The 56405-nt window shown below is 68.1% G+C and carries 52 protein-coding genes, 1 tRNA gene, 1 pseudogene and 4 riboswitches (1 of these 58 only partly in view); of the genes and pseudogenes, 35 read left to right on the plus strand and 19 right to left on the minus strand.

The annotated features are described in order from the left end of the window. Nucleotides 1-122 precede the first annotated feature (122 nt). The gene (locus AC06G6_RS03420) at nt 123-1733 is read right to left on the minus strand and encodes an MFS transporter (RefSeq protein WP_479826365.1); all 1611 of its coding nucleotides are present in this window, start codon (nt 1731-1733) and stop codon (nt 123-125) included. Nucleotides 1734-1815: 82 nt separating this feature from the next. Between AC06G6_RS03420 and AC06G6_RS03425 the strand changes: the two genes are divergently transcribed. The 6 genes from AC06G6_RS03425 to AC06G6_RS03450 all read left to right on the plus strand — a co-directional run bounded on the left by AC06G6_RS03425 (nt 1816) and on the right by AC06G6_RS03450 (nt 10158). Further along, on the plus strand, nt 1816-2355 hold the full coding sequence (locus tag AC06G6_RS03425; RefSeq protein ID WP_479826367.1) for a TetR/AcrR family transcriptional regulator: 540 nt from the start codon (nt 1816-1818) through the stop codon (nt 2353-2355). Nucleotides 2356-2473: 118 nt separating this feature from the next. Continuing rightward, a riboswitch (glycine riboswitch) is annotated at nt 2474-2572 on the plus strand. A 1-nt stretch (nt 2573) separates the two neighbouring features. Then, nucleotides 2574-2690: riboswitch (glycine riboswitch) on the plus strand. A 39-nt stretch (nt 2691-2729) separates the two neighbouring features. After that, on the plus strand, nt 2730-5639 hold the full coding sequence (gene gcvP, locus AC06G6_RS03430) for an aminomethyl-transferring glycine dehydrogenase (protein WP_479826369.1): 2910 nt from the start codon (nt 2730-2732) through the stop codon (nt 5637-5639). Between the two features lie 12 nt (nt 5640-5651). Further along, on the plus strand, nt 5652-6800 hold the full coding sequence (gcvT, locus tag AC06G6_RS03435; protein ID WP_479826371.1) for a glycine cleavage system aminomethyltransferase GcvT: 1149 nt from the start codon (nt 5652-5654) through the stop codon (nt 6798-6800). Between the two features lie 47 nt (nt 6801-6847). Next, a complete protein-coding gene (gene gcvH, locus AC06G6_RS03440) occupies nt 6848-7243 on the plus strand; it encodes a glycine cleavage system protein GcvH (protein WP_282382059.1) in 396 nt (131 codons plus the stop codon). Between the two features lie 38 nt (nt 7244-7281). Then, a complete protein-coding gene (gene glyA / locus AC06G6_RS03445) occupies nt 7282-8580 on the plus strand; it encodes a serine hydroxymethyltransferase (RefSeq protein WP_479826375.1) in 1299 nt (432 codons plus the stop codon). Between the two features lie 165 nt (nt 8581-8745). Next, entirely contained in the window at nt 8746-10158 is a 1413-nt protein-coding gene (locus AC06G6_RS03450) for an L-serine ammonia-lyase (protein ID WP_479826377.1), read from the plus strand. 1 nt (nt 10159) lies between these two features. On the opposite strand, the gene AC06G6_RS03455 is transcribed toward AC06G6_RS03450, so the two are convergent. Continuing rightward, nucleotides 10160-10714 (minus strand): TspO/MBR family protein, encoded by a 555-nt coding sequence (locus AC06G6_RS03455; RefSeq protein ID WP_479826379.1) that lies wholly within the window; start codon nt 10712-10714, stop codon nt 10160-10162. Between the two features lie 115 nt (nt 10715-10829). On the opposite strand from AC06G6_RS03455, the gene AC06G6_RS03460 reads away from it, so the two are divergent. After that, nucleotides 10830-11903, plus strand: coding sequence for a lipid II:glycine glycyltransferase FemX (locus tag AC06G6_RS03460; protein ID WP_479826383.1), 1074 nt, complete (start codon nt 10830-10832; stop codon nt 11901-11903). A gap of 31 nt (nt 11904-11934) precedes the next feature. Then, a complete protein-coding gene (locus tag AC06G6_RS03465) occupies nt 11935-13431 on the plus strand; it encodes a threonine/serine exporter family protein (protein WP_479826385.1) in 1497 nt (498 codons plus the stop codon). A gap of 139 nt (nt 13432-13570) precedes the next feature. On the opposite strand, the gene AC06G6_RS03470 is transcribed toward AC06G6_RS03465, so the two are convergent. Together AC06G6_RS03470 and AC06G6_RS03475 are read right to left on the minus strand one after the other, a co-directional pair. Next, nucleotides 13571-14410: a siderophore-interacting protein gene (locus AC06G6_RS03470; protein ID WP_479826387.1), complete on the minus strand. Its 840-nt coding sequence runs from the start codon at nt 14408-14410 to the stop codon at nt 13571-13573. An 87-nt stretch (nt 14411-14497) separates the two neighbouring features. Further along, a complete protein-coding gene (locus AC06G6_RS03475) occupies nt 14498-15283 on the minus strand; it encodes a uracil-DNA glycosylase (RefSeq protein ID WP_479826389.1) in 786 nt (261 codons plus the stop codon). A gap of 107 nt (nt 15284-15390) precedes the next feature. Between AC06G6_RS03475 and AC06G6_RS03480 the strand changes: the two genes are divergently transcribed. The 6 genes from AC06G6_RS03480 to AC06G6_RS03505 all read left to right on the plus strand — a co-directional run bounded on the left by AC06G6_RS03480 (nt 15391) and on the right by AC06G6_RS03505 (nt 21258). Beyond that, nucleotides 15391-15708, plus strand: coding sequence for a DUF3263 domain-containing protein (locus tag AC06G6_RS03480; protein ID WP_479826391.1), 318 nt, complete (start codon nt 15391-15393; stop codon nt 15706-15708). Between the two features lie 81 nt (nt 15709-15789). Further along, nucleotides 15790-16440, plus strand: a complete 651-nt coding sequence (locus AC06G6_RS03485) for a LytR C-terminal domain-containing protein (RefSeq protein ID WP_479826393.1) — start codon at nt 15790-15792, stop codon at nt 16438-16440. 185 nt (nt 16441-16625) lie between these two features. Beyond that, on the plus strand, nt 16626-16832 hold the full coding sequence (locus AC06G6_RS03490) for a cold-shock protein (protein WP_282382031.1): 207 nt from the start codon (nt 16626-16628) through the stop codon (nt 16830-16832). After that, nucleotides 16829-18190: an ABC transporter substrate-binding protein gene (locus AC06G6_RS03495; protein ID WP_479826395.1), complete on the plus strand. Its 1362-nt coding sequence runs from the start codon at nt 16829-16831 to the stop codon at nt 18188-18190. Before AC06G6_RS03490 ends, AC06G6_RS03495 begins: the two co-directional genes overlap by 4 nt. A 319-nt stretch (nt 18191-18509) precedes the next feature. Continuing rightward, a complete protein-coding gene (gene groL, locus AC06G6_RS03500) occupies nt 18510-20147 on the plus strand; it encodes a chaperonin GroEL (protein ID WP_160667642.1) in 1638 nt (545 codons plus the stop codon). 121 nt (nt 20148-20268) lie between these two features. After that, on the plus strand, nt 20269-21258 hold the full coding sequence (locus AC06G6_RS03505; protein WP_479826397.1) for an RNase H family protein: 990 nt from the start codon (nt 20269-20271) through the stop codon (nt 21256-21258). Between the two features lie 27 nt (nt 21259-21285). Here AC06G6_RS03505 and AC06G6_RS03510 read toward each other — a convergent pair whose 3' ends face one another. The 3 genes from AC06G6_RS03510 to AC06G6_RS03520 all read right to left on the minus strand — a co-directional run bounded on the left by AC06G6_RS03510 (nt 21286) and on the right by AC06G6_RS03520 (nt 23898). Next, a complete protein-coding gene (locus AC06G6_RS03510) occupies nt 21286-21573 on the minus strand; it encodes a WXG100 family type VII secretion target (protein WP_479826399.1) in 288 nt (95 codons plus the stop codon). A gap of 124 nt (nt 21574-21697) precedes the next feature. Continuing rightward, complete coding sequence (locus tag AC06G6_RS03515) at nt 21698-23182, minus strand: sensor histidine kinase (protein WP_479828522.1); 1485 nt, start codon at nt 23180-23182, stop codon at nt 21698-21700. Nucleotides 23183-23187: 5 nt separating this feature from the next. Next, a complete protein-coding gene (locus AC06G6_RS03520; protein WP_307463506.1) occupies nt 23188-23898 on the minus strand; it encodes a response regulator transcription factor in 711 nt (236 codons plus the stop codon). 219 nt (nt 23899-24117) lie between these two features. Here AC06G6_RS03520 and AC06G6_RS03525 point away from each other — a divergent pair, with 219 nt between their 5' ends. Together AC06G6_RS03525 and AC06G6_RS03530 are read left to right on the plus strand one after the other, a co-directional pair. Further along, entirely contained in the window at nt 24118-24378 is a 261-nt protein-coding gene (locus AC06G6_RS03525; RefSeq protein WP_479826401.1) for a hypothetical protein, read from the plus strand. Nucleotides 24379-24380: 2 nt separating this feature from the next. Beyond that, nucleotides 24381-25256 carry an FHA domain-containing protein gene (locus tag AC06G6_RS03530; RefSeq protein ID WP_479826403.1) on the plus strand — a complete coding sequence of 292 codons (876 nt, stop codon included), beginning with the start codon at nt 24381-24383 and terminating at the stop codon, nt 25254-25256. Nucleotides 25257-25346: 90 nt separating this feature from the next. Here AC06G6_RS03530 and AC06G6_RS03535 read toward each other — a convergent pair whose 3' ends face one another. From AC06G6_RS03535 to AC06G6_RS03545, 3 genes are read right to left on the minus strand one after another with little or no spacing between them, the layout of a single operon-like run. Further along, the gene (locus AC06G6_RS03535; protein ID WP_479826405.1) at nt 25347-27002 is read right to left on the minus strand and encodes a DNA repair helicase XPB; all 1656 of its coding nucleotides are present in this window, start codon (nt 27000-27002) and stop codon (nt 25347-25349) included. Continuing rightward, a complete protein-coding gene (locus tag AC06G6_RS03540; RefSeq protein WP_479826407.1) occupies nt 26999-29491 on the minus strand; it encodes a helicase-associated domain-containing protein in 2493 nt (830 codons plus the stop codon). Before AC06G6_RS03540 ends, AC06G6_RS03535 begins: the two co-directional genes overlap by 4 nt. A 10-nt stretch (nt 29492-29501) precedes the next feature. Beyond that, nucleotides 29502-29735, minus strand: coding sequence for a hypothetical protein (locus AC06G6_RS03545; protein WP_479826409.1), 234 nt, complete (start codon nt 29733-29735; stop codon nt 29502-29504). Nucleotides 29736-29913: 178 nt separating this feature from the next. Here AC06G6_RS03545 and AC06G6_RS03550 point away from each other — a divergent pair, with 178 nt between their 5' ends. From AC06G6_RS03550 to AC06G6_RS03560, 3 genes and pseudogenes are all read left to right on the plus strand, one after another. After that, nucleotides 29914-30297 (plus strand): cold-shock protein, encoded by a 384-nt coding sequence (locus AC06G6_RS03550; RefSeq protein ID WP_024366560.1) that lies wholly within the window; start codon nt 29914-29916, stop codon nt 30295-30297. Between the two features lie 53 nt (nt 30298-30350). Beyond that, nucleotides 30351-30914 (plus strand): annotated as a pseudogene (locus AC06G6_RS03555) (DUF3027 domain-containing protein); the annotation flags it as partial. A gap of 194 nt (nt 30915-31108) precedes the next feature. Continuing rightward, nucleotides 31109-32416: an MFS transporter gene (locus AC06G6_RS03560; protein WP_479828523.1), complete on the plus strand. Its 1308-nt coding sequence runs from the start codon at nt 31109-31111 to the stop codon at nt 32414-32416. Between the two features lie 54 nt (nt 32417-32470). Here AC06G6_RS03560 and serC read toward each other — a convergent pair whose 3' ends face one another. Further along, on the minus strand, nt 32471-33598 hold the full coding sequence (gene serC / locus AC06G6_RS03565) for a phosphoserine transaminase (RefSeq protein ID WP_479826411.1): 1128 nt from the start codon (nt 33596-33598) through the stop codon (nt 32471-32473). A gap of 284 nt (nt 33599-33882) precedes the next feature. On the opposite strand from serC, the gene AC06G6_RS03570 reads away from it, so the two are divergent. The 9 genes from AC06G6_RS03570 to AC06G6_RS03610 all read left to right on the plus strand — a co-directional run bounded on the left by AC06G6_RS03570 (nt 33883) and on the right by AC06G6_RS03610 (nt 44456). Then, the gene (locus AC06G6_RS03570) at nt 33883-34578 is read left to right on the plus strand and encodes an iron-dependent transcriptional repressor DtxR (protein ID WP_307463523.1); all 696 of its coding nucleotides are present in this window, start codon (nt 33883-33885) and stop codon (nt 34576-34578) included. Nucleotides 34579-34728: 150 nt separating this feature from the next. Next, nucleotides 34729-34936: riboswitch (cyclic di-AMP (ydaO/yuaA leader) on the plus strand. A gap of 4 nt (nt 34937-34940) precedes the next feature. Continuing rightward, the gene (locus AC06G6_RS03575) at nt 34941-35762 is read left to right on the plus strand and encodes a M23 family metallopeptidase (protein WP_479826414.1); all 822 of its coding nucleotides are present in this window, start codon (nt 34941-34943) and stop codon (nt 35760-35762) included. A gap of 148 nt (nt 35763-35910) precedes the next feature. Then, nucleotides 35911-36072, plus strand: a riboswitch (cyclic di-AMP (ydaO/yuaA leader). Nucleotides 36073-36381: 309 nt separating this feature from the next. Beyond that, nucleotides 36382-37164: an NlpC/P60 family protein gene (locus AC06G6_RS03580; protein ID WP_479826416.1), complete on the plus strand. Its 783-nt coding sequence runs from the start codon at nt 36382-36384 to the stop codon at nt 37162-37164. 220 nt (nt 37165-37384) lie between these two features. Continuing rightward, on the plus strand, nt 37385-37885 hold the full coding sequence (locus AC06G6_RS03585) for an HNH endonuclease (protein WP_479826418.1): 501 nt from the start codon (nt 37385-37387) through the stop codon (nt 37883-37885). A 58-nt stretch (nt 37886-37943) separates the two neighbouring features. Next, entirely contained in the window at nt 37944-38669 is a 726-nt protein-coding gene (gene mobA, locus AC06G6_RS03590) for a molybdenum cofactor guanylyltransferase (protein ID WP_479826421.1), read from the plus strand. After that, nucleotides 38653-38940, plus strand: coding sequence for a DUF6457 domain-containing protein (locus AC06G6_RS03595; protein ID WP_479826423.1), 288 nt, complete (start codon nt 38653-38655; stop codon nt 38938-38940). Before mobA ends, AC06G6_RS03595 begins: the two co-directional genes overlap by 17 nt. After that, nucleotides 38937-40346 (plus strand): molybdopterin molybdotransferase MoeA, encoded by a 1410-nt coding sequence (locus AC06G6_RS03600; RefSeq protein WP_479826425.1) that lies wholly within the window; start codon nt 38937-38939, stop codon nt 40344-40346. Before AC06G6_RS03595 ends, AC06G6_RS03600 begins: the two co-directional genes overlap by 4 nt. A gap of 110 nt (nt 40347-40456) precedes the next feature. Beyond that, nucleotides 40457-41338, plus strand: coding sequence for a formate dehydrogenase accessory sulfurtransferase FdhD (gene fdhD, locus AC06G6_RS03605; RefSeq protein ID WP_479826427.1), 882 nt, complete (start codon nt 40457-40459; stop codon nt 41336-41338). A 94-nt stretch (nt 41339-41432) separates the two neighbouring features. Further along, complete coding sequence (locus tag AC06G6_RS03610) at nt 41433-44456, plus strand: alpha-mannosidase (RefSeq protein WP_479826429.1); 3024 nt, start codon at nt 41433-41435, stop codon at nt 44454-44456. Between the two features lie 171 nt (nt 44457-44627). Here AC06G6_RS03610 and AC06G6_RS03615 read toward each other — a convergent pair whose 3' ends face one another. The 4 genes from AC06G6_RS03615 to AC06G6_RS03630 are packed head-to-tail and all read right to left on the minus strand — an operon-like array spanning nt 44628 to nt 47611. Beyond that, nucleotides 44628-45371 carry a hypothetical protein gene (locus AC06G6_RS03615; protein ID WP_479826431.1) on the minus strand — a complete coding sequence of 248 codons (744 nt, stop codon included), beginning with the start codon at nt 45369-45371 and terminating at the stop codon, nt 44628-44630. A 40-nt stretch (nt 45372-45411) separates the two neighbouring features. Next, on the minus strand, nt 45412-46146 hold the full coding sequence (locus tag AC06G6_RS03620; RefSeq protein ID WP_479826433.1) for a hypothetical protein: 735 nt from the start codon (nt 46144-46146) through the stop codon (nt 45412-45414). Then, nucleotides 46143-46883, minus strand: coding sequence for a hypothetical protein (locus AC06G6_RS03625; RefSeq protein ID WP_479826435.1), 741 nt, complete (start codon nt 46881-46883; stop codon nt 46143-46145). Before AC06G6_RS03625 ends, AC06G6_RS03620 begins: the two co-directional genes overlap by 4 nt. Then, nucleotides 46865-47611, minus strand: coding sequence for a hypothetical protein (locus AC06G6_RS03630; protein ID WP_479826437.1), 747 nt, complete (start codon nt 47609-47611; stop codon nt 46865-46867). Before AC06G6_RS03630 ends, AC06G6_RS03625 begins: the two co-directional genes overlap by 19 nt. 228 nt (nt 47612-47839) lie before the next feature. On the opposite strand from AC06G6_RS03630, the gene AC06G6_RS03635 reads away from it, so the two are divergent. Next, nucleotides 47840-49510: an ABC-F family ATP-binding cassette domain-containing protein gene (locus AC06G6_RS03635; RefSeq protein WP_479826439.1), complete on the plus strand. Its 1671-nt coding sequence runs from the start codon at nt 47840-47842 to the stop codon at nt 49508-49510. Continuing rightward, nucleotides 49507-51420 carry an ABC transporter ATP-binding protein gene (locus tag AC06G6_RS03640; RefSeq protein ID WP_479826441.1) on the plus strand — a complete coding sequence of 638 codons (1914 nt, stop codon included), beginning with the start codon at nt 49507-49509 and terminating at the stop codon, nt 51418-51420. Before AC06G6_RS03635 ends, AC06G6_RS03640 begins: the two co-directional genes overlap by 4 nt. On the opposite strand, the gene AC06G6_RS03645 is transcribed toward AC06G6_RS03640, so the two are convergent. The 3 genes from AC06G6_RS03645 to AC06G6_RS03655 form a co-directional block, all read right to left on the minus strand. Further along, nucleotides 51417-51821, minus strand: a complete 405-nt coding sequence (locus AC06G6_RS03645) for an NUDIX hydrolase (RefSeq protein ID WP_479826443.1) — start codon at nt 51819-51821, stop codon at nt 51417-51419. The genes AC06G6_RS03640 and AC06G6_RS03645 overlap by 4 nt on opposite strands. Then, complete coding sequence (locus AC06G6_RS03650) at nt 51818-52315, minus strand: DUF6314 family protein (RefSeq protein WP_479826446.1); 498 nt, start codon at nt 52313-52315, stop codon at nt 51818-51820. Before AC06G6_RS03650 ends, AC06G6_RS03645 begins: the two co-directional genes overlap by 4 nt. Nucleotide 52316: 1 nt before the next feature. After that, nucleotides 52317-52389: transfer RNA gene (locus tag AC06G6_RS03655), tRNA-Arg, on the minus strand. A gap of 86 nt (nt 52390-52475) precedes the next feature. Here AC06G6_RS03655 and AC06G6_RS03660 point away from each other — a divergent pair. From AC06G6_RS03660 to AC06G6_RS03675, 4 genes are all read left to right on the plus strand, one after another. Next, nucleotides 52476-53333 carry a DUF998 domain-containing protein gene (locus tag AC06G6_RS03660; protein WP_479826448.1) on the plus strand — a complete coding sequence of 286 codons (858 nt, stop codon included), beginning with the start codon at nt 52476-52478 and terminating at the stop codon, nt 53331-53333. A 155-nt stretch (nt 53334-53488) separates the two neighbouring features. Next, nucleotides 53489-53629 carry a hypothetical protein gene (locus AC06G6_RS03665; protein ID WP_479826450.1) on the plus strand — a complete coding sequence of 47 codons (141 nt, stop codon included), beginning with the start codon at nt 53489-53491 and terminating at the stop codon, nt 53627-53629. Beyond that, complete coding sequence (locus tag AC06G6_RS03670) at nt 53626-54075, plus strand: DUF7793 family protein (RefSeq protein WP_479826454.1); 450 nt, start codon at nt 53626-53628, stop codon at nt 54073-54075. The genes AC06G6_RS03665 and AC06G6_RS03670 overlap by 4 nt, the downstream gene beginning before the upstream one ends. Beyond that, on the plus strand, nt 54065-55570 hold the full coding sequence (locus AC06G6_RS03675; RefSeq protein ID WP_479826456.1) for a putative bifunctional diguanylate cyclase/phosphodiesterase: 1506 nt from the start codon (nt 54065-54067) through the stop codon (nt 55568-55570). The genes AC06G6_RS03670 and AC06G6_RS03675 overlap by 11 nt, the downstream gene beginning before the upstream one ends. Nucleotides 55571-55712: 142 nt before the next feature. Here AC06G6_RS03675 and AC06G6_RS03680 read toward each other — a convergent pair whose 3' ends face one another. Then, nucleotides 55713-55865, minus strand: a complete 153-nt coding sequence (locus AC06G6_RS03680; RefSeq protein ID WP_479826458.1) for a hypothetical protein — start codon at nt 55863-55865, stop codon at nt 55713-55715. 211 nt (nt 55866-56076) lie between these two features. Here AC06G6_RS03680 and AC06G6_RS03685 point away from each other — a divergent pair, with 211 nt between their 5' ends. After that, nucleotides 56077-56405, plus strand: the beginning of a protein-coding gene (locus AC06G6_RS03685; protein WP_479826462.1) for a hypothetical protein. 697 nt of this gene lie beyond the right edge of the window; 329 of the gene's 1026 nt are visible here — the first part of the coding sequence; it begins with the start codon at nt 56077-56079; the stop codon falls past the right edge of the window.

Genomic DNA, 56405 nt, shown 5'->3' on the forward strand with positions numbered 1-56405 from the left:
CCCCGGTTCCCACCGGCGCCGGGCGCTTGGCGTTTAAGCAGCGCCGGGCGCTTGGCGTTCATGCAGCGCCGCCGGCCGGCTCGGGAGCGGTCCGGTTCCCCGTTTTCCGGTTGTTTAGCGTTCTATTTGGCGGTCGGCACCTTCCGTAGCACGACGGCGGCGAGCACCGACGCGCCGGCCATGAGCACGAGGGCAATCGTGGCCGTGATGTGGACGCCTGAATCGAACGCGGCCCGGGCTGCGGTCATCACGCCCTCCGCCAGCGGTCCCGGGAGGGCCTGCGCCAGTTCGACGGCCCCGGCGAGCGTCTCGCCCGCCTGGGCTGATGCCTCAGCCGGTGCCGCGTCCTCGACGCCGGCGGGAAGCCGCAGATTGCCCTGGTAGGACGCCGTCAGGATGGATCCGAGGATGGCGGTGCCCAGCAGGGAACCGATTTCGTAGCCGGTCTCCGAAATAGCGGCCGCCGCCCCGGACTTCTCCGCCGGTGCGGCACCGAGGATCAGGTCGTTGGAAATGGTCTCCGCGGCGCCGACGCCGAGGCACAGCACCAGCAGGGCCGCCAGCAGCAGCGCCGGGCCGTTGCCGTGGTCGCCGAAGGCGACAAGGAAGTAGCCGCCGGCACTCAGGAGCAGCCCGCCCGCGACCACAAAACCAGGGCGGACCTTCTTCACGAGCGGCACCACCAGCAGGCCGGCCAGGACGGTCGCGATGAGCGCGGGCACCATGGCGACACCGGATTCCGAGGGGGACTGCCCCTCGATCAGCTGCAGGTGCTGGGCCAGGAACAGGATGAAGCCGTTGAAGGAGAACAGCGCCAGCACGTTGGCGATGATGGCGGTGCTGAAGACCCGGTTGCCGAAGAGGCTGAGGTCCAGCAGGGGAGCAGCCCGGTTTGCTGCCAGCGGCAGGCCGGACGCCAGTAGCCGCTGCCGCCGGATGAAGACGTACCCCATCAGCAGGCCGAAGCCGATGGCGGCCAGCGGTTCCAGCGCCAGGCCGTGTGTGGCCAAGACCTTGATGCCGTAGACCACCGGCACCATGACCAGCAGGGACAGGACGATGCTGGGCACGTCCACCCGGCCCGGGTTCGGGTCGCGGGATTCCGGGATCAGGGCCGGGCCCAGGACCAGCAGCGGCAGGATGATCGGGACGGCCACCAGCAGCACCGCGCCCCACCAGAAGTGCTCCACCAGCCAGCCGCCGAAGATCGGGCCCAGCGCGGCACCGCCGGAGAATCCGGCGGCCCAGATCGCCACGGCCAGACGCCGCCGGTTGGGCTCGGGGAAGATGTTGCGGATCAGGGACAGGGTGGAGGGCATCAGCATGGCGCCGAAAAACCCCAGCCCCGCACGCCCGGCGATCAGCCACTCGGCGCTGGGGGCGAAGGCCGTGACCGCTGAGACGGCGGCGAAGCCGGTGCTGCCGACGAAGAGCAGCCGGCGGCGGCCGATTCTGTCACCGAGGCTGCCCATCGCGACCAGGAGACCGGCGAGGACCAGGGGATAGGCATCAACAATCCATAGCAGTTCCACGCCGGAGGCATCGAGGCTGCGCGCGATGGCCGGCAGGGCGAAGGTCAGGGCCGTGTTGTCGACGGCCACGAGCAGCACGGGAAACATCAGCAGTGCCAGTGCCAGCCAGTCGCGCCACGGAGCACGCGGCGCCTGCTTCGTTCCGGCGGCGAAGTTGCCGGCGGTTCCGGTGCTGCTGCGGGTGATAGATGTGTTGCTCATGAAGATAACTGTACCGTCTGGACGGTATAGTTAAGAAACTGCCCGTTAAGACACGCCCCCGCCGCGGGGCATGATTGGAACCATGGCCAGAAAACCCGTCGCCCGCGAAGCCGTCCTTGACGCCTTCGAATCCCTGCTGATCGGAGAGGGTGAACGTGCCGCGACGCTGGATGCCGTCGCCCGGCTCGCCGGCGTCTCCAAGGGCGGGCTGCTCTACCACTTCCCCAACAAGGAGGCGATGATTTCCGTCCTGCTGGAACGGCTGGACCGGCTGCTCGCCGAGGACCTCGCAGCCATGGCGGCCGCGCCGGAAGGCGCCGCGGCGTTCTTCATCAAGTCCTCGGTCTGGGCGGACACGCCGCTGGACCGGGTCTTCGTGGCCGCCACCCGCCTGGCTGAAGTGGCCCACCAGGAAACCCTGCGCCGGATGGCCGCGGTCCAGGCGAGCTGGCTGGAACTGCTGGCGGCCGACGTCGGCCCCGCCATGGCCAAACCGGTCCTCTACATGGGGGACGGGCTGTACTTCAACGCCATGCTGGCACGCGGCCCGGGCGGTCCGCTCCCGGAGGTCGGCCCCGACGTCGAAAGCCTGCTCACTGCCCTTGAGCGGCTCCGCCGGTAGGCCGGCTGAACCCGCGACGCTCCCGACGGCGGTACCGGCGCGTCACTAGTTTGCGGACGCGGGCCGGGCGTAGGACAATAGGGGCTGTGACTGTTGTCACGCAAATTTAATATGCCTTTGATCTGCGGCGGGAGAGTTCTGCAAGTAGGTACAAGCAGGCGCCGTAGGAGCAAACCCTCCCCAGGAATCTCTCAGGCCCACGTACCGCCGCGGCAAGGCAACTCTGGAAAGTAGCAGGCTGTCTTTTGACATGCTGTGCTCACCGACGGTGCAAGCGGAGCCATGCGAGAGCACGGCTGCGCGGAAACTCTCAGGTCCAATACAGAGCGGGGAGGAACCCGAATCAATGTGGCGTACCCTGCGCCGCCTTAGTTATGGAGTTCCTTGTGACTGTTACCTCAGCCTCCACGTCCTTCGTTGACCGGCACATCGGCGCCCGCCGCCAGGCCGACGTCGACGCCATGCTGAAGGCTGTCGGCTACGACACCGTCGATGCGCTCGTAGACACGGCCGTCCCGAAGGTCATCCGGCAGGACTCCGCACTGGCCCTCGGCCAGGCGCTCAGCGAAGTCGAGGTCCTCGCCGAGCTGCGCAAGCTCGCCGCGAAGAACAAAACCGCCGTCCAGATGATCGGGCAGGGCTACTACGACACCCTCACCCCGCCCGTCATCCGCCGCAACATCCTCGAAGCCCCGGCCTGGTACACGGCCTACACGCCGTACCAGCCGGAAATCTCCCAGGGCCGGCTCGAGGCGCTGCTGAACTTCCAGACCATGGTTCAGGACCTCGTGGGCCTGCCCATTGCCAACGCCTCGCTGCTGGACGAAGCCACCGCCGTCGCCGAGGCCGTGCTTATGATGCGCCGGGCGAACAAGAACAAGACGGCGCACGACGGCAAGACCGTCCTCGACGCCGACTGCCTGCCGCAGACCATCGCGATCGTCAAGGGCCGCGCCGAGGCGCTCGGCTTCGAGGTCGAGGTCGCCGATCTCTCCAAGAGCCTGCCCGAGGGCGTTATCAACGGCGTTGTCCTGCAGCAGCCCGGCGCCTCCGGCCGCGTGTTTGACCACACCGCCGTGATCGCCGACGCCAAGGAACGCGGCGCCCTCGTCACGGTCGCCGCGGACCTCCTGTCCCTGACCCTCATCACCCCTCCCGGCGAGCAGGGCGCCGACATCGCCGTCGGCTCCGCGCAGCGTTTCGGCGTCCCGCTGTTCTTCGGCGGCCCGCACGCCGCCTACATGGCGGTCCAGAAGGGCCTCGAGCGGTCCATGCCCGGCCGTCTCGTCGGAGTCTCCAAGGACAACGCCGGCGTCCCGGCCTACCGCCTGGCCCTCCAGACCCGCGAGCAGCACATCCGCCGCGAGAAGGCCACCTCCAACATCTGCACCGCGCAGGCCCTGCTGGCGATCGTGTCCTCCTTCTACGCCGTTTACCACGGCCCGGACGGCCTGAAGGCCATCGCCGAGACCACCCACGGCCACGCCAGGACCATCGCCGCCTCGCTGAAGGCCGCCGGCCTGGACGTGCTGCACACCAGTTTCTTCGACACCGTGACCGTCTCGGTCCCCGGCAAAGCCGCGCAGATCATCGCCGCCGCCGAGGCCAAGGGCATCAACCTGCGCGGCATCGACGCGGACACCGTCGGCATCTCCGCCGATGAGGCGACGACGGCGGCCATCGTCGCCGACGTCGTCGCAGCCTTCGGCGCCGCTGTGGTCGAATCCGCAGATGCCTCCGCACTGGATGCCGCCGTCGAGCGCACTTCGGACTACCTGCAGCACCCGGTCTTCAACACGCACCGCTCCGAGACCCAGCTGCTGCGCTACATCCGCCGCCTCTCGGACCGCGACCTGGCCCTGGACCGCACCATGATCCCGCTGGGTTCGTGCACCATGAAGCTGAACGCCACGGCCGAAATGGAAGCCATCTCCTGGCCGGAGTTCGCCTCCATCCACCCCTTTGCCCCGGAATCCCAGACCGCCGGCTGGCGCGAACTCATCGAGGACCTCGAGTCCCAGTTGACCGAGATCACCGGCTACGACCAGGTCTCCATCCAGCCCAACGCCGGGTCGCAGGGCGAGCTCGCCGGCCTGCTGGCCATCCGCGGCTACCACCGCTCCCGCGGTGATGCCCAGCGCAATGTCTGCCTGATCCCGGCCTCCGCGCACGGCACCAACGCCGCCTCGGCGGTGCTGGCCGGGATGAAGGTTGTTGTCGTGGCCACCGCCGCCGACGGCACCATCGACCACGCCGACCTGCAGGCCAAGATCGAGCTGCACAAGGACGCGCTGTCCGCGATCATGATCACCTACCCCTCCACGCACGGGGTGTTCGACGCCGACGTCCGCGAGGTCTGCGACGCCATCCACGCCGCTGGCGGCCAGGTCTACATCGACGGCGCCAACCTCAACGCCCTCGTCGGGCTGGCCCAGCCGGGCCTGTTCGGCGGCGACGTCTCCCACCTGAACCTGCACAAGACCTTCTGCATCCCGCACGGCGGCGGCGGCCCCGGCGTCGGCCCGGTCGCGGCCAAGGCCCACCTGGCGCCGTTCATGCCGGGGAACGCCGCCGATCCGGCCAACGGCGAAAGCGGGACCCCGATCTCCGCATCGCGCTACGGCTCGGCCGGCGTGCTGCCGATCTCCTGGGCCTACGTGAAGCTCATGGGCGGCCAGGGCCTCACCGAGGCCACCAAGTCGGCCCTGCTCGCCGCCAACTACATCGCGGCCCGCCTGAACGACTTCTTCCCGGTGCTCTACACCGGCGAAGGCGGACTCGTGGCCCACGAGTGCATCCTGGACCTGCGCGAACTCACGGCCAAGACCGGCGTGACCGCCGAGGACGTCGCCAAGCGCCTGATCGACTACGGCTTCCACGCCCCCACCCTGGCGTTCCCGGTGGCCGGCACCCTGATGGTCGAGCCCACCGAGTCCGAGGACATCGGCGAGATTGACCGCTTCATCACGGCCATGATCTCCATCCGCGCCGAGATCGACCAGGTGGCGCACGGCGATTTCACCGTCGAGCACAGCCCGCTGCGCAACGCACCCCACACCGCCGCCGCCGTCATCAACAGCGACTGGGCCCGCGAGTACCCGCGTGAGCAGGCGGCTTTCCCGGTCCACACGCTCAAGCAGGACAAGTACTTCCCGCCGGTCGGCCGGATCGACGGCGCCGCCGGGGACCGGAATCTGATCTGTTCCTGCCCACCCCTCGAAGCCTTCGAAGAGGACACAGCAGTCCACTCCGACGACTCCGCCAACTCCGACTCTCACAACTAGGGACAGCCACCGATGACTGAGAACTACACGGCACTTTACGAAGAGCACAAGAAGCTCGGCGCCTCCTTCACCGACTTCGGCGGCTGGCAGATGCCGCTCAAGTACAGCTCCGAGCTGGCCGAGCACCACGCCGTCCGCAAGTCCGCGGGCCTCTACGACCTCTCCCATATGGGCGAAGTCTGGGTCACCGGCCCCGACGCCGCGGCCTTCCTGGACTACGCCCTGGTCGGCAAGATCTCCGCGATGGCGGTCGGCAAGGCCAAGTACTCGCTGATCTGCAACGAAAACGGCGGCATCATCGACGACCTCATCACCTACCGCCGCGGCGACCAGAAATTCCTGGTGGTCCCCAACGCCGGGAACGCCAAGGTCGTGGCCGCGGAGCTGGCCGAGCGGGCCGGTTCCGGCAAGGCCGGCGGCTTCGACGTCACCGTCGAGGACGCCTCCGCCGGAACCTCGCTGATCGCCGTGCAGGGCCCCAAAGCCCAGGAGATCCTGCTGCGCCTCGTTCCGGCCGCACAGCACGACCTCGTCACCGGCCTGAAGTACTACGCCGCCGTCGACGTGCCCTTTATGTTCGGCGGCGCCAGCCAGGAGCTCCTGCTCGCCCGCACCGGCTACACCGGCGAGGACGGCTTCGAGATCTTCGTCGCGAACGACGACGCCGCCGCCCTCTGGCAGGCGCTCGTGGCCATCGCCGACGACGGCGAGCTGACCCCCGCCGGGCTCGCGTCCCGCGACTCGCTCCGGCTCGAGGCCGGGATGCCGCTCTACGGCAACGAGCTCTCCCTCGACGGCGACCCCTTCGCCGCCGGGCTGGGCCCGGTCGTGGCGCTCTCCAAGGAAGGCGACTTCGTCGGCAAAGCTGCCCTCGCCGCCAAGAAAGAAGCCGGAGCAGGCACCACCGCGGGCCGCAAACTGGTCGGGCTCAAGGGCCTCGGCCGCCGGGCCGGCCGCGGCCACTACCCGGTCCTGAAGGACGGCAACACCGTCGGCGAGGTCACCTCCGGCCAGCCCAGCCCGACGCTGGGCTACCCGGTCGCGATGGCCTACGTCGACGTCGAGTTCACCGAACCCGGCACGGCCCTGGACATCGACCTGCGCGGCAAGGCCGAACCCTTCGAAGTGGTCGCACTGCCGTTCTACAAGCGCCAAAAGTAGCCCCTAGATTTAGCTCCAACGACCACTCCAAGACTTAGGAAAAACACATGGCAAGAGTTGCCCCTGAACTGCAGTACTCCGACGAGCACGAGTGGGTTGCCCGGGATTCCGGCAACGCCGGATCCAACATTGTGTCCATCGGCATCTCGGCGGTCGCCACCGACGCCCTCGGCGACATCGTCTACGTGGACCTGCCCGAGGTCGGAGCCATGGTGACCGCGGGGGAGACCTGCGGCGAGGTGGAGTCCACCAAGTCCGTCTCGGACCTGTACGCCCCCGTCACCGGCGAGGTCACCGAAACCAACCCCGCCGTCGTCGAGGACCCCGCGCTGATCAACAGCGACCCCTACGGTGCCGGCTGGCTCTTCAAGGTCGCCGCCGAATCCGAGGGCCCGCTGCTCTCCGCCCAGGAGTACGCGTCCAAGAACGGCGGCGAGCTGTGAACGCGGTCGCAGGCACAGTCACAGTCACAGCCACAGCCGTGTTTGAGCAGGTCGTCTCCCCGAGCCTGGACGCCGAGCTGTCCGCCCTGGACCCGGAGATCGCCGCGAAGATCGACGCCGAGCTGACCCGCCAGCGGGACGGCCTGGAAATGATCGCCTCGGAGAACCACACCGCCAAGGCCGTCATGCAGGCGCAGGGTTCCGTGCTCACCAACAAGTACGCCGAGGGCTACCCGGGCAAGCGCTACTACGGCGGCTGCGAGCACGTTGACGTGGTCGAACAGCTCGCGATCGACCGGGTCAAGGCCCTGTTCGGCGCCGAGTACGCCAACGTCCAGCCGCACTCCGGCGCGCAGGCCAACGCCTCCGTCATGCACGCCCTGATCCGTCCGGGCGACACCATCATGGGCCTCAACCTGGCGCACGGCGGTCACCTCACGCACGGCATGAAGATCAACTTCTCCGGCCGCCTGTACAACGTAATCCCGTACCAGGTCCGCGAGGACGACCACCGGATTGACATGGCCGAGGTGGAGCGCCTGGCCCAGGAGCACAAGCCGCAGCTGATCGTCGCCGGCTGGTCGGCCTACGCCCGGCAGCTGGATTTCGCCGAGTTCCGCCGGATCGCCGATTCCGTGGGCGCCTACCTGATGGTGGACATGGCCCACTTCGCCGGGCTCGTCGCCGCCGGGCTGCACCCCTCCCCGGTGCCGCACGCCCACGTCACCACCTCCACCACGCACAAGACCCTCGCCGGTCCGCGCGGCGGCATCATCCTGACCAACGACGCCGACATCGCCAAGAAGATCAACTCGGCAGTGTTCCCCGGCCAGCAGGGCGGCCCGCTGGAACACGTGATCGCGGGCAAGGCCGTGGCCTTCAAGATCGCCGCGTCTCCCGAGTTCAAGGAACGCCAGGAGCGTGTCCTGGCCGGAGCCCGGATCCTCGCCGAACGGCTGGTCCAGCCCGACGTCACCGCCAAGGGCATCAACGTCATCTCCGGCGGCACCGACGTGCACCTGGTCCTCGTGGACCTGCGCAACTGCGAGCTGAACGGCCAGCAGGCCGAGGACCGCCTCGCGGAAATCGACATCACCGTCAACCGCAACGCCGTGCCGTTCGATCCCCGCCCGCCGATGGTCACCTCGGGGCTGCGCATCGGCACCCCCGCGCTGGCCACCCGCGGGTTCGGCGAGGCGGCGTTCGCCGAAGTCGCGGACATCATCGCGGAGGCACTGATCGCCGACGCCGGCACGGACCTGTCCGGTCTGCGCTCCCGGGTGGAGGCCCTCGCCGCCGCCCACCCGCTCTACCCCTCGGTTGCCAACCTCGCCTAAGGGCCGTAATACAGATAGTAGAAGCAGTACAGATCACGACGCCGGGCCGCCGCCACAAGCTGCCGCCCGGCGTCGTGCATCCGGGGGAACCGCCGCCACCCGGCGGCCGCACCGCCTTCCGGCAGGACCATCTGCCGGGTCACAGTTAGCTAGTTAGGAACAACAATGGCCGTTGGAGTCTTCGACCTTTTTTCCATCGGAATAGGGCCCTCCAGTTCACACACGGTAGGCCCCATGCGGGCCGCGGCGGTGTTCGCCGGGGAACTCAAGGCCTCCGGTGTGCTGGAGCGGGTGGCCTCGCTGCGGGTTGACCTCTACGGCTCCCTCGCCGCCACCGGGCACGGCCACGGCACCATGACCGCCATCCTGCTCGGACTGGAAGGCTTCCACCCCGAGCTGATCCTCCCCGAGGAAGTGGAGGAGCGGCTCGCCACGATTGCCGAGACCGGGAAACTGCAGCTGGCAGGCTCCGTCCCGCTGCCCTACGGCGTGAAGGACATGATCCTGCGCCCCCTGACCATCCTCCCGCGGCACACCAACGGCATGACGTTCACCGTCTCCGGTGCCGACGGCGAAGTCCTGCACACCGCCACGTTCTTCTCCGTGGGCGGCGGCTTCATCGTCCGCGAGGGCGAGGAGGACGCGGCGCTCAAGGAGCTCGACGAATCCAAGAAGGAACTGCCGCTGCCCTTCCGCACCGCCGCGGAACTGCTGGGCCGTTGCCAGTCCAAGGGCCTCTCGATCGGCGAGATCATGTTCGTCAACGAGCGCGCCTCCCGGACCGAGGCGGAGATCCGCGAAGGCCTCCTGCACATCTACTCCGTGATGGAAAGCTGCGTCGAGGTCAGCCTCAAGCGCGAAGGACTGCTGCCCGGCGGGCTCAAGGTCCGCCGCCGTGCGCCCGACTGGCACGAGCGCCTCATGAAGGAAACCCGCGGCCAGGACCCCGACTTCCGCGACCCGAAGTACTGGCAGGAATGGGTGAACCTGATCGCCCTGGCCGTGAACGAGGAAAACGCCTCGGGCGGCCGCGTGGTCACCGCCCCGACGAACGGCGCCGCAGGCATCATCCCCGCGGTGCTCTACTATGCCCTGCACTTCGCGCCGGGCATGGACAAGGCCACTCAGCAGGACCGCGACGACGTTGTGGTCAAGTTCCTGCTGACCGCCGCCGCCATCGGGGTGCTGTACAAGGAACAGGCCTCGATCTCCGGCGCGGAGGTCGGCTGCCAGGGCGAGGTGGGCTCGGCGTCGTCGATGGCGGCTGCGGGCCTGGCCGAAGTTATGGGCGGCACGCCCCAGCAGGTGGAGAACGCCGCGGAAATCGCGATGGAGCACAACCTCGGCCTGACCTGCGACCCGATCGGCGGGCTCGTGCAGATCCCCTGCATCGAACGCAACGCCATCGCCGCGGCCAAGGCCATCAACGCCGCCAAGATGGCGCTGTGGGGCGACGGCTCGCACCGTGTGTCCCTCGATGAGGTCATCGTCACGATGCGGGAGACCGGCCGGGACATGAGCTCCAAGTACAAGGAGACCGCGATGGGCGGGCTCGCCGTGAACGTGGTGGAGTGCTAAGTCAGTTGTTGAGTGCCATCCAGAGATTCAGTGACGAGGCGAACACGATCCAGGCGAGGTAGGGCAACAGCAGGAGCCCGGCCGCGCGGCTGATCGGTCCGAAGTACAGCACGGTGACGGACACGGCCACTGCCAGCGCCACAATGATGACAAAGGCGATCCACAGGGCCGGCGTGCCGAGCACCGGGTACAGGCCGAAGAAGACCGGCGTCCACAGCAGGTTCAGCACGAGCTGGACGGCGTAGGCGGTGAGGGCGGGTCTGATCCCTTCCGCCCGGCTCCTCCAGACCAGCCAGGCCGCCACGGCCATTGCGGTGTAGAGGACCGTCCAGACCGGCCCGAACACCCAGTTCGGCGGCGACCACGGCGCCTTGTCCGCGGTGGCATACCAGCCTTCGACGTTGTTGGCGGTGGCCAGTCCGCCCAGTCCCGCCACCAGGGCGGAGGCCGCGAGGAAGGCCAGCAGTCCCAGCAACTGGGGTCCCAGAGCGCGCTTTGCGGGCGCGTGTTCCTGGCTTCCGGATCCTGCGGCTAACGATTGCTGATCAGGCGGCATGCTTCCAGCGTAGCGGCTGCGTCCGGGGCGGGAACAGGGGCCCGGGCGGATAGACTTGACCCTGCATGTCCGCATGCCGCCGACGCTCGTACCGCAATGATTGGATGCCGCACCCTTGCGTGAATTCACCGCCCGCTTCGCCGCTGCCGAAGAGATCGCCAACTGGGACGCCCACGTCACCGCGAACCCCAATGGCGGCAATCTCCTGCAATCGGAGGCCTTTGCCGAGGTCAAGCAGCACTTCGGCTGGAAGCCCCTTCACCTTGTGTACGAGACGGCCGACTACACGAGCTACAACCTCATCCTCGAGAAGTCCTTCCCGCTCCTGGGCAAGCTCTGGTACCTGATCAAGGGCCCGGATGTCGCTTCGGTCGAGGACATTCCCGGCATCGCCGCGGCCAACGCCGAGTTCGTCAAGCGCGCCCGGCTGGGCGTCTTCGCCATCAAGATCGAGCCGGACATCGTGCTCTCCGCGGAGGCCAAGCGGGTGATCGAGGGCGCCGGGCTGGTCAAGACCCACAACCTGCAGCCCAACGACTCCACGGCCCTGCTCGATATCTCCCCGGACCAGAACCAGCTGCTGCGCAACCTGCACTCGCGCGGCCGCAACGCCGTCCGGCGCGCCATCCGCGAGGACGTAGTGGTCCACAACGTGGAACCCACCGAGGAAAATTTCCGCGCGATGTACGCCCTGATGACCACCACCGTGGAAGCCAAGTCCCAGGTCCGGGTCCGCGAGTACGAGTACTACCGCCAGTTCTGGACCAATTTCATCAGCCGCGGCCAGGGCCGGCTGCTCTTCGTCTACGAGGACGGCGTGCCCTCCGTGGGAGCCTTCGTCATCAACTACGGCCGCAAGGGCACGTACAAGGACGGCGGCTCGCTGCAGAAACGCGGCCAGTACGGTGACTCCCACCTGGTGCAGTGGACGGCCATCAACCAGCTCAAGGACCTCGGCTGCACCGAATACGACTTCTGCGGCACGCCCCCCAGCGACCAGCTCAAGGACACGTCCAACCCGTTCCACGGACTGGGCCTGTTCAAGACCAGCTTCAGCAAGACCGTGACCGACTTTGTCGGCTGCTATGACCAGATGCTGAACCCGCTGAAGTACAAGGCCTGGATGGCCGCGGGGGAACGCATTGCCCGCCAGCTCTACACCCGCCGCACGGGCCAGCAGTTTTACTAGACCGGCAGCCACGGAAATTAAGGACGCCGGAATGACCAAGGAACCCGACGGCCGCCTCAGGCCGCACACCGACCCACTGCCCAGGACCGAGCCGATGTCGGCCACCCAGGTGCGGCAGAACGCCGCTGCCAAGCGGATGCTGCGCCGTCTGGTCCAGGGTGAGAACCCGCCGACCGCGCCCATGAGCATCGTGGACCGTCTGGCCGGTAGCCCCTACGCCAACCCGATGATCCAGGTGGGCGGGGTGGATACCTCTGCCCGCAAGACCATCGACTTCGCGCTGCACCTGGCCGAGTCGATGTTCCGGTACGGCGCCGGCGCCCTCGAAGTGGAAACCAGCATCATCGCCATCACGGCGGCGCTGGGGCTCAAACACATCGAAGTGGACATCACCAACCAGTCCGTCGCCATCAACTACGCCCCCAAGGACCAGACGCCCATCACGCTGCTCCGTGTCGTGCGGTCCTGGACCAACAACTACGCGGGCCTGGCCAAGGTGCACCAGCTCGTCACGGACATCGTGGTCGGCGGGGTCGGACGCGAGGAGGCTGTGCGCCGGCTCGAGGAAATCACGCACAGTTCCAAGCCCTTCCCGCGCTGGATGGTCACGGTGGCGTTCGGAGTGTTCTCCGCCGTCTTCGTCGGGGTGCTCGGTGGCGACCTCGCCGCCTCAGCCGTCGCCTTCCTGTCCAACCTCCTGGTCAGCCTGCTGGCCCGAAAACTGTCGCGCTGGCGCACCCCGGACTTCTTCGTCACCGCCTCGTGTTCCTTCCTGGTCACCTTCATCGCCCTGCTGCTATGGCGTTTCGGCGGCCTGGTAGGAATCCAGATACCCCCCGCCATCGTGGTGGTCGGTGGCATCCTGCTGCTCCTGCCCACCGGACGGCTCGTCTCCTCGGTGCAGGATGCGATCAACGGATTCCCGGTCACGGCGGCGGGCCGGTTCCTGTCCACCATGCTGACGTTCGGCGCGCTCGTGGCCGGCATCGCCGTCGGCTTCGTGGTCGGGGACATGACCGGGATGGAGTCGATCGACGTTACGGAAACATTCCCTCCGGCGTATCCATGGTGGGCCGTGGGCATCATGGTTGCCATCGCCGTCGTCGCGATCGGAATCACCGAACAGACCAGCTGGGCGCTGCTGCTTCCCACCGCGGCCGTGGGCGTCATCGGTTACCTGGTCCTCATCGGGGGTGAAGCCGCGGGTATCGGGCCGCGGTTCGCACCGGCCCTCGCCGCCGTGGTGATCGGTCTGCTGGCCCGCGTGCTCGCCCTGCGGATGGGCGCCCCGCAGCTGGTGGTCGCCGTTCCGGCAGTGTTGATCCTGCTGCCCGGACTCACCATATTCCGATCCATGTATGTATTGACCATTGAGGAATCCGAGATCCTCATCGGCGCCGGCGGGATGCTCAACGCCGGGGCCATCGTGATGGGGGTCGCGGCCGGCATCGTCCTCGGTGACACGCTCGCCCGGCCCCTGACGCGCGGCCTGGCCAGCAACGAACGACGGCGGGCCCGGCGCCGGTAGGTCTCCTGGGCACCCTGCGCCGCCGGGTTTCCCCACTTTTGCAGGGTCCCGACGGCGTGGCGGGCCGCCGGGCCGGCGAGCCCCGCCGTTGTGATGGCAAAGGTGGGGAAACCCCGCGACACCTGGCCGGATCGTGCTGTTAGATCTTCCCGATGGGCAGCTTTTTCTCGGCCTGGAAGTCGTCCTCCACCCGGCCCATCGCCCAGTAGCCGGAGAGCGAAACCTGGGAGCGCTCCAGCCCGCGCTGCGCGTAGAGCACCTCCCGCAGGCTCTTCATGTAGCCGCGCTCGCCGTGCGCAAACACCTGCACGCGGCCCTCCGGCCAGGTGGCGTCGCGCACCGCGCTGACCAGCAGTCCGCTGGCCCCGGCAGGCACACCGCCGCGCAGGAGCCAGCGCAGTTCCACACCGGCCGGCGCGGCGATGGCCTGGATGTCCGCGTCGCCGTCCACCTCAAGGAAGGCCAGCCCGTGGGCATCCTCCGGCAGCGATTCGATGGAGGCGCCGATGGCCGGCAGTGCGGACTCGTCGCCCGCGAAGAGGTACCAGTCCGCGGCCGGATCCGGGTTGTACCCGCCGCCGGGGCCGGTGAAGGTCAGGGCGTCGCCGGGCCGCGCGGCCGCGGCCCACGGTCCTGCGAGGCCCTCATCGCCGTGGATCACGAAGTCGATGGCGAGTTCGCCGGCGGCCTCGTCGACCCAGCGGACGGTGTAGGTCCGGGTGTGCGGCCACTGATCCCGTGGCATAGACTCCCGGACTTCCCAGAGGTCCAGCGGTTCCGGGTAGTCGATCCCGGGCTGCGGGAACACGATCTTGACGTAACGGTCCACGAAGGAGTTGTTCACGTAGCCGGCGAAGCCCGGCCCGCCGGCAATAATCCGGACCATGTGCGGAGAGAGCTGCTCGCGGCGCAGGACGGTGAGGTTGGTCTGCGGGCGGGATTTCCGGGTGGCGGAGGTGGCTGCGGGGACTGAGGTCATGAAGCCAAGCCTAGCCAACAACCGCCAACAACCCTGGGCCGAACCCTGCCTGTGAAGCCTGACTGTGAAGCCCGACCGGGACGCCTGCTAGGGGAGCGGAGGAAGTTCCCAGTCCACCGTGCCGTCGCCTTGCTCCTGAAGCAGCGTGTTGGCATGGCTGAACGGACGGGAACCGAAGAATCCCCGCGAGGCCGAGAGCGGACTCGGATGGGCGCTGGAGATCACGGGTGTGGAGCCCAGCAGCGGCCGGACGGTCCCGGCGTCGCGGCCCCACAGGATCGCCACGAGCGGCGCGGGCGAGCCGTCGGCGGTGACACGGTCCGCCACGGCGCTGATCGCCGCCGCCGTGATGGCTTCCCAGCCCTTGTTCCGGTGCGAGCCGGCCTCCCCGGCCCGGACGCTGAGAACCCTGTTCAGCAGCAGCACCCCCTGGTCCGCCCAGCCGCTGAGGTCGCCGTGGATCCGCGGCGGCAGCCCCAGATCGGCCTCGAGTTCCTTGTAGATATTCACGAGGCTGCGCGGGATGGGCCGGGTGGCGCCGTCGACGGCGAAGGACAGCCCGACGGCATGGCCGGGCGTCGGATACGGATCCTGGCCCACGATCAGAACCCGGACGTCCGCCAGCGGCCGCCGGAACGCCCGCAGCACGTTCGACGGCGACGGGAGCACCTCGTGGCCCTCGGCGACTTCCCGGCCGAGGAACGACAGGACCTCGCGCAACTTCCCCTCGACCGGGGCCAGCGCTCCGGCCCAGCCGGCAGCCACGAGCTCAGGCAGCGGCAGGCTGGCCAGCTCGGCGAAGCCCACGGATCGGGTCACTGCGGGCTCCAGCTCGAACAGGGCATCGGAGTCAAGGGAGTCGGAGGTAGGCACAGGGCTTATTCTCGCAGGGTGGCGAATGACAGCACTGTTATTCGCCCGTAACATGGGTGAAGACTTTTCACCGATCCAGCCGTACCGGAACAAGCAGGGAGTGTGTCGTGGCCGAACAAGCGCAGGAGCACCTTTCGACGGCGGAATCTGTCGCCGCCGTGACCAGTCCCGAGTCGCCGTTGGGCAGCCGGGACCAGCAGATGCTGGCGCTGGAACGGCAGTGGTGGAAATACGCCGGCGCCAAGGAACAAGCCATCCGGGAGCTCTTCGACCTCTCCGCCACGCACTACTACCAACTCCTGAACGCCCTCATCGACACCGAGGATGCACTAGCCCACGATCCGATGCTGGTGAAGAGATTGCGTAGACTACGTACGTCACGCCAACGTGCGCGCACTGCTCGCCGCTTGGGCTCAGACGCGTAATGCACAGCCGGAAGCGCGGATTCCCGCGCGGACGCCGGCGTGGGCACATCGTCAGAAATCAGCAAGGACGTCGTTTTTACCATGACCAAATACGCTCGGGATGAATTTGATCGGGTCCCGGAGACCTCCACACGCCAGGGTGTCCACCGGGCCGTCGCCGAAACCCGCCGACGCCGCCGTCTGGGGTCCATCCTGGCCGTCGGCGCCGCGGCGTTGGCCGTCGGCCTCGTGGCTTTCCTGATTCTGCCGAAGCTGGGATTCTCCTCCGCCGGCGAGACGATGGCGGTCTCGGCCGAGCAGGTGGGCAGCAGCGCCTCCGCGTCACCCGCACACACGGCCTCCGCGCCCGAGCCGACCAGCCCCGAGCCGACCAGCCCGGCCCCGGTGAGCGTGGAGGCCAGCGCAGCGCCCACCGCGTCCGCCACCCCCTCCGCGGCCGCCTCCGCGGCCGCCGTCGTCGACAAGACCCAGCCCGTAGCGGTCTACAACGCCTCGGGCACTGCGGGACTGGCCACCCGGGTGGGCGGAACCGTCTCCACCGCCGGCTGGACGATCGGCACAGTCGGGAACTGGGGCGGTGCGCCCCAGCAGCGTTCCGTCATTTTCTACAGCGGGGCCGCGCAGAAGAGCAACGCCGAAGCCCTTGGCAAACTCCTGGGCATCCCGACCGTCGTGGACTCGGCCGAATTCCAGCTCCCGCTCGTTGTTGTCCTGGCGCCAGGTTTCCAGTAGTCCGTTCCGGTTACGCCTGAATAACTATTGAACCCCTGACCCGACCCCGCCCTGCGCTCCGGCACAGGGCTGTGGGTACAGTAATTGCGGACTGTGTCTGCATCCTGTGCCTGCATCCTGCGTGACGCATTCCGCGGCCCACATTGTGGTGGGCCGCCCGCCAGTCAACTGAAAGTGTGGCCACCATGGCATTGGGAACCGTCAAATGGTTCAACGCCGAGAAAGGCTACGGGTTTATCACCGTGGACAGCTCCGGGGCCGATGTCTTTGTGCACTGGTCTGCCATCGCGGGGGAGGGCTACCGTGCCCTGGACGAGGGGCAGCGGGTCGAACTCGAGGTCGGCGAGGGCGAAAAAGGCCCGCAGGCCGAAAGCGTCCGGCCCGTCCAGTGACTTTCGCCGCCGCAGCGCACGCCCCGCAGGAAGCTGCCGGCAACGCCGCCGCTCGAAGGGCTCCCGGCAGCGCTCCCCGGCGCCGGTCTGCCGCCCAGCGGATCGGCCGCGCCGTGGCAGTGGCCGCGGCTGCTGCCCTGACCACAACCGCGTGTCTGGCCCCTACAGGCGGCGCCCGCGTGGGGCAGGCGGACGCGAGCGGTGACGGCACCCTGCGGATCGGGCTGATCCTCGACAACACCGGCCCGCAGAGCTTCCTCAACGCCCCCCAGCTGGCCGCCGCAAAACTTGCCGTCAAGGAAATCAACGCCGCCGGCGGCCACAAAGGAAAACCGGTGGAGCTGCTCCCGGAGACCATCGGCACGGACACCGCAGCGCAGGCCAAGGCGCTGGTCGCCGCCAAAGCCGACGTCGTCATCGGCCCGACGGACTCGAGCCGGGCGCCCGCCGCCATCGATGTCCTCTCCAACGCCAGGATCGCCATCATTTCCCCCGCGAACGCCGCCCGCGGGCTCAGCAGCTATGAGAGCGGCGGCTTCTATTTCCGGACCTCGGCAGCCGACGTTGCGCAGGCCCCCGTGCTGGTCAAGCTCGCCAAGGACAGCGGTGCCTCCACCCTCGCCGTGGTGTACGAGGAAGGCAGCTACGGCAAGGACGTCTCCACCGCGGTCGCCGCCGCAGCGCAGCAGTCCGGCCTCGGGTCCGTCGCCGTCGCGGGGTTCGTCCCGGGCCAGGCCCAGCAGGCGGCCGCTGCCGTGAAGGCGGCGGCTCCCGACGCCGTCGTCCTGGTCTCCCGGACCGGGGCGCAGGGCGCCATTGCCGAGCTGAACAACGCCGGCGTTGCCGGAACGAAGCTCATCCTCAGCGACGGTGCGGTCAACCAGTACGGCCCAGGCCTCGGCTCCAGCGCCCTCAGCGGTGCCCGGGGGATCCTGCCCGGGACCTTTGCCTCCGCGCACTTCCAGGGCGAACTGGTGTCCGTGGATCCCGCGCTGGCGGACATGACCTTTGCCGCTGAGACGTACGACGCCGTCAACCTCGCCGCCGTTGCGGCCGCCGCGGCGGAGGACGACGCCGGCGCCTCCGTTGCGGCCAGCCTGATCGCCGTCTCCGGCGGCAAGGTCCAGGCGTCCGGCGGCTCCGGGCCCTCCGGCGACGCCGCGGTCTGCAAGAGCTACCAGGAGTGCCTCGACGTCCTCCGGGCCGGGAAGCAGCCCGACTACGACGGCGAATCCGGGCGGATCGGCTTCGATGCCAACGGTGATATCAGCTCCGCGAACTACGTCGTCTACACGTACGGTGCGGACAACACGGCAACTATGAGCGGCAGCGAGACGGCCAGCAGCAACGGGAGTTAATCGCCCGTAGCGTATTGCGTCGTGCCGGAGCACCGCCAGCGGGCCGGTGCAGGGCGTTCCCCCGCGCGCACTGCTTGCACTCTCCCCGGGGGAGTGCTAATTATTGAGTTAGCACTCCCGCGTATTGACTGCTAAAACGACGCCCGGTTCGCCCGGCCGCGAAGTTGCAGCAGCCGCCTCCGGGAGCGAAAGAAACACCTGGCTGGGGTGAGATCCCTGGCCCGGCGGCATACAGAGGCCGCAGGGCAAGGATCGTCCGTCGCGGGCACCGCAGCAAAGGTTCATTCTTAACGACTGTCCCGAAAGGACTACTGCCGTTATGGCCAAGATCATTGCATTTGATGAAGAGGCACGCCGCGGTCTTGAGCGGGGCCTGAACATCCTCGCCGACGCCGTCAAGGTCACCCTCGGCCCGCGTGGACGCAACGTCGTCCTCGAAAAGAAGTGGGGCGCCCCCACGATCACCAACGATGGTGTTTCCATCGCCAAGGAGATCGAGCTGGACGATCCTTACGAGAAGATCGGCGCCGAGCTGGTCAAGGAAGTTGCCAAGAAGACGGATGACGTCGCCGGCGACGGTACCACCACTGCCACCGTGCTGGCTCAGGCCCTGGTCAAGGAAGGCCTGCGCAACGTCGCGGCCGGCGCTGATCCCCTGTCCCTCAAGCGCGGCATCGAGAAGGCTGTCGAAGCTGTCACCCGCGAGCTCCTGGCCTCCGCCAAGGAAATCGAAACCAAGGAAGAGATTGCCGCCACCGCGTCGATCTCTGCCGGTGACAACGAGATTGGCGCCCTGATTGCCGAAGCCCTGGATAAGGTCGGCAAGGAAGGCGTCATCACCGTCGAGGAGTCGAACACGTTCGGCCTCGAGCTGGAGCTCACCGAAGGCATGCGCTTCGACAAGGGCTACATCTCCGCATACTTCGTCACCGACGCTGAGCGCCAGGAAACGGTCCTTGAGGATCCGTACATCCTGATCGTCAACTCGAAGATCTCCAACGTCAAGGAACTGGTTGCTGTCCTCGAGAAGGTCATGCAGTCCTCCAAGCCGCTGCTGATCATCGCCGAAGACATCGAGGGCGAGGCCCTGGCCACCCTGATCGTCAACAAGATCCGTGGCACCTTCAAGTCCGTCGCCGTCAAGGCTCCGGGCTTCGGCGACCGCCGCAAGGCGCAGCTCGCCGACATCGCCATCCTCACCGGTGGCCAGGTCATCTCCGAGGAAGTCGGCCTCAAGCTTGAGACCGCCGGACTCGAACTCCTGGGCCGCGCCCGCAAGGTCGTTGTGACCAAGGACGAGACCACCATCGTCGAGGGTGCAGGCGACGCTGACCAGATTGCCGGCCGCGTTTCCCAGATCCGCGCCGAAATCGAGAACTCCGATTCGGATTACGACCGCGAGAAGCTGCAGGAACGCCTGGCCAAGCTGGCCGGCGGCGTTGCAGTCATCAAGGCCGGTGCCGCAACCGAGGTCGAGCTCAAGGAACGCAAGCACCGCATTGAGGACGCTGTCCGCAACGCCAAGGCTGCTGTTGAAGAGGGCATCGTCGCCGGCGGTGGCGTCGCCCTGATCCAGGCCGGTGCCAAGGCATTCGCCAACCTGCAGCTCGAAGGCGACGAGGCAACCGGTGCGAACATCGTCCGCGTTGCCATCGACGCCCCGCTGAAGCAGATCGCCTTCAACGCCGGCCTCGAGCCCGGCGTTGTCGTCGACAAGGTCCGCGGCCTGCCTGCAGGCCACGGCCTGAACGCAGCAACCGGCGAGTACGTCGACCTGCTGGCTGCCGGCATCAACGACCCGGTCAAGGTCACCCGCTCTGCCCTGCAGAACGCGGCTTCCATTGCCGGCCTGTTCCTCACCACCGAGGCCGTTGTGGCCGACAAGCCGGAGAAGAACTCCCCGGCCATGGGCGGCGGCGACGACATGGGCGGCATGGGAGGCATGGGCGGTTTCTAACCACCCGGCTTCCGGCGCCGGCCAGTCCAGCGCTGAACGTCCAGTTCAACGACGGCGGTCCCACCTTCTGGTGGGGCCGCCGTCGGCGTTGGAGGCCGTCCCGGTCTGGCAGGATAGTGCAGTGACGATTACAGCAGCAGCCGACGGTTCGGCTTTAGGAAATCCCGGCCCGGCCGGATGGGCCTGGTATGTGAGCGACGACTGCTGGCGGGCCGGGGGATGGCCGCACGGCACCAACAACATGGGCGAGCTCATGGCCGTGCTGGACCTGTTCCGCTCCACCGCGCACCTGCCGGGCGAGCACCTGCACATCCTCTGCGACAGCCAGTACGTCATCAACTCCGTCACCAAGTGGATGCCGGGCTGGAAACGCAAGGGCTGGCGCAAGTCCGACGGCAAGCCCGTTATGAACGTCGAGCTGCTCAAAGACATTGACCAGGCGCTGGCCGGCCGCAAGTACACATTCGAATGGGTGCGCGGCCACGCCGGGCACGACCTGAACGAGGCCGCGGATGACCGCGCGCGCGCCGCTGCGACGGCGTACCAGCAGGGCGTCGCCGTCCGGCAGGGCCCCGGCTTCGGCGCCGCCGCCGAGGCGCCGGCCCCCTCCGCCGGGACCGCTCCCGCAGCCGCCCAGGGCACACCGGCCGCGCAGGCCGCGCCCGCCCTGGCCGGCCAGCAGCAGCTGTTCGGCGAACCGTCGCTCTTCGATGAACCCGACCTCTTCAGCGAGCTCGACGAGGACCTCACGCCCGCCCCGGGCACCGACGCGAGCCCGGAAGCCATCGTCGAGGCCTTGGAACGCGAACTCCTGCTGCCCGAAACCCGCGCGGACCTCGGACGCACCGGTGTGCTGCTGCACCCGGACTTCACCGAGATCGGCAGCTCGGGCCGGATCTGGACCCGGGACGCGGTGCTGATGTCCCTCGAAGATCACCCGGGAGCCCCCATTGAGCTGGAACTGCTGGGCGCGGATCGGCTGGGCGAGCAGACGGTCCTCCTGATCTACCGCAGCCATGCCCGGTCGGGGACCGTCCTGCGCAGCTCCCTGTGGGTCCACGACGGCGCTCAGTGGCGTCTTCGCTTCCACCAGGGCACGCCCGAAGCCTGAGCCCTTCTCAGGCGGTGTGGCGGCCGCTCAGCTGAAACGCTGGGTATTGTGCAGTTCGGCCTGGGCGTAGCTCGCCGCTGCGGAGTTCAGCGCCAGGTTGATCGACGCCAGGGACGCCTCAACCTTTCCCTGGGTCAGGGTCCACTCGGTCACGAGGGCCTGGAAGTTTGTGGCTGCCGAGCCGCGCCACGTGGCCTGCAACTCGTCGAGGCCGTGTTTCATCGCCTGGACGTCAGCGCTGATCCGGTCGACCGTGGCCTTGACGTTTGCCGATTTGAGCTGGAGGAGTTCCGTGTCGACGGAAATGATGCTCATGGGATTGCCCTCTCTGCGGTGCCTGATCCGGAATCTCCGGACCCTTCGAGCCTAGGCAGGCCGCCGGAGCCCGGGGACCGCGCGGTCCGGCTATGTGGACAAGCTTGCAGGGATCCCGGCCGGGCTACTGCCCGTCATCGTCACCGGGACCGGTGCCGGCACCCGGACCGTCATCCTCCGCCTCGTCCAGGAACGGAAGGCTGACCACCAGGGTGGCCCCGCCGCCGTCGGTCTTCGCGACCCGGACGGTGCCGGCATGCGACCCGACGATGGCCGCGACGATCGCCAGCCCCAGCCCGCTGCCGCCGGTTTCCCGGGTGCGGGAGGTGTCCGCGCGGTAGAACCGCTCGAAGATCCGCGCCGCTTCCTCGTCCGGGACGCCCGGGCCGTGGTCGCGGACCTCGATGACCGACTGCCGGGCGCCGTCCTCGGCGGTCCGGACGCCGACGGCGAGTTCGATGGGCGTGCCCTCGGGGGTGTAGCGCAGGGCGTTGCCCACGAGGTTCCCGACCACCTGGCGCAGCTTGGCCTCGTCGCCGAGCACCGGCGCCGGACCGGGGGGACCGCCGTCGAGCCCGGTGAGGGTGATGACGCGGCCGCGGTCGCTGGCCTGGGTGTCCACCACGGCGTCGTTGGCAAGCAGCAGCAGGTCGGCGGGCTTTTGCTGCAGCGGCCGCTGCTCATCGATCCTGGCCAGCAGCAGCAGGTCCTCCACCATGGTTCCCATCCGTTTGGCTTCGCTTTCGATCCGCCCCATGGCGGTCGCCACGTCCTCCGGGGTGGACAAGGCGCCGTGCCGGTACAGCTCGGAGAAGCCGCGGATCGTCACGAGCGGGGTGCGCAGTTCGTGGGAGGCGTCAGCGGCGAAGCGGCGCATCCGCGCCTCGGAGGCCATCCGGGCGGCAAAAGCGGTCTCGATATGGGCGAGCATGGCGTTGAGGGAGCTGCCCAGCCGGCCCACTTCGGTGTTGGGGTTTTCGATCTCGACGCGCCGGGAGAGATCGCCGGCGGCAATCGCCGCGGCGGTCTTTTCGACCCGGGCCAGCGGCCGGAAGGACCGCGAGATGCTCCAGGTGGCGATGAAGAACGCCAGGACCAGAGTCAGCAGCCCGACGCCGACGACCACCAGGACGGCGTGTTCCATCACGGAATCGACCGGCCCCAGCGGGAGACCGATGACCACCACGGAGCTGCGCTGGTTGCTGTCGACGACGTTGAGCGCGACCACCCGCCAGTTGCGTCCATCCGTGCCGCGGACCTGGAACGGGTTCTGCACGCGGGCCGCGACGTCGGCGGCGTTGATGGCGGTGATGTCCGGGTGGAGTTTCTTGTCGCCGCCGAACGGCAAGGGGGGCTGTCCCGGGGTGAAGAGGATCAGCGAATAGTCGGTGGGGATGCTCTGGTTCTGGTCCTGAAGCTGGCTGAAGGACTGCTGCTGGCGCACCGAGGAGACTGCGGCCCGGAGTTTGTCATCGACCTGCCCCTGCAGATAGCTGTGCAGCAGGGTCAGGGTCCCTGCGCCGGTGACGGTGAGGGCCACCAGCATCAGCGCGGTCATGATGGCGACAAGCTGCGACCGCAGCGATGCCGACTTCCAACGGTCCAGCAGCAAGGTCAGCGCTTCTCGGCCGTCCGCAGGACGTAGCCGACGCCCCGTTTGGTCTGGATCAGGGCCGGGGCGTCCGGATCAATATCCACCTTGCGGCGCAGATAGGAAATGTAGGACTCAACGATCGAGGCATCCCCGTTGAAGTCGTATTCCCAGACGTGATCCAGGATCTGGGCCTTGGACAGCACCCGGTTGGGGTTCAGCATGAGGTAGCGCAGGAGCTTGAATTCGGTGGGGGACAGCTCGACCACGGTGCCGCCGCGGCGCACCTCGTGGGCGTCGTCGTCGAGCTCCAGGTCATCGACGCGGATGACCGCGTCGTCATCCTGCAGCGGCTGGGTGCGGCGCAGCACGGCGCGGATGCGGGCCACCACCTCGTCGAGGCTGAAGGGCTTGGTGACGTAGTCGTCGCCGCCCACGGTCAGGCCCATGACCTTGTCCTCGGTGTCATCCTTGGCGGTCAGGAAGAGAACGGGGAAGTGCTTGCCCGCCGCGCGCAGCCGGCGGGTGACGGTGAAGCCGTCCATATCCGGCAGCATGACGTCCAGGACGGCCAGATCGGGGGAATGCAGGTCCGCCGCCGCCAGGGCCTCGCGCCCGTTGGACGCCGAGACGACCTCGAAGCCGGCGAAGCGCAGGGACGTGGACAGCAGCTCGCGGATGTTCGGTTCATCATCGACGACGAGCAGCTTGGCTTCGGGTCCGTTCTTTTTCATATTCCCATGATGCTCCCAGAATCTGGGAGTTTTCTGAAAGGCAGATGTGTGTTTTGTGGGCCAGGACCGCCACCGGACAGCCCGGGACCCGCGACCGGGTGAGCGGAGCCGGTTCCAGTGAAGGCATTCCCCTGCGCCGACAGCGACATTAGAGTGGCCGTATCGAAACCAATCCGCCGCCGCGGCTTGCACGCGGGTACCCAATGAAGGGGACACAAAGTGACGACTGAGAGCAACGCAGGGGACAGTTCAGGCGCCGTTGACCGGAGCATCCGCGACTGGGCGGATCTTGCCGAAGAGATGTGGTCGTACTTGACCGGCAAAGGCGCCGCTATCAACTACAACTTCGTCGACATGACCATCGAGGTTCCCCGCGACATCGGACCGGACGCACCGCGGGCCACGTGGAAGCTGAACGGGAGCCTGCGCGTGACCACCAGCGACAAGGACGCGGTGGGTTCCGACGAGAACAGGGGCTGACCATGGCCCCGCGGTTCAGGGCTGACATCAACCTGGACTTCTCCCTCCAGGAGGCGTCCGGGGAGGAGGCTCGCGGATCGGTGAAGGCGTCCGGGACTGAAGTGGTTGTCGCGCTGGAGCGGATCGACGCCCTGCTCTCGCAGCGGCTGCCGTCCCTGGGCGATCTCCGGCCCTTGGCCAAGACGCTCTCGGACCAGGGGCTGACGGTGGTCGTGGACGGACCGGACGGCAGGATCATCAGTCTCGGCGCCGTCGGGGCTCCGGCCTCGCAGCGGGTGATTACCAGGTCACCCCACATCAAGCTGGGAAAGCTGGGAGCGCTGGCACCCATGCTGAAACGGGGCCGGCGTTCCCCTGCCCGGGAATTTTCCCTGCTGCCGCCGGGCACCCTTCTGCCGCTGCTGCCGACGGTGAAGCGCAGGATTCCCCGCCGCATCACGACGACCCACTACACGCGGGGCGGCGGACGGCCGCGGCTGATTTTCGTGCAGGACTCGAAGTCCTGGAACGGGCAGGTCCCGCGTGAGTTTAGCCTCACCGCGGAACGGGTGCGCATCGGCAGTGATGAATCCGCCGAACTGCAGCTTCCGGGTCTCGACGGGGTGCATGCCGAAATAGTCCACAATGACCGGGACGAATACGTCCTGGTCCGGCACGGCAAGGTCACCGGCAGCTTCGGTCCGGGGTCGGCGTCGGTGTTGCGGACCGGCTCGCGCCTCCAGATGGGACCGTGGTGCCTGGCGTTCTTCCGTGAAGAATTTGCCGACCACGGACGCCCCTTCGGCGGCCGCAGCGGCGGCGAATTCGCCTACCAGCGCCCGCAGCGCGACCCGCGTACCGGAGCCCTGGAGCAGGACGGCTCGACGTACATCCGCTAGTGCGGGCCAAACGGCGGCGCCGCCCGGAAAGCGGTGCAGGACCCTGGATGGAGGGCTGTGGCTGCGCAGCCCGGAAGCGTGTGCGCCGGGTTACTCGGTGGGGGAGCTGGTGCCGACGTCCCGGGCATCCATGATCCGGTAGGCGTAGCCCTGCTCGGCCAGGAAGCGCTGGCGCTTGGCCGCGAAGTCCTGGTCCAGCGTGTCCCTGGCCACGAGGGAGTAGAAGCGGGCGGCGCGGCCGTCCTTCTTGGGACGCAGCAGACGGCCAAGGCGCTGGGCCTCCTCCTGCCGGGAGCCGAAGGACCCGGACACCTGGATCGCGACGGAGGCCTCAGGCAGGTCAATGGAGAAGTTGGCGACCTTGGACACCACGAGCGTCTGCACCTCGCCGGCGCGGAAGGCATCAAAGAGCCTCTGGCGTTCCTTGACGGGGGTGTCGCCCTTGATCACCGGAGCGTTCAGGCGCTCGCCGATCTCGTCCAGCTGGTCTATGTACTGGCCGATCACCAGCAGCTGCTCGCCGGCGTGCCCGGCCACGAGCTGTTCCACCACCAGGGTCTTGGACTCGGACGTGGCGCACAGCCGGTACTTGTCCGCGTCCTCGGCCATCGCGTAGGCGACACGTTCGTCGCGGGGCAGGTCGATCCGGACTTCGACGCAGTCGGCCGGCGCGATATAGCCCTGCGCCTCGATGTCCTTCCACGGCGCGTCATAGCGCTTCGGGCCGATCAGGCTGAAGACTTCGCCCTCGCGGCCGTCCTCGCGGACCAGGGTGGCGGTGAGGCCGAGCCGGCGGCGGGCCTGCAGGTCCGCCGTCATCCGGAAGATCGGGGCCGGCAGGAGGTGGACCTCGTCGTAGATGATGAGCCCCCAGTCGTTGCCGTCCACCAGCTCCAGATGGGGGTAGAGCCCGCCGCGCTTGGTGGTCAGGACCTGGTACGTGGCGATCGTCACGGGCCGGACTTCCTTGACGGAGCCGGAGTATTCGCCGATCTCCTCCTCGGTGAGGGAGGTCCGCTTGAGCAGCTCGTCCTTCCACTGCCGGGCGGACACGGTGTTGGTGACCAGGATCAGCGTGGTGGTGGAGCTGGTGGCCATCGCGGCGGCACCCACCAGGGTTTTACCGGCCCCGCAGGGGAGCACGACGACGCCGCTGCCGCCGGCCCAGAAGTTCTCCATCGCCAGCTGCTGGTACGGGCGGAGCTTCCAGCCGGACTCGTCGAGCAGGATGGGGTGCGGGGTGCCGTCGACGTAGCCGGCCAGGTCCTCGGCCGGCCAGCCGATCTTGAGGAGCAGCTGCTTGAGCTGCCCGCGCTGGGAGGAGTGCACCACCACGGTCTCGCCGTCGATCCTGGGACCCAGCAGCGGGGCGATCTTCTTGGCCCGGCTGACTTCCTCCAGCACCGGGTAGTCCGAGGTGCGCATGACGAGGCCGTGCTGGGGATCCTTCTCGAGCCGCAGCCGGCCGTACCGGGACATCGTCTCCTCGACGTCGATCAGCAGGGAATGCGGGACCGGGAAGCGGGAGTACTTCAGCAGCGTGTCCAGCACTTTTTCGGCGTCCAGGCCGGCAGCCCGGGCGTTCCAGAGGCCCAGCGGCGTCAGCCGGTAACTGTGGATATGCTCGGGGGCGCGTTCCAGTTCGGCGAACGCGGCGATGGCGTGGCGTGCCTCGGTGGCGAGTTCGTGGTCCACTTCGAGCAGGATGGTTTTGTCACTCTGGACGATCAGCGGTCCATCGTTCACTGGAGCATTTCCTCTGCGGCTTCTACGTCAATAATCCGGTGGATGGACAGGACGCGTTCGGTTTCCTTGTCCGGGTCGAAGACCCGGACCCGTCCGCCGTTCACAGCTACCGGAACAACTGTTTCCCGCACGGCATTCCCCATGCCGTCGACGACGTTCATCACCACACGCTGTTTGAGCCGGATCGCCTTCTGCAGGGTTTCCAGCCCCAGCTGCGTCGCTTCCTCACTGCCGGGCGCCGCGGGGGGAAGCACGGATGCGCCGCCGGCGGCGGTGCGTTCGCTGCGCAGGACTGCCAGCTGGGCGTCGACGTCGGCTTCCGGCGGGGCGGTGCGCGGGGCGCTGTAGACCGGCCGGACACTGCCGGGCACCGCCGTGGTGCGGCGCAGCCGGATGCCGCCGGACTCGGATTCGTCCACCGCCGGGGACAGCCCCAGGCTCCGCAGCAGCTGGGCTGTTTCCCGCGGTGCGGCGTGCGAGACCAGCACGGTGGGGGCGATCCGGACCAGGCCGAGGCCGGCGGCGCCGGGTGTGTTGAGCAGTTCCAGCAGGGCCATTTCGTCGTCGCTCTGGATGAAGCTCGCGGCGGACCCCACCCGCAGCCTGGCGTGGCGGGCGGCGGTGTCCTCGATCAGGTACTTCAGCGGCTGCGGGATCGCCGTGGCCGAGTGCAGGCCCAGGAAGTCCAGCATCGCCTGGGCGTCCTGGCCGGCGTCGAGCGCGCGCCGGACCGAGGCGACCGAGAAGCGGTAGATCGTGGCGGGGCCCTGGCCTTCGGCGTCGGCCATGGTGAGGAGTTTCTCGGTCAGGTCCGGGGCGAGATAGCCGGGCGCCACCGCCGTCAGGTCGGCCTGGAGCAGGACGTGGTTCAATGCGGCCGGGAGGTGTTCGCCCAGGATGTTCATCGCCTCATCGGGCTGTTCGGCGGCGATGGCCGCGCCGATCTGGCTGAGCGCGCCCGAGCCGATGAGGCCGAGCAGTTCGGCCTCGGCCAGGATCCCGCGGACCAGCGAGCTGAAACGCCGCGCCATCCGGGGCTGGGTCCAGTCGGCGCGTTCCAGCACGGCCGCGGCGTCCAGGACCGGGGCCTGTCCGTCGTGGGCCGCGGCCTCCTGGGTCAGTTCGGCCAGGATTTCCAGGATCCGTTTCCGGACGATGGGGGCGTCCGGGCGCTGGGCTTCGGCCGAGAGCGCGTTGATGGTGTTGCCGGCCGCGCCGCGGTGCAGGGCCGGGACCGCGGCCTGGCCGTTGACGGGCTGTCCCACCAGGGACGGCGCGCGTTCGCTGGCGAGCCAGGCGTTGACCAGCCAGAGCCACTGTTCCTGGCGCGGCAGCGTCAGCCACTCCAGCTGCGCCGGCTGGACCCAGGCGGAACTGTCCACGTCCAGGCGGATGAGGCCGGACAGGGCGCACAACTCGGCCAGCACCCCGGCGTCGTGCATCTCGATCCGCAGCCCGTCGGCCAGTCGTTTGAGCTCCCGGACGCCCACGCCGCCGCTGCGCAGGGTGACGAGGGGCTGTTCGCGGACGCTGTACAAAAGTTCACCCACCAGCCGCAGGGTCTCGGCGATCGCGCCCAGGGCGGCGTTGCGGCGCAGCGCCGCCGAGGTGGAACCCAGCCGCGGCACCGGCGGAGTCAGTGCGAACTTCTCGATGACAAAACCGCCGCGCAGGGACACCCCGACGCTGTGCGGAAGTTCCACATGGGCGGCGTCCAGCGGCACCAGCAGCCCGCGGGCCAGGAGCCAGTCCACCGGTCCGACGTCGGCGGCCTCGTGCAGCACGGAGGCGCGCCGTTGCGCCTGGGGAACGGCGCCCATGGCCCAGTTCCCGAAGCGTGCGAGCAGCGCGGGGGTGCGTTCCGGGGCGGTGGCCAGGATCTGCCGCAGGGACTCCGGCGTGGCCGTCCAGTGCTGCAGCGACAGTGCGGCCTCCATCGGCGTGGCTGCGGGGGAGATGGCCGCGCCGCTGCGGTGCAGCTCCCCGACGAGCTGGACCACACGCTGCGCGAAAGCCGGCTGGAGCCGGACCAGCTCGGTGTAGCTGCGCCCGAGTCCGGCCGGGTAGATCCCGATGACGTCCTTGAGGCTGCCGACCGGCAGGTAATAGCGCTGCTTTGATCCCGCGGGCGGCGCGCCGGGCGGAGGCTCCGCCCGGTGGACAAGGGCCAGTTCCTGAAGCGAATGCAGCATCTTTTCGATGGCGGTCAGGGTCGCGCCGTTGATCAGCTTCTTCAGCATCGGGGCCGAGGCGCTGTGCCCGGTGTCCGTGTTCGTGCACAGGTGCAGGGTTTCCAGGACCTGCATTTCCGGGCGGTTCAGCCGCTCCAGGGCCCGCTGCACGCTGACGCGGCCGCTTGCGCGCGCAGCGAGGGCGGCGAAGTCCGGCACACCCGGGGAAATGAGGTCCGGCCGCGCGGAGAACAAGGCCCGCAGCGAGTCATCGCTGCGTGCCTGCAGTTCCTTGCTCAGCGCGCGGATAAGAGACATCAGTGCAAGGCTACCTTTCGTCCGGCTCTCGCGGGCGTCTTCGGGCTGCGACGCCGTCGATCACGAGCAAGAGCATAAGCAGGAACGCCACGGGAAGCCCATAGAGGGCGGTGGAGGTGATCCAGGCGGGCGACACGGCGTTATTGAAGGCCATCGCCATCACGACGCCGACGGCCGTGAGCGACAGCACGGCGGCGGCAGCCGCAACAATATACAGTGGCCGCCGGAAACGCAGTGGAGTCATGGAGCTAACGCTAACAGTCCGGCCTGTCCCGCGCCCCAAACGGTCAAAATAGGCCGGGCAGGATAACCTTGAAGGAACAGACCAACACGGTCCTGGCAGTCATACCCTGAACCCGCATATCAATGCGGATGCGGTGACCGCCGGCCGTGTCACCAGCAGAACGAAGAAGGTTGATTACGTGCCTACCGGCAAGGTCAAGTGGTATGACAAGGAAAAGGGCTTCGGATTCCTCGCGGGCGAGGACGGCCAGGAAGTCTTCCTGCCGAAGTCCGCGCTGCCCGAGGGCGTAACCGAGCTTAAGGCCGGCACGCGGGTTGAATTCGGCGTGGCCGACGGCCGCAAGGGCGCCCAGGCCCTGGGCCTGCGCGTGCTGGACAAGACACCCTCGATCGCCAAGGCCAAGCGGCCCAGCGCAAAGGACCTCGCCCCGCTGGTTCAGGATCTCGTCTCCGTGCTGGACAACCTGTCCGGAACCCTGTCCGCGGGCAAGTACCCGGAAGGCAACAAGGGCAAGGCGATCGCCGTCGCCCTGCGTAAGGTTGCCGACGAGCTGGACGCGTAGGCTCCGCGTTGACTCCGGAAACTGATCAGACCGCCTCCCCCGCCGGGGACAAAATTGCCGCCGCGGACAGGAACGCCGGGGACAAAAAAGCCGGAACCAAAGAAGGCAACAAGCCGCGCGCCGGGGTTCCCGTCTGGCGCACCGGCAAGCCCGACGCCTTCCTGGCCGCCGCCGTCGACGTCGCCCGTGCCGCCATCGAGGGTATCGCCCCCGCCGAACAGATCGGCCGGCACCTCGCGGCCAAGAGTGAGGGCGACCGCCTGGTCACGCACCTGTTCGAGTCAAAACTGGCCGGCTATGGTGGCTGGCAGTGGTACGCCGTGCTCACCCGGAACTCGCGGTCCAAAGTAGTGACGGTCGACGAACTGGGACTCTTGCCCTCCGAAGACTCGATCCTGGCGCCCGAATGGGTCCCGTGGGCCGAACGTGTCCGCCCCGGCGACGAACAGGGCGAGGACGAACTCGCGGCGGCCGTAGGTACGGCACCGCCGGAGGACGCCGCTGGAGCCGACGCGCCCCTGGACGCGCTCGACGCCGTTGAGTCCGAGGACGACTCCGACGACGATTCCGACGACGATTCCGACGACGACGCGCCCGAAGACGACTCCGACGATGCAGACGGCAACGCGGACGGCGCCGGCGACGAGTACGACGCTGACGATGTCGACGACGATGACTCCGCCGACGACGACGACGACGACGATGTCCCGGGTGCGGCCACCGACGGCGCGCCGGACGACGAGCTGCCCGCAGCGCAGGCTGACTAACGGTTGGAACCATCCGGGATGCTGCACAGTGAGGGCTGGACATGATGTCCACCTTCAAGTCCCTGCACATCCTGAACTACCGGATCTGGTTCATCGGTGCGGTGATCTCCAACATCGGGACCTGGATGCAGCGCACGGCCCAGGACTGGCTGGTCTTTGACCACCTGACCGATCACGATGCCAGCGCCATGGGCATCACGATGGCCCTGCAGCTCGGACCCCAGCTCTTCCTTGCCCCCGTGGCCGGGCTGCTGGCCGACCGCTTCAACCGCAAACAGCTGCTCATCCTGACCCAGTCCGCGATGGCGGTGCTCAGTGCCGGGCTGGGCATCCTGGTGGTGTCCGGGGCCGCGCAGCTCTGGCATGTCTACGGCTTCGCGCTGCTGCTCGGCGTGGTGTCCGCCTTCGACGCGCCGGTGCGGCAGACCTTCGTCTCGGAACTGGTCCGCGACGACTACCTGCCCAACGCGGTGGCCCTCAACAGCGCCTCCTTCAACGTGGCCCGCATGATCGGGCCCGCGGTGGCCGGCATCCTCACGGTCGCCGTCGGCCCCGGCTGGGTCTTCCTGATCAACACCCTGACCTTCGTGGCGCTGCTGCTGAGCCTGTGGAAGATTCCCACCGCCTCGCTGCGCCAGCTGCCCCGCGCCGCACCCGGCAAAGGCCGGATCCGCGAGGGGCTGCGCTATGTGCGGTTCCGGCCGGACATCGTGGTGGTGCTGGTCGCGGTCTTTATCGTCGGGACCCTGGGGCTGAACTTTGTGCTGTTCATCGCGGCCATGGTCGGCACGGAATTCGGCCTCGATGCCAGCGCCTTCGGGCTGATGAATTCCATCATGGCCATCGGCTCCGTCGCCGGCGCCCTGCTGTCCGCGGGCCGCAAGAAGCCCCGGCTGCGGATCATTTTTGGTGCGGCCGGAGCTTTTGGCGTCGCCTCCGGCATCGCGGCGCTGGCCCCCAGCTACTTCTGGTTCGGCGTGGCGCTGGTCCCGGTGGGGCTCTTCGCCATCACCATGATGACGAGCGCCAACGGCTACGTGCAGACCACCACGGACCCGGTGATGCGCGGACGGGTGATGGCGTTGTATATGGCGATCTTTATGGGCGGCACGCCCATCGGCGCCCCGTTCGTCGGGTGGGTCGCCAACGTCGCCGGTCCCCGCTGGTCCCTCAGCGTCGCCGCCGCCTCCGGCCTGATCGCGGCCCTGATCGGGCTGGTGTGGATTGTCCGGGCCCGGCAGCTGCGGATCCGGTTCGACCGGCGCGCCCGGGGGCTGCGCTACTTCCGCGTGGTGTCCGCCGGCCCGGGGATCCCCGGCGGCCCCGACGCCGACGGCGCCGCCCGGGAGTAACCCGGACGACGCCGTCGAACCGCTGACGGCTGGGGGCCGCGCGGGCGCGGAGAGCTACTTCTTCAGCTCGCCGACCACAAAGTCGATGCACTCCAGCAGCGCCGACACATCGTCCGGCTCGATCGCCACGAAGGTCGCGATGCGGAGCTGGTTGCGGCCCAGTTTGCGGTAGGGCTCCGTGTCGACGATGCCGTTGGCGCGGAGCACCTTCGCGATCGCCGCGGCGTCGATGGAGTCATCGAAGTCGATCGTCGCGATGACGTTGGAGCGTTCCTCGGCCTTCGCCACGAACGGGGTGGCGTACTCCGAAGCTTCGGCCCAGCGGTAGATGCGGCCGGCGGAATCCGCAGTCCGCGCCGAGGCGAAGTCCAGTCCGCCGTTCGCGTTGAGCCACTGCACCTGGGCCTCGAGCGTGACGAGCGTGGCCAGGGCCGGAGTGTTGTAGGTCTGGTTCAGCCGCGAGTTGTCAATCGCCGTCTGAAGGTCCAGGAAGTCCGGGATCCAGCGGCCGCCGGCCTTGATCCGCGCCGCACGTTCCAGCGCCGCCGGGGAGAACAGGCCGAGCCACAGGCCGCCGTCGGAGGCAAAGTTCTTCTGCGGGGCGAAGTAGTAGACGTCCGCTTCGGCGACGTCGACATCCAGCCCGCCGGCAGCCGAGGTGGCGTCCACCAGGACGAGGGAGCCTGCGTCGGCGCCGGCCACACGCTGGACCGGAGCGGCAACGCCGGTGGACGTCTCGTTCTGCGGCCAGGCGTAAACATCGACGCCGGCCTCGGCTTTGGCCACCGGGCGGGTGCCCGGTTCGGACTTGATGATGGTGGAGTCCGCCAGGAAGGGTGCCTTGTTGGTGGCGGAGGCGAACTTCGAGCCAAACTCGCCAAAGGACAGGTGCTGGGCCTTGTTCTCCACCAGGCCGAAGCTGGCGACATCCCAGAACGCCGTCGATCCGCCGACGCCCAGGATGACTTCATACCCCTCGGGGGCGCGGAAGAACTGGCTGAGCCCGTTCCGGACCGATCCCACCAGGTTCTTGACCGGCGCCTGGCGGTGGGAGGTACCCAGCAGCTGCGACGCCGCGGCGAGGGCTTCCATCTGCTCCGGACGGACCTTGGACGGTCCGGCGCCGAACCGGCCGTCCTTGGGCAGGAGGTTTGCGGGAATCGTGATGCTGGTGTCGCTCACAGTGGCTCCAATTTTCGGCTGGTACAAAATCTTCGGCTGTTACAGAAAGTGTGGCTCGAGAGGTGGCCCGGCAGCGTCGCTGCAGCGGAGCCCTGCGTTTCATTCTGCCTGACTGCCCGGCGGGGGCGGCAAAAAAGCCCGTCACAGTCCGGTCACTGAGATTATCCGGAGTAATTCAAAATAGGCTAAGCTGGCCTGCGAACGTACGGCGGACCCCGCCAGGGCGCCTGCATCACGCGGTACGGTGGGAAGACGCAAGGACGGCGCTCGAGGAGCTGAGCTGAATGACGGATCTGATCGATACAACCGAGATGTATCTTCGGACCATTCTGGAACTTGAAGAAGAAAACATCGTCGCCCTCCGCGCCCGCATCGCCGAGCGGCTGCGCCACTCCGGCCCCACCGTTTCCCAGACCATCGGCCGGATGGAACGCGACGGGCTGGTGGTTGTTTCCGGCGACCGCCACCTGGAACTGACGGAAACAGGCCGGAAACGTGCCATCGAAGTCATGCGCAAGCACCGCCTGGCCGAGCGTCTCCTGGCTGATGTGATCGGGCTCGACTGGGCCTACGTGCATGAAGAAGCCTGCCGCTGGGAACACGTCATGAGTGAGCGGGTGGAGCGGCGGATCTTCGAACTGCTGAATCATCCCACCGTTTCGCCCTATGGCAACCCGATTCCGGGCCTTGCTGAGCTGGGCGGCCTGCCGTCCCAGCCCTATGCCGACGGCGTCGTGAACCTGCTGGAGGCCATGGCCGGCTACGGACCGGATTCCCGGATCAGGGTCAATCGGCTCGCCGAGCCCATCCAGGTCGAACCCGAACTGCTCGTCCAGCTTGATGAGGGCGGCATCCGCCCCGGCGCACTGGTGTCGCTGGAGCGCGTGGGGGAGTACATCTCGGTGCGGGTGCCCGACATCGAGGGCGCACTGGAGCTCCCGCCCGAGGTGGCGGCCCACGTCTTTGTTACCGTCGGCTAACAGAAGCTCACCGGGCAACTCGTGGGACCTGCCATGAGATATGCACAGGTCGGTAACGGATTTATCACTGGACGGCTTAATCGCCTATAGTTGATCACTAGTACCGATACCAAAGCGTTATCTGATCCGAAGCCGAACTCTGCCAGCGGATCAGTCGCAGAACCACCTTCTGGCAGGGGCGGGGGAACCACTTCCGGCTGTTAAACAGCCTTGGGGTGAAGTCCGTCAGCGGCAAGCACACTCCACCGAGGACCTCCTTTATGCCTCTGTGCCTGGATGCTTGCTTCGGCGGACCGGGTCTTTGATCTCTCTGACCCGAATCCGACAGCTAACTCCGCAGGCTCTCCAGAGAGGAACCGTTTTTGACCACCCAGATCGTCAGGGGCCGCCGCCGTGCGACCGGTCCCGCTCCGGAGCCGCGTCCGGCCGTCGCCGTCCAGGCCGACCGCCCACGTGACGCGCACCGCGATGAGCGGCGGGGCCGCCGCAGCCCGTTCCGCCAGGTAACGGACTTCGCCGCCGCCAGTGGCGTGGGGCAAAAGGCCGGTATCGCCCTGGCCGCCACGGGACTGGTCCTCACCGTCACCGTCCCGGCCACGGGCCCCGTTATGGCCACGGACGCCGGCCCAACCGCCGGATCCCTCTCCGCCACGGTCCAGCCGGATGTCACCGCCGCCGAGGCCAAAATTGACTTCAACCGCACCGCCGTCACCACCCAGAGTGACCCGGACGGCAAGCTCAAGCAGCTCCTGAGTGCCCAGTCGGCCGGCTCCATCACCCGCGCGGCCTCCTCGGGCAGCCTCGGGGCGCCCCTGGGCCAGCTGAAGACGGCGTCGCCCTTCGGATACCGCGTCAGCCCCATCACCGGCGGCTCCGGGGAGTTCCACCGCGGCCAGGACTACGCCGCCCAGTGCGGCACGGCCGTCCTTGCGGCCGCCAGCGGCACGGTCACCTTCACGGGATGGCACCCCTATGGCGGCGGAAACCGTGTGGTGATCGACCACGGCAACGGCCTGGAGACCACCTACAACCACTTGTCCTCCGCCAGCGTCAAGGTGGGCCAGCAGGTCTCCCGCGGCGCTGCCGTGGCGATGAGCGGCACCACCGGCGCCTCCACGGGCTGCCACCTTCACTTCGAGGTCATGGTCAACGGCGAAGTCGTCGACCCGACCGGCTGGCTCTAACAGAGCTGATGGGACACTCTCGCATTCTTATGACACGCCGTGATCTGAATGTGACATTGAGCCCCAACTGCTGTACCGTATGACCTACGCCAACTTTTCCGAAGTTGGCGCTCTTGAGTGGATTGCCTAGCTCTGCCACCGCTCAAGGTCCGTTCGCATGACATCGTCTGGCAGGGGCGGGGGAACCAATTTTGGCCTTCGAAATTGAAGGCCTTGGGGTTAAGTCGCAAAAGCTTCCCAGGAAGCAGCGCGGCCGGGTGACTCCCATCCGAATCCGACAGCTCACCTCGTAGGCATTGGGAGAGGCTACTTTCGTGTCTTCACGCCACAATGCTGCGCGTCACCGCGCTTGCGCGGCTCTTACGAGCCCGCTGAAATCCAACCTCGGCCGTGTCCTTTGTGGCGCCCGGAATGGATCTCACACCGCCGTCTCAATCTCTGCTGAGTCCGGCCCGCAGGCCATGCACCTGCAAGCAGTTCCCGCTTTTGGCGCGTCTTCGCAGTACACCCTTCGCTAAGTAACCCATTTCGGGGCGATCCGGCGTACCCCCAAGATGCCGGAGCGTCCTCAGCCCGCGCCCAAAAAGCGTGGACCCAGGATCACGAAAGAGAGAACTTAATGACTACTCGTGCAAACGCACGGCACCGCGCCGAGGTCACCAAGACCAACTCGCTGGCCGTCATTGCCAAGGCCGTCGGCGACAACGCCGGTGGCATGGGCCGCCAGGCCGCAGTTATCGCTGCCGCCTCCGGCCTCGTCCTGACCAGCGGTATCGCAGCCAACGCTGCTGAGGCCAACGTTCAGCGCGAGTCCACCTCCGCTTCCACCCTCGAAGTCCAGTCGGCCGCCCCGGCGACCATCTCGGCCGCTTCGACGATCGCCATCTCCTTCGAGAAGCCGGCCGTCACCACCACGCCGGCCCCCGTCGTCGAGGCCCCGAAGCCTGTTGTGAAGGTCCAGGAGACCCCCACAGCAAACACGGCCAAGACCGCCAGCACCAAGGTCGGCGCCACCGCAGCCCCGGCCGCCGGCACCGCGGCTGCCACCACCCAGGCTCCGGCCGTTGCCAGCGGCATGGGCGCCACGATCGCCGCTGCCGCCTACGCCCAGCTCGGCGTTGGCCAGGACTGCACCGCACTCGCCACGAACTCGCTGGCTGCCGCAGGCATCAACTACCACGGCTGGCCGGCAGGTTACCTGTCCCTCGGCCGCACCGTGAGCGCCTCCGCTGCCCTGCCGGGCGACCTCGCCTACTACGCGAACGGCGGATCGGGCCTGGCCCACATCGCTGTTTACGTCGGCGGCGGCAAGGCTGTCCACGGCGGCTGGAACGGTGGAACCACCTCCCTGCAGAGCGTCAACGTCGGCTCCGGCCCGGTCTTCATCCGCGTCGGCGGCTAAGACAGCAACTGCTAGCAGCACCAAGGACCCCTGCCATTCGGCAGGGGTCCTTTGCGTTGCCGGGACGTGAACTTCAGCGGATACGGGCGGGGCCGGCAAAAAAGATTCGGTGAAATGGCATGTCCGTGTTTACTCTTGTTTTGTCGATCCATAGCCCGACCATGCAGAGGGCAGCCGGCCCTCGTGCCCCTGGCGGGTGCGGCCGTGAAGAGGTATGCGGATGCGCACTCTCGTTCTGAATGCTGGATATGAACCGCTGGCGGTTGTGACCTTCCGCCGGGCGCTCGTCCTTGTGCTGACCGGAAAGGCCAGCGTCGTGGCGGAAGGCGACGATCCTGTCGTCGGGCCGCAGGACGTCCTGGGCCGGCCCTCGGTGATTCTTTTGCATCGCTACATCAGGCCCCGGTACAACACCGTGACGGCGGTGAGCCGCCGCGGGGTGCTCCGCCGGGACGGACACCGCTGCGCCTACTGCGGCAAAGCCGCCCACACCATCGATCATGTCCAGCCCAAATCCAGGGGCGGTGCAGATTCCTGGGAAAACCTCGTCGCTGCCTGCCTGCGGTGCAACAACGCCAAAGGCGACCATACCCCGGGGGAAATGGGGTGGAAGCTCGGCTTCAGCCCCGCGCCGCCGAAGGGCACGACCTGGCAGATCAAGGAACTGGAGAAGCCGACGCCTGCCTGGGACCCTTTCCTCCTGCCGGAATCCGCTGCCTGACACGGCGTGCCCCGGCCGCTGCGCCGGGACTGGAGATCTGGCCAGTTAGGCTGGGCCGATGGAATTCGACGCTGTCATCCTGGCCGGGGGCCGGTCGTCCCGGCTCGGAGGTGTGCCCAAGTCCGGTCTGATGCACGACGGCGCCACTCTCCTGGAGCGCGCCCTGCAGGCCGCACGCGCCGCGGCGGCCGTCGCCGTCGTCGGGCCCGACCCGGGAACCCTGCCCGAGGGAGTGCTGAGCTGCCGGGAGGAGCCGGCCTTCGCCGGCCCCGCCGCAGCGGTCGCCGCCGGGATCTCCGCCCTCGAAGAGCACCGCAGCCGTGACCCCCGCCATCCTGCCGCGGCACCCCTGACGCTGGTCCTCGCCGTCGACATGCCCCGGGCGGGCGCCGCCGTCGGGACACTGCTGGCAGCCGCCGCGGAAGCCCCACCGGGCGAGGGGCTGATGGCGGTGTCTGCTGACGGGCGCCGGCAGCCCCTGGTCGGCCTATATAGCACGGCTGCGCTACAACGGTGCGTGGCCGACGCCAGGCAGCGCGGCGCGCTCGACAACGCATCGATATTCTCCCTTCTTGCTAGGCTGGAGGTGCGGGAAGTCAGCGTCCCCCGGGGATCCACGGATGACGTGGATACTTGGGACGATGCGTCCGCGTTGGGGGTGACCGGCCCGGATGACGGCCATGGCTTCGACGGCCATCACCGCGACAGCCATAACCCAGGCCTCCGGCCCGGGGTTCCCCCGCTGAACTCGACTTTGGAGGCAAACGGTGAAAAGCCAGGATGAAACACTCGAAGACTGGTGCCGTGCCCTGCTTCAGGCCCTGGAACTGGAAGACGTCGAGATTGACGTGAACGAGATCCTGGCCCTGGCCGGGGTGGCGGCGCACTCCGTGGTGCGCCCGGCCGCGCCGCTAACAACGTTTATTGCCGGCTTTGCGGCAGGGCTGGCCTCGGGATCCGGCCAGGCCACGGATGCCGCCTCGATGCAGGCCGCGATGGGCGTCGCCCGGAAACTGGCCAAGGACTACGCGGCCAGCGAAGCCCCCGGGGCATGACACCTGCACCCCCTCACGGCAGTCCAGCTGCCGCGGCGGATGAGCCTGCGCCCCATCGGCACCTCGCGCACACCTGGCAGGAAGCCCGGCAGCTTGCCTTCGACTGCGCCGCTCCCATCCCCGCCGCACCCGTGGCCCTCCGCGACGCGCTGGGACGGAAACTCGCCGCCGATGTGGCGGCGCTCGTGGACATGCCGCACTACGCCTCCTCCGCCATGGACGGCTGGGCCGTCAACGGCAGCGGACCGTGGATCCTCGCCGAACCCGGCCAACGGCTGGCGCCGCACCAGGCCAGCCCGATCGTCACGGGCGGGCTGATTCCCCCCGGAGCGAAGGCCGTGCTGCGGAGCGAAAGTGGCACCATTGCCGCCGACGAGGACGGGCTGCCGGTCCTGCAGCTCGGCGGCGGGGCGAAGCCCGGCGAGCCGCGAAACGGCGAGCACATCCGGAAAGCCGCGGAGGAAGCCGCCGCCGGAGAAGTGCTGATCAAGGGCGGCACCGTGCTGAACCCCGCCCATCTGGCCCTCGCGGCCCTCGCCGGCCACGACACCCTGCCGGTCCTGGGCAAGCCCGTCGTCCGGCTGGTGTTCACCGGCTCGGAAGTGGTCACAGCCGGGATCCCCCGGCCGGGGGAGGTGCGCGACACCTTCGGTCCCCAGCTCGCCGGCGTCGTGGAAATGCTCGGCGGGATCTGTGCCGGCGAAACGAAAATCGGCGACAGCTACGCTGAATGGCTCACCGCGCTCGAGGACACCGACCCGGCGGCCGAACCCGCGGCTGCCGATGAGCCGCAGCCGACGGTCCGGTCCGGCGCCGAACCGTTGCCCGCCGACGTCGTCATCACCACGGGCGGTACCGGCCGGTCCGGGACCGACCACCTGCGCCGTTCCGTGGCCGAACTCGGCGGGCGGCTGCTGATCGACGGCATCGCGATGCGCCCCGGCCATCCTGCCGTGCTGGCCGAACTGCCGGACGGCAGATTCATCATCGGGCTGCCGGGCAACCCGCTCGCGGCCATGATGGCACTGTCCACGATCGGCGCCCCGCTCCTGGCGGCGCTGGGGCACCGGCCTCCGCCGCCGGTCACCGAGCTGCCTTGCGGCGCCATGATCGACCCTGACCCCGGCCGGACCCGGCTGATGCCCTTCCGGCTCCTCTATGGCATGGCCTCTCCGGCGCAGCACACCGGACCGGGAATGATGCGCGGGCTGGCCGCGGCCGACGGCGTCCTGGTGGTCCCGCCGCACGGAGTCCAGCTGGGGGAGACCGTCCCGGCCTTCACCCTTCCCTGGGGCACACCCCTGCCGGAACCGGCGCCACCCAAAGACAAGCCCGCCCCCAAGCGGCCCGCCCGGAAGCCCGCCGGTACCGGCGGTCCCGTGGACTGGAGCGAACTGCTGGGGTAGCGCCCGGTCCTGAACGTTCTTGAACGCGTTCTTGAATGCGTTCATAAACCCGCGCTGGCCACCCGGCCCAGCGCTTGCCATGATGGAGTTATGTTGGTTAGGAGTACCTGATGGGCCGCGTCACGCAGCGCCGCAAGGTGCACAAATATGTCCTGGACGGGTCCCCCCAGGCCCTCGAATTTCCGGTCCGGCACCGGGAGGACGTCCTCGCCGTGGAGGAGCCGCTGGAGATCCGGATCGGCAGCCTGTCCTTCTCCGTCACCATGCGGACACCGGGGAACGACTTTGACCTCGTGGCGGGCTTCCTCGTCTCCGAAGGCGTCATCTGGAGCCCCGACCAGCTCGTCTCGCTGCGGTTCTGCGCCGGGGAAGACGAGGACGGCGTCCAGACGTTCAACGTGGTGGAAGCCCAGCTGAGGCCCGACGTCGTCCGCCCGGACACCGGCCGGAACGTGTACACCTCCAGCTCGTGCGGCATCTGCGGCACGGACTCCATCGAGGCCGTGCACAAGTCCTCGCATTTCAGCCCCGCCGATGACCCGCTGACGGTGCCCGTGGCCACGCTCGCGGCCCTTCCGGACCGGCTCCGGGAAGCCCAGGCCGTCTTCGACGTCACCGGCGGCGTGCACGCCGCCGGCCTGTTCCGGATCGCCGAGGACGGCTCCGTGGAACTGCTGTGCCTGCGCGAGGACGTGGGGCGCCACAACGCCGTGGACAAGGTGATCGGCTGGGCCCTCCGCGAGGGCATGCTCCCGCTGCGCGGAACCGTGCTCCAGGTTTCCGGCCGGGCATCGTTCGAACTGGTGCAGAAGGCTGCCCTGGCCGGCATTCCCGTCCTCGCCGCGGTCAGCGCCCCGTCGAGCCTGGCGGTCGAGCTGGCCGAGGCCAGCGGCATGACGCTGGCCGGATTCAGCCGCGGTACGTCGCTGAACGTCTACGCCGGAGCCCGCCGCGTGAGTGTGCCCGTGGGCTTGGCGGATAGCGTCCGCTGACAGCCACTTGGCTCGGGGGCCAGCGGCGCAGTAAGTTTTATCCATCGATTGGATGCAATTCAGCGTCATCCACGCAGCGCTAAAGAGGTTCACATTGCACGACGACCGCCGTCTCACGGAAGTCCGGCTGGACCGCTTTGTTCGCGAACGCATCGTCCCCGCGGTCTATCCGCGCAGCGTCCCGCTTACCCTGAGCAGCTGGGACGTCCCGGACGAACCGGTCCCGGTCCTGGACGCCCTCCGGCAGCAGTTCACGCCGCAGGAGCACGGTGCGGCCTGGGGGCGGCCGTGGAGCACCAAGTGGCTGCGGCTGCAGGGGCAGGTCCCGGACGCCTGGGGCACGGCAGCGGACACCTCGGTGGAAGTCATTGTGGACCTGGGCTTCAGCAGTGACCTTCCCGGATTTCAATGTGAAGGAATCGCCTGGCGGCCGGACGGGACGATCGTCAAGGCCATCTCCCCGCGGAACCAGTACATTCCGCTGAAGCTCCTGGGCAGCGGGATGGCCGTCGACTTCTACGTTGAGGCGGCCGCCAACCCTGACCTGTCGCAGGGGTGGACCTTCGCGGCGACCCCCTACGGCGACAAGGCAACCTCCGGCAACGAGCCGAAGTACCGGCTCGGGCGGATCGTCATCGCGGAAATCAACCAGACGGTCTGGGAGCTGCAGCAGGACATCTGGACCCTAAGCGGCCTGATGCACGAACTGCCGATGGAACTGCCGCGCCGCCACGAAATCCTGCGCGCGCTGGAACGGATGCTGGACGTGATGGACCCCGACGACGTCCCCGGCACGGCGTCAGCGGGGCGCGAGGCCCTGGCCGGCGTCCTGGCCCGGCCGGCGTACGCCTCCGCCCACCACCTGCTCGCCACCGGACACGCGCACATCGACTCCGCCTGGCTGTGGCCCGTCCGCGAAACCATCCGCAAATGCGCCCGCACCTTCTCCAATGTGGTGGCGCTGATGGACGAGGATCCCGGGTTCGTGTTTTCCTGCTCCTCAGCCCAGCAGCTCGCCTGGATCAAGGAGCTGTATCCGGAGCTCTTCGGCCGGATCCGGGAAAAGGTCAAGACCGGCCAGTTCGTTCCCGTCGGCGGCATGTGGGTCGAATCGGACACCAACATGCCCGGCGGCGAGGCCATGGCCCGCCAGTTCCTGGAGGGGAAAAGCTTCTTCCTGGCCGAATTCGGCGTGGAATGCGAGGAGGCCTGGCTGCCGGACACCTTCGGCTATTCGGCGGCCATGCCGCAGATCGTCAAGGCCGCCGGCAGCAAGTGGTTCCTGACGCAGAAGATCTCCTGGAACCAGGTCAACCGGATGCCGCATCACTCCTTCAACTGGGAGGGGATCGACGGCACCCGGGTCTTCACGCATTTCCCCCCGGTGGACAGTTACAGCTCGGAACTCAGCGGCCGGGAACTCGCCCACGCGGAGCGCAACTACCGGGACCACGGCCGGGGCACGGTCTCGCTGGTCCCGTTCGGCTATGGCGACGGCGGTGGCGGCCCCACCCGGGAGATGCTGGCGGCGGCGCGCCGCACCGCGGACCTTGAGGGATCGCCGAAGGTGGAACTCGGCTCGGCCGCCGGTTTCTTCGCCCGCGCCGAGGCCGAGTACGACGCCCTCCCGGTCTGGGTCGGCGAGCTGTACCTCGAACTGCACCGCGGGACTTACACGAGCCAGGCCAAGACCAAACTGGGCAACCGGCGCAGCGAACACCTGCTCCGCGAAGCCGAACTCTGGTGCGCCACGGCAACCGTGCGCACCGGATACGGATACCCGGCGGACGAGCTCAAGCGCCTCTGGCGGCTGGTGCTCCTGCAGCAGTTTCACGACATCCTGCCGGGCAGCTCCATCGCCTGGGTGCACCAGGACGCCGAACGGAACTACGCCGCCGTCGGCCGGCAGCTTGAAGCGATCATCGCCGACGCCGCCTCCGCGGTGCTGGGCGCCGGGGACACTGACTTCCTCCTCAACGCCGCTCCGCATGAGCGCCACGGCGTGCCCGCGCTGGCCGCGGCCGAGCCGGTCCCCGCCGGGCAGCCGGTGCTGGCCACCGAATCTGGCAGCGGGTACATCCTGGACAACGGGATCATCCGCGCCGTCATCAACGCCGACGGTCTACTGGCCTCACTGACGGATTATGCCAGCGGACGTGACGCCATCGCTCCCGGGCAGTTCGGGAACCTGCTGGAGCTGCACCGGGACACCCCCAATGAATGGGACGCCTGGGACATCGACGCCTTTTACCGCCGCAACGTCGTCCGACTGACCGGCGCGCGTTCCCTGCGGCTGGAATCCAGCGGCCGGGACGCTGTCGTTGTGGTGGAGCGGCTGGCGGGGTCCTCGGCGGTTACCCAGCGGATATCGCTGGCGGCGGGCGCCGGTTCCCTGGCGATTTCGACGGCGGTGGACTGGCAGGAAAGCGAAAAGCTGCTCAAGCTCGGATTCGCGCTGGACGTCCGGGCGGACCGGTCGGCCTCGGAGACCCAGTTCGGGCATGTGTTCCGCCCGACGCACCTCAACACCTCCTGGGAAACCGCGAAGTTTGAGATCTGCGCCCACCGGTGGATCCACGTCGCCGAGCCCGGCTACGGGGTGGCGGTCACCAACTCATCCACCTACGGCCACGACGTCACCCGGAATATCCGGGAGGACGACGGCGGAACGACCACTACCGTGCGGCTCTCACTGCTGCGCGCGCCCAAGTTCCCGGACCCCGCCGCGGACCGCGGCCGGCACGAACTGAACGTCACCATCCGGCCCGGCGCCAGCATTGCCGACGCCGTCGAAGAGGGATACCGCACGAATCTGGCCCCGCGGGTGGTCAAGGGCGCCCACGGCGTGGAACCGCTCATTGCCGTCTCCAACCCGGCCCTGGTCGTTGAGGCCGTGAAACTCGCCGAGGATGGTTCCGGCGACGTGATCGTCCGGGTCTACGAATCGCTGGGGCAGAGGTCCGCGGGGACAGTGACGGCCGGCTTTGCCGCCACCGGCGTCCACACGGTGGACCTGCTGGAACGTCCGGCGGCTGCGCCGGGGGTGACCGCGGCGGGGGACTCGGCGGAACTGGCGCTCCGGCCCTTCCAGCTGGTGACCCTGAGGTTTGTGCGCTGAACGGCCGTTAAACAGGCTGAGTGGGAGCGGTCCAGTTGGACCGCTACCACTCATCCCCCCAATGGCGCTTGGGCGACTGCCTCGGCTCCGCACGGATTGTCCCCGTTCACGAAGCGAATGCCGCTTTCACACATTCATGATTCTCTCACGGTCTAATGATTTTGTGAATGCCTAGGTGCTGTTACGACGTAATGTTGCCCTAGCGTTACCTGGGGGACTCGCAATCAGCCCGGAAAACCAGAACACGACGAGGCCCACGACGTAGCCCAGGGCCGCCGCGTAGTTGACGAAATGCTGTGCGCCGACCCAACTGGATGGCGTCAGGGCGGCCGGGAGGCTCAGGACCGCGAAGGCGGCGCCGAGCAGGACGAGCAGGGCGCCGGCCCTGACCAGGCGCGGCAGCCGGCTCCTGACGGCCGCCAGCAGCGGAGCCACCAGGACCAGCGAAACGAAGGCAGGATAGGTGCGGCCGGCGGCCGTGAACCAGGGGGCCAGGTCCGCGTCCCCTGCGCCGCCCGCCGCCTGCGCCTGCAGTCCGGCCGGTGCCCCATAGCTGTTCATCAGGAAGAACGCCACCGCCACGGCCAGGCAGCCGAGCCCCAGTGCCCAGCGCCCGATGCCTCCGGCAATGAGCTGGTGGGCCCGGGCATCGGCGAGTCCCGTTGTGACCCGGAGGCCGACGAGCAGGACAGTCGCGAAAACAAGATAGCGCAGGACCAGGCTCGTGAGGTCCCACCCGCCGAGGGCGCCGTCAATCACCTCGTAGAGCTCGGAGACGGCGAGCACACTGCACAACGTGCCCAGGAAGAGGATCCCGAACACGGTCCGGTTGCGGCCCCGCACCGCGTCCGGCACACGTAGGAGAAGCGCCGCGCAGCACACCAGCAGCGTCGCCCATTCCAGCGTTGCCCTCATTCCGGTTCTCCCCGTCGCTCCGCGGCGCGGCTCACAATTACTATCCGGTCAAGCCAGTGTGCGCTCTCCGCGTCTTCCTGGCCAGAATCTTCGACAGCCAGAACACGGAAAGCCCCACCACGAGGCACAATGTGGCGGTGTAGCTGAAGACGAAGCGCAGGTAGGCCAGCGACGGAGGAATCACCGGGGACAGCAGGCTCAGCGTAATGGCAACGGATCCAAGTGCCAGCAGGCCGGCGCCGAGCCGCACAAGGCGAGGCAACCCGCTGCGCACCGCCCGCACCATGGCAGGAAAGAGGGCAAGCGTGATGTAGGCGGGGTAGAGCCGTCCGGCGGCTCCGTAGTACTCCACGAGCGCCGCGTGGCGTGCATCCTTGGCGTACACCGCGATCAGGCCGGCGGACGATCCCGCCGTGTCCATCATGAGGAAGACCGCCACGACCGCCACCGATGCAGCTCCCACAAACACAATTCCGGGCGGGCCGGTAATCAGCCGGAGGGCGTCGTCCGCGCCGAAGCCCCGGGCGATTCTGAGTCCGAGGGCAAAGACGGTGCCGAAGATGATGAAGCGCAGCAGCAGGTTAGCCAGGTTCGTTCCACCGAGGACACTGTCCACGGCCAGGTACGGTGCCTCGATGCTCAAGAGGATGGCCACCGTCATGAAGGCGTAGACGAAGAACAGCGATCTGTTCTCGCCCCGCAGCGCACTCGGAATCCGAGCGACCGCGGCGAGGGCGCAGAGCGCCAAAGTGGTCCACTGCAGGACTGCGATCATCGGGTGTTCAGCCGCAGCGCGCGCTTTGCCAGCAGGCTGGAAATCCAGACGAAGGCGAGCCCCAGTGCAAGGCACAACACCGAGGTGTAGTTGATGATGTACTCCAGATACCCGGCCTCGCTGGGGATCAGGGGGTAGAAGGAGCCGAAGGCCATGGCGGCGAATGCGACCGTCAGCAGCAGCGCACCGATCCGGATGGTTTTGGGCAGTGGCTGACTGATTGCCACGAAGGTGGCGGGCAGAATGCAGGCGGCGACGTAGGCCGGGTACAGGCGTCCCACTGCGGCGTACGACTCGATGAGCGCCGCATTCTGGGGGCTTCTGGCGGGCAGCGTTTTCAGGCCCGTGACGGTTCCCTCGGTGTCAGCCAACAGGAAAAGGATCACGGTGGCGATGCCCACGCCAGTAAGAACCGACTTCCCCACGGGGCCCACGATGAGGCGGATGCTCTTCGGTCCATCGAAGGCCTTGGCGATCCGGTAGCCGGCCAGCAGTACCGTGCCGTAGACGACGAAACGAAGGATCAGGTTTGTGTAGTTCTCGGACCCGAGCCACGCATCGATGGACTGGTAGCTCACGTCGATGCTGAGCAGGATGGCCACGGTGGACAGCACGAAGACGCCGAAAACAGACCTGTTCTCACCCCGCAGCGCACTCGGAATCCGCGCGATCGCGACGAGTGCGCAGACCGCCAAGGTGGTCCACTGCAGGATCGCGATCATCCGAGGTTCTCCCATATCTTTTTTGTTTGTTCTTGCTCGTGTTCCTGGCGGCGCAGGGTTTTGCCGAGGGCCTGTAGCCGCTCCCCGGCCAGGGCCGTGAGTTCGCCATCGGACAAGGCATCAAGGGCGGCCTGTTTGGCCTCCGCCGGCCAGCCGGCCTCGGCTTCTGTCAGCAATCCCGTGGCGACGAGTCCGCCCGTGAATCCTACGCCAGCGGCGCGGGCGGTTGCGACCGCCAACTCGGGGGAGAGCCGGTTGGCGGTCAACTGGGCCGAATAGTTCTGCGGTGCGACCCCGGTGGCGTCCGATACCCGGTGCCGCAGTTCGCCGTCGTCGATCGCGTCCACCCAGTTCCGGACCGAGGTGGCGTGCGGTGCGGGGCCGAGCGCCGGCGTCAGCGCGCTGCCGTCGTCACCGTAGCCGCCGTACGCCGGGGCCGAGCGGGAGATGACGGCCCGCAGCAGGTCCATGGTGGCAATCTGGCTGACAAGTTCGCCGGAGGTGGGCGGCTGCGGCCGCCCGGAGAGTTCGGCATAGCTGTCGAACGTGGCAAGGTCGGCCAGCGGGCTGCGCTTGAGGGCCCGGCTGATGCTGACGAGGGTGCTTTCCGCGACTTTGCCGCGCACCAGCTGCTGCGCGAGCGTGGTGCGCTTGATCCCCGAGATCCTGCAGATGTCTGCTGTGCTCGCGTTGGGAGCAACGACATGGAGCCAGTGTTGAAACGCCTTGGCGGGTAAGGGCATTTACGGCTTCCTGCAGAGTCGAATGGAGGTGCGGCTTCTGAAGTTCGGTGGAGTGGTGATTGTGGTGATTTTACGGGACGTGCTGATTCAACTATGCTAAATGCTCGAACCCGCTGGTCCGTACACCCCCCAAGTCCGGACCGGCGGGTTCTCTTATGCCCGGCGGCCGGCGGGCGCCCTGAACGCCCTGTGGCGGTCTCCTGTGGGCCGCGGTGAGAGAATGGACCAATGACTGCAACCCTTGTTGCCAAGGACCTCTCCGGTGGTCACGACCACCGCACACTCTTCTCCAAACTCTCCCTCACCGTCGCGCCCGGCGACGTCGTCGGCGTCGTGGGTGCCAACGGAGCGGGCAAATCCACCCTGCTCCGGCTCCTGGCCGGCGTGGACCAGCCGCAGGAAGGCTCCATCAGCCTGGCCCCGGCCGACGCCTTCGTCGGCTGGCTGCCCCAGGAACACGAACGGATCGCCGGCGAGACGGTGGCCGGCTACATTGCGCGGCGCACCGGCTGCGCGCAGGCCACCCTGGACATGGAGTCCGCGGCGGATGCCCTTGGCAGCGGCGCCCCCGGCTCCGACGACGACTACTCCCTCGCGTTTGACCGCTGGATGGCCTCCGGCGCCGCGGACCTGGACGACCGCATCCCGGCCGTCCTGGCAGACCTCGGCCTGGAGGTGGGCCAGGACGCCGAAATGACCGGACTCTCCGGCGGGCAGGCTGCCCGCGTGGCGCTCGCAGCGCTGCTGCTCAGCCGCTTCGACATCGTGCTCCTGGACGAACCCACGAACGACCTGGACCTCAACGGACTGGCCAAACTCGAGGCCTTCGTGCAGGGGCTCCGCGGCGGCGTGGTGCTGGTTTCCCACGACCGCGAGTTCCTCGCCCGCTGCGTGACCACCATCGTGGAACTGGACCTCGCGCAGAACTCCGTGGCGGTCTACGACGGCGGCTACGAGGCCTACCTCGAGGAGCGGGCCGTGGCGCGCCGGCATGCCCGGGAACGGTACGAGGAATTCGCCAACACCAAGGCCGATCTGGTCTCCCGTGCCCGCACCCAGCGCGAGTGGAGCTCCCAGGGTGTCCGCAACGCCATGAAGAAGAACCCGGACAACGACAAGATCCGGCGCGCGGCCAGCACCGAGTCCTCCGAGAAGCAGGGCCAGAAGGTCCGCCAGATGGAATCGCGCATCGCCCGGCTGGACGAGGTCGACGAACCCCGCAAGGAATGGCAGCTGCAGTTCAGCATCGGCCAGGCACCGCGTTCGAGCGCCGTCGTGGCGACGCTCCGCGACGCCGTCGTCCGCCAGGGGGACTTCACCCTAGGCCCGGTGAACCTGCAGCTCAACGCCGGCGAACGGATCGGCATCACCGGCCCCAACGGCGCCGGCAAGTCCACCCTGCTCCGCCTGCTGCTGGGCCTCCAGCGCCCCGATTCCGGCGACGCCTCCATGGGCGCCTCCGTGGCTGTGGGCGAGATCGACCAGGCCCGCGGGCTGCTGGCCGGGCCGCTCAAACTGGCCGACGCCGTCGAAGCCGTGCTCACGGACCAGACCCCGGCCGAGGTCCGCACCCTGCTGGCCAAATTCGGCCTCAAGGCAGACCACACCTCCCGGCCGGTGGACTCCCTGTCGCCGGGGGAGCGGACCCGGGCCGCGCTGGCGCTGCTGCAGGCCCGCGGCGTGAACCTGCTGGTGCTCGACGAGCCCACCAACCACCTGGATCTCCCGGCGATCGAACAGCTCGAGGAAGCCCTCGAAGGCTATGACGGCGCCCTGCTGCTGGTCACCCACGACCGCCGGCTGCTGGAAAACGTGCGCCTTGACGCGCGCTGGAACGTGGACAGCGGCGTCGTCACCGAGCTTCTGGGCCACACCGCCCCGAAAGGCAACAACACATGAGCATGGACCGGGTGGCCTGGAGCTCCCTTTACAACATCACGCGCGCCTCGAGCGGCTCGAAACCGTTCTCCAAGGAGACGCTCAAGCGGGTGTTCAGCTTCGCCCGCCCGCACAAGGGCAAGCTGATCGCCTTTGTGCTGCTCTCGATCGTGATGGCCGTGCTGGCCGTCGCCACCCCCGTGCTCGCCGGCCAGGTCGTGGACGCGATCATCGCCGGTGCGGCCACCGACGTCGTGGTCTGGCTGGCCGTGCTGATCGCCATTGTGGCGGTCGCCGAAGCCGGCCTGGGACTTCTCACGCGCTGGCTGTCCTCCACCATCGGCGAGGGCGTGATCGTGGACCTGCGCACCAAGGTCTTCGACCACGTGCAGAAAATGCCGATCGCGTTCTTCACCCGCACCCGCACCGGGGCGCTGGTGAGCCGGCTGAACAACGACGTGATCGGCGCCCAGTCGGCCTTCGCCGGGACCCTGTCCGGGGTTGTCAGCAACGTCGTGGCCCTCGCCCTGACCCTCGTGGTGATGCTGGGGAAGTCCTGGCTGATCACCGTGCTCGCCATGATCCTGCTGCCGATCTTCCTGATCCCGGCCCGCCGGATGGGCTCCAAGCTGGCCGATCTGCGCCGCGAGGCCGCCGAGCACAACGCCTCCATGGGCACCCAGATGACCGAGCGGTTCTCCGCACCCGGCGCCACCCTGGTGAAGCTCTTCGGCCGCCCCGATGAGGAATCCCGGGAATTCGCCGTCCGCGCCGGACGCGTGCGGGACATCGGCATCCGCACCGCCATGCTGCAGTTCACCTTCGTGACCGCCCTGACGCTCGTCTCGGCGCTGGCCCTGGCCCTGGTCTACGGGCTCGGCGGCTTCCTCGCGCTGCAGGGGCAGCTGGCCGCGGGCGACGTCGTCGTACTCGCTCTGCTGCTGACCCGCCTTTATGCGCCGCTCACCGCGCTCTCCAACGCCCGGGTCGAGATCATGAGCGCCCTGGTCAGCTTCGAGCGGGTCTTTGAGATCCTGGACCTCAAGCCGCTCATCCAGCAGAAGCCCGAGGCGGTGTCATCCCCGGCCGGGCCGTTGTCCGTGGAGTTCGACGACGTCCGCTTCTCCTACCCCTCGGCGGACAAGGTCTCGCTCGCCTCGCTCGAGGACGTGTCCACCCTCGACACCCGCGGCGGCGAAGAGGTGCTGCACGGCATCAGCTTCCGGGTCGAACCCGGCCAGACCGTCGCGCTCGTGGGCTCCTCGGGCGCCGGCAAGTCCACGATCGCGCAGCTGCTCTCACGCCTGTACGACGTCGATTCCGGCGCGGTCCGCTTCGGCGGAACCGTGCCCGGGACCGGGGTGGATGTCCGCGACCTGACCTTCGATTCCATGCGGCACACCCTCGGCATGGTGACCCAGGACGGGCACCTGTTCCACGAGAGCATCGCCTCCAACCTGCGCCTGGCCCGCCCGGACGCCAGCGACGAGCTCATGTGGGACGTCCTGCGGCAGGCCCGGCTGGAAGACATGATCCGGTCGCTCCCGGACGGGCTGGACACGGTTGTGGGGGAGCGCGGCTACCGCCTCTCCGGCGGCGAACGCCAGCGCCTCACCATCGCCCGCCTGCTCATTGCCCAGCCGCGCGTCGTGATCCTGGACGAGGCCACCGCGGCCCTGGACTCGACCAATGAAGCCGCCGTCCAAGAGGCCCTCGGCGCCGCGCTCGAGGGGCGCACCGCCGTCGTGATCGCCCACCGGCTCTCGACCATCCGGGCCGCCGACGCCATCCTGGTGGTGGAGGACGGCCGGATTGTAGAGCGCGGAACGCACACCGAGCTGCTGGCCGCCGAGGGCCGCTACGCGGAGCTCTACCGGACCCAGTTCGCCGAGGCCAGCGCCGTGGCGGAAGAGGCCGTGCCCGGGCACTAGCCCGGCTGGCCCCAGAGGGCGGGCAGGACGTGGTCGGTGAGCAGCGGGGCGAGGTCGTCCGGCAGCTCCGCGGCCAGGTCCAGCCAGCGGATCTCGGCGATCTCCGCGGAGGGACGGGCGTCCCAGACCCCCGGGGCCGTGAAGACCGTGGCCTGGATCCGCGTCGAGGCCTCGTTGGCGGCGTCCGCGAACCAGATCCCCAGAAGCACGAGCTCGTCGGCCGCGACCACGATCCCGACTTCTTCCGCCAGCTCCCGCGCGGCCGTTTGCGCCGCCGTCTCGCCCGTCTCGGGCTTGCCGCCGGGGTGCATGAACTTGTCCGTGCCGCGTTTGCGCACGGTGAGCAGGCGTCCGGCCTCGTCGAAGACACAGACCGCGGAGACCACAATGAGCGGGTTCATGCCGCGGCGTCCGCGGTGCGGCGCAGGACCGAGATGAGCAGCTGGTCCTTGGCGGGGCCGGTGACATCCCACTCGTAGCGGAATTCGTCCGGACCCGTTCTGGTGTAGCGCACGCGGTAAGTGTCCGGGTCGCACCAGTGCTGGTCCTGGCTGCTCCGCGGACCGAAGCCCATGCGGTGGAACGGCCGGCCGTCGGGGAAGAACATGTCCATTGTGTCGGGTGCGCCCGTGGGCCGGAGCAGGTACTCCCGGCTCGCCGGCCCGCTGAACGGTGTGCCGGCCGGTCCGCCGGGGACGGAGGCCCAGGAAACGGTGCCCTCTTCGCGGAAGCGGAGGCCGCCGTCGTCGTCCGTTGCGGTAAAGCGGACGACGCCGGTGAAGGTCCCCCGGGTGCCGGTGGCACGGTCCAGCAGGGTTCGCTCCACGGCCCAGGTGCCCAGCAGGTAGGCGCGGAGGTCGAAGTCCGGAGCGGCGTCCGGGGACTGGGGATTCAAGTGCCCTCGATTGGAATCGAACCAACGACACCGGCTTTAGGAGAGCCGTGCTCTATCCACTGAGCTACGAGGGCGGGCGTCCGTGCTGGACGGCCGCGGGCCGGCCCGTTCGGACACGGATATAAGCATACAAGGTGAGGGGCCGTACTACGCTCTTGGCATGACCGCCGCAGCCGACTCGCCGTCCAAGGACATCATCTACATCCCTGCCCTGCCGTCCACGCGGTTCTACGCCGGGGCGCTGGCGCTGCTCAGCGTGCTGCAGTATTTCGTGGCCGAGGCCGCCGTGATCGGGGCGTGGGCGGGGCAGCAGCCGTACAGCCGGCGGACCGGGTACATCAGCGACCTGGGCGCGGTGGGCTGCGGCGTTTTCGACGGCCGGGACGTCTGCTCGCCGGCGCACGTGCTGATGAACGCCTCGTTTGTGGTCCAGGGCATCGGCATGATGGTCGGCGCGCTGCTGCTCGGGACGGCGCTGCTGTGCACGGCGGCGCGGCCCGGCGCCCGGTTCGCGCTGGCACCGGCCAGCCGGGTTACGTGGGCCGCGGCCATCGCCGCGCGCGCCCTCACCGCCGCCGCCGGGGCCGGGACCGTCCTGGTGGGGCTGGTCCCGGAGGACGCCGGCTCCGTGTGGCACGCGGTGGGAGCCATCCTGTACTTCGCCGCCGGCGGCCTGGCGCTGGTGCTGCTGGCCTGGCTCTGGCTCCGGCAGACACCGCTGAGCTGGCTCATCCTGGCCTGCGGCGTGGTGTCCCTCGGGGCCCTGATCGCCGGCGGCGTGACCGGGATGGACGTGCCGGAGCCCGGCGCCCTGGAGCGGCTGATGGGCTACCCCATCACGATCGGCACGGCCGCCGTCGGGCTGGTGGTTGCCCAGCGGGTGGGGAGCGAACGCCGCGTGCGGAAGGCCGCACGGGCCGCGCAAGCCGGGGGAGCCGGGCAGGCGGGCGGGGCCGGGGAGAACGGGGAAGCCGGCGGGGCCGGGCGAGCCGGGCGCCGCCTGACGCCGGGGTCCTGATCTGACGGGCACAGCGGTCCGGGGGTGTCTCATGTCTCACGGGAGGGGCACCTTCGATTATCATGAGGGCATTCGCCGGAACATTCCGGTGCAGCATGCGCGTCGGAACTCCAGCGCATGGCGAATGGCCGATTGTGGAGTCCAAATGGGGACGAATGTCTGATCAGCGAGTCTTGCGGCGTTCTAATGCCGCGACAGCCTTCGCGGGCCTGGGCGACGTCGATGCCCGTCACGACGGCGCCTGCCGCGCCGTCGAACTGGTTGTGCCGGTCTGCCGCTGGGCTGAGTTCCGATGACAATCGAGGCCACCGCCGGACCCGGCGAACTCATCACTGCAGAGCCCGACGTCGCGCACGGCGCCGGAGTGACGACCCCCGGGCCTGTCCCGATCGGCGTCCGCCTGCGCGAGGGCGGCATCATCGAAGTCGCGCTTCCCGCCAACGAGGAAATCGAGGGTCCCGAGGCCCGCGTGGCCGGGTCAGCGGTCCGGGCCCTGGCCAACGGCCGGCGTGTGCCCGTGCTGCTGGTCATCACGGGCGTGGTGGGTGTCAGTGTCGAGGCGCGGCACGTCTACAGCAGCTCGATCGCGGCGTCCGCCTTTGCCCTCGTGGGGGAAAGCCCCGTCGACCGCGTGATCGCGCACTACCTGCTGCGGTCGAAGACCGAGACCATCCCGGCGCAGTTCTTTCTCTCCGAGGCTGAGGCCATCGACTGGTTAGGGCAGTACACGAGTGAACACTGATCCGCCGGACCCCAGGCTTCACGCCCTCGTCGAAGGCATCGTCCGAATCGCAGGCGGTGACCTGACCACCCGGATTCCGCACTCCGGTGCCCGGGACGACGTCGCCGCGGTCATCGCCGGGATCAACCTGATGGCAGATGACCTGCAGACCATTTACCAGGAACTCGAGGAACGCGTCGAAAGCCGGACCGCGATGCTGCGCGAGGCCCAGGTCGAGCTCGAACGGATGGCGCTGACCGACCCGCTGACCCAGCTTGCCAACCGGACGGCTCTCAACTCTGTGCTGAGCCACGCCCTTGCGGAGGCAAGCCGGGGCGAACTGCCGCCGGCCCTGCTGGTCCTCGATCTCGACTCCTTCAAGGGCATCAACGACACCTTGGGCCACAGCGCCGGCGATGACGTGCTCCGGGTGATCTCGCGGCGGCTGCAGCAGGCCGTCCGCGACACGGACACGGTCGCCCGCCTCGGCGGCGACGAGTTTGCCGTGATGCTGCCGAAGTCCAACCTGGTCAGGGCCCGCCGGGTCGCCAACAGGATCCTCAAGGCCCTCGGCGAAGGCCTGGAAATCGGGGACCTGCGCATCACCTGTGGCACCAGCATCGGGCTGCGGGTCGCCGAGCCGGGGCAGTCAGTCGACGATCTGGTCATGGAGGCGGACACGGCGATGTACGCCGCCAAGGCCCAGCCGCACAGCAGCATCAAGGTGTTCGAACCGGCACTGCTCTATGCCCGCAGGCTCCAGAGCGTCCTGATCACCGAACTGCGGGAGGCGATCCGCCAGGACCAGCTCACCTTGCACTACCAGCCGGTGGTGGAACTTGCGACCGGCAGGATCGAAGGCGTTGAAGCGCTGGTGCGCTGGAACCACCCGGAGCGCGGCCTGCTGATGCCCGATTCGTTTATCCCGCTGGCCGAAGAGACGGGGATGATCGTGGACCTGGGCCACTGGGTCCTGCGGAATGCCGTGCGCCAGCTGCGGCGCTGGCAGCAGGAGCTGAACGTGGACGCCAGCTTCAATGTCCGTGTCAACATCTCCACGACCGAGCTGCAGAACCTCGACCTGATCGATCACGTCCGCGACATCCTCCGGGAAACCGGAGTGGACGCCGCCAACCTCATTGTCGAACTCACGGAGTCAATGGCCGTCAACGGCGGGGACGTGGACCAGTACTCCCTGAGCGGGCTGCGGCGGCTGGGGGTGCAGCTCGAAATCGATGACTTCGGCACCGGCTACTCATCCATCAGCTACCTGCGGAAACTGCCGGTCAACGTGGTCAAAATCGACAAGAGCCTGATCGCCGGGCTGGGCTCGGACGAGGAGCAGAGCAACTTCGTCGCCGCGGTGCTGCATCTCATCCATGCCTGCGGGCTCACGGCGATTGCCGAGGGCATCGAGACGGCGGAGCAGGCCGCGGAACTGGTTCGGTTGGGCTGCGCCAGCGGGCAGGGCTACTACTTCAGCCGGCCGTGCCGGCGGCGCAGATCGAGGCGCTGATTAGTCCTGGGACGCGGAACGAGTAGGCGCAGTCGCCAGCATTGTCCTCTTCAGGCCTTCGTTCGCGGGTGTTAAGCAAGAACAGCGGGTACCGGAAGTCGCCTTCCAGTACCCGCCATTCAGACCGTCTCCGATAGTACGTTTAGAACTTCGGAGTGGAGTTGGGCCACCAGTACACGGCAGAGATGGAGCCCTGACCGGAGTTGTCGCCGCTTGCGGAAATTGCGGCTCCAGCGGACAGACCCGCGGCTGCGATGGCTCCGGTGACGAGGAGCGTTGCAAGGATTTTCTTCATGAAGGACTCCTGTTACGTAAGTGGCTTGTGAGACTCATGTGATGCGAGTTCAGTATAGAGGCATTGGACACGCCGTGAGGGCAACAATCTTCGCAACTCGTAAAAAATCATGCTATTCGCGCGAAGTTGATCGATTCCTGCGCGAAAACTGCGCGGCTCCTGCTTTTATGGCGTGGCCGGATCTACTTCTCCGGCAACGGATAATGGAGTCATGCCATTGCACTCCGTTTCGCCGTTATACGCCGCCGCTGAATTTCGCGCATACGAGCACCGGACCAACCATGCCTTCGTTCAAGCAGCCCGCAGCGCCCACGAAGCGGCCAATATTGCCCGTAGCGAAGGCGACATGGATGCCTGGTGGAACATGACTTTCGTCCAGGCCGAGAATCTCCTGGACGCGGAGGAATTTGACGCCTGCGCGGCACTCGCCTCTGACCTCGTTGGCGGCCCGCACTCCACCATGGAACCGCAGGCCAAGGCGCTCACCTACATTCTGGTGGCCAAGGCCAGGCAGGGCGCTGGCTTGCTGGAAGAAGCCGC

The sequence above is a fragment of the Arthrobacter sp. CJL-S3 genome, assembly GCF_056711635.1.

Coding starts and splice junctions, on each gene's coding strand:
- AC06G6_RS03420 (WP_479826365.1), bottom strand. CDS start 1,733: ATGAGCAACACATCTATCACCCGCAGCAGCACCGGAACCGCCGGCAAC.
- AC06G6_RS03425 (WP_479826367.1), top strand. CDS start 1,816: ATGGCCAGAAAACCCGTCGCCCGCGAAGCCGTCCTTGACGCCTTCGAA.
- gcvP (WP_479826369.1), top strand. CDS start 2,730: ATGGAGTTCCTTGTGACTGTTACCTCAGCCTCCACGTCCTTCGTTGAC.
- gcvT (WP_479826371.1), top strand. CDS start 5,652: ATGACTGAGAACTACACGGCACTTTACGAAGAGCACAAGAAGCTCGGC.
- gcvH (WP_282382059.1), top strand. CDS start 6,848: ATGGCAAGAGTTGCCCCTGAACTGCAGTACTCCGACGAGCACGAGTGG.
- AC06G6_RS03450 (WP_479826377.1), top strand. CDS start 8,746: ATGGCCGTTGGAGTCTTCGACCTTTTTTCCATCGGAATAGGGCCCTCC.
- AC06G6_RS03455 (WP_479826379.1), bottom strand. CDS start 10,714: ATGCCGCCTGATCAGCAATCGTTAGCCGCAGGATCCGGAAGCCAGGAA.
- AC06G6_RS03465 (WP_479826385.1), top strand. CDS start 11,935: ATGACCAAGGAACCCGACGGCCGCCTCAGGCCGCACACCGACCCACTG.
- AC06G6_RS03470 (WP_479826387.1), bottom strand. CDS start 14,410: ATGACCTCAGTCCCCGCAGCCACCTCCGCCACCCGGAAATCCCGCCCG.
- AC06G6_RS03485 (WP_479826393.1), top strand. CDS start 15,790: ATGACCAAATACGCTCGGGATGAATTTGATCGGGTCCCGGAGACCTCC.
- AC06G6_RS03490 (WP_282382031.1), top strand. CDS start 16,626: ATGGCATTGGGAACCGTCAAATGGTTCAACGCCGAGAAAGGCTACGGG.
- groL (WP_160667642.1), top strand. CDS start 18,510: ATGGCCAAGATCATTGCATTTGATGAAGAGGCACGCCGCGGTCTTGAG.
- AC06G6_RS03510 (WP_479826399.1), bottom strand. CDS start 21,573: ATGAGCATCATTTCCGTCGACACGGAACTCCTCCAGCTCAAATCGGCA.
- AC06G6_RS03520 (WP_307463506.1), bottom strand. CDS start 23,898: ATGAAAAAGAACGGACCCGAAGCCAAGCTGCTCGTCGTCGATGATGAA.
- AC06G6_RS03530 (WP_479826403.1), top strand. CDS start 24,381: ATGGCCCCGCGGTTCAGGGCTGACATCAACCTGGACTTCTCCCTCCAG.
- AC06G6_RS03540 (WP_479826407.1), bottom strand. CDS start 29,491: ATGTCTCTTATCCGCGCGCTGAGCAAGGAACTGCAGGCACGCAGCGAT.
- AC06G6_RS03545 (WP_479826409.1), bottom strand. CDS start 29,735: ATGACTCCACTGCGTTTCCGGCGGCCACTGTATATTGTTGCGGCTGCC.
- AC06G6_RS03560 (WP_479828523.1), top strand. CDS start 31,109: ATGTCCACCTTCAAGTCCCTGCACATCCTGAACTACCGGATCTGGTTC.
- AC06G6_RS03570 (WP_307463523.1), top strand. CDS start 33,883: ATGACGGATCTGATCGATACAACCGAGATGTATCTTCGGACCATTCTG.
- AC06G6_RS03580 (WP_479826416.1), top strand. CDS start 36,382: ATGACTACTCGTGCAAACGCACGGCACCGCGCCGAGGTCACCAAGACC.
- AC06G6_RS03585 (WP_479826418.1), top strand. CDS start 37,385: ATGCGCACTCTCGTTCTGAATGCTGGATATGAACCGCTGGCGGTTGTG.
- mobA (WP_479826421.1), top strand. CDS start 37,944: ATGGAATTCGACGCTGTCATCCTGGCCGGGGGCCGGTCGTCCCGGCTC.
- AC06G6_RS03600 (WP_479826425.1), top strand. CDS start 38,937: ATGACACCTGCACCCCCTCACGGCAGTCCAGCTGCCGCGGCGGATGAG.
- fdhD (WP_479826427.1), top strand. CDS start 40,457: ATGGGCCGCGTCACGCAGCGCCGCAAGGTGCACAAATATGTCCTGGAC.
- AC06G6_RS03615 (WP_479826431.1), bottom strand. CDS start 45,371: ATGAGGGCAACGCTGGAATGGGCGACGCTGCTGGTGTGCTGCGCGGCG.
- AC06G6_RS03620 (WP_479826433.1), bottom strand. CDS start 46,146: ATGATCGCAGTCCTGCAGTGGACCACTTTGGCGCTCTGCGCCCTCGCC.
- AC06G6_RS03625 (WP_479826435.1), bottom strand. CDS start 46,883: ATGGGAGAACCTCGGATGATCGCGATCCTGCAGTGGACCACCTTGGCG.
- AC06G6_RS03630 (WP_479826437.1), bottom strand. CDS start 47,611: ATGCCCTTACCCGCCAAGGCGTTTCAACACTGGCTCCATGTCGTTGCT.
- AC06G6_RS03635 (WP_479826439.1), top strand. CDS start 47,840: ATGACTGCAACCCTTGTTGCCAAGGACCTCTCCGGTGGTCACGACCAC.
- AC06G6_RS03640 (WP_479826441.1), top strand. CDS start 49,507: ATGAGCATGGACCGGGTGGCCTGGAGCTCCCTTTACAACATCACGCGC.
- AC06G6_RS03645 (WP_479826443.1), bottom strand. CDS start 51,821: ATGAACCCGCTCATTGTGGTCTCCGCGGTCTGTGTCTTCGACGAGGCC.
- AC06G6_RS03660 (WP_479826448.1), top strand. CDS start 52,476: ATGACCGCCGCAGCCGACTCGCCGTCCAAGGACATCATCTACATCCCT.
- AC06G6_RS03665 (WP_479826450.1), top strand. CDS start 53,489: ATGTCTGATCAGCGAGTCTTGCGGCGTTCTAATGCCGCGACAGCCTTC.
- AC06G6_RS03670 (WP_479826454.1), top strand. CDS start 53,626: ATGACAATCGAGGCCACCGCCGGACCCGGCGAACTCATCACTGCAGAG.
- AC06G6_RS03680 (WP_479826458.1), bottom strand. CDS start 55,865: ATGAAGAAAATCCTTGCAACGCTCCTCGTCACCGGAGCCATCGCAGCC.